Below are 57,671 nucleotides of genomic sequence, written 5' to 3' on the forward strand. Positions count from 1 at the left end.
CAAGTTCTCCTCTCCTTCATTGGATGGAAAACACTTCTTTTTTCAATAATTCTTCTGGCGTCTGCCCTATCACATCACTGTGAAAATAATCGCGTATAACTCCATCTTGAAGATAGTTGGCAATCGACACCATAATCATCCCTTGATCCAGTGCCAGATAAGCTTTTGCAAGTTCTCCCGTTTCAACATTGACTGAGTCATAGAACCCATGTTTGCCAAACATTTTGAAGCTCTTTAAAGCTTTAATGTTCTTTCGAACAGCTTCTGGGGCATAATCCAGAGCAAGGAATGTTGCGTGTGCTGTTACCGTTGCTCCATCTTTGTAACCTGAGGTACCTAACGGCGTTGCTGCAAACTCACTGTAACCTGTCGGAGTGGCAGAAGGTGAGAAGCCCCATGCGGCATACCCTTTTTCTTTGGCGTATTCGATCTGCAATTCGACATGACGCTGATTGTTCAATCCCAAAGCTTGAGTACCCAGGTCTTTTTCCTTTATGACCATACCGGGCATAAGAGCTTCAAACATGCTGCCTCCCCAGCTTGGTACGAACTTTTTATCCTTGTATACATAACTTCCTTCAAACACATCCACTCCATCGTACTTAACGGATTTGCCTTGAGGAATCTGAGCTTGCCAATCCCATTCTTGAGGTAATGTGCGATACATCTTCCACCAATGATCTTGAGGAACGTCACCTTTCCCAATAGCAATATAGCTGCCTACACGTGGTTCCGTATAAAACATCCCATAATGGTGGTCCGTCAGCGCTCCTTTAGCCACATCATAACCGCCGCGGAATTGGCCGACTTCAGGATCATATAGCGGAGTATAATTCATATTTGTAACCAACTTGCTTGTTTCCCCATGAAGTTCTTCATAGGCTTGCCCAACAACAATTAAACCAGCGGATAACCAGCCATTATCGACTTGGGAAATAAATTGGCCCCAATCTTTCTTCACCGAACCGTCATCTGTGTTATACCAGTTATAAAATAGACCGTTCCACTTTTCTAACTTCTCGAGGGAATTTATAGTCGTTTGCAGGCGATGTACAGCTTCTTTCTTCGAAATAATGCCCAATTGTTGCGCTGAAACGGTACTCATCATATACATTGCGATGTTTGTGGGCGAGGTACGTTTAGCTTCTTCTGTCTCGTTTTCAGTGTGCCGTACTTCATCGTAAGTCAAGCCAGTGTTCTGATCCGTATAGTCCTCAAAAAACGTATAGGTCTTATATGCAATCGCTTTCAATTCTGCTCGAAATCCAATTAAATGGTTTGAGTTACCTGCTGAAGCCATAGGAGTTAAAGCTAGATTAGCTAATAGACAAAAAGTTAAAATGAAGCTGAATTGTTTTACTTTTTTCATGATTTTCTCCCTTCAAATGGATTCGAAACGTTTCGTGTATATGTTATCATAATTTTCCCATTTCCGTAAACAAGAAAATAGAACGCTTACAAGCGCTGAATATAATATGGATTATTAATAAATGTGAATTCGAAACGTTTCATTAAAGGGACCACATTAAGGCAACTCACGTGGAATTATATGACGATTTGATCGTTTGAGAGTCTTTTAGAGATTCTAAATTGAAGAGATAAAAAGCCTGACTCCATAGGAATCAGGCTTAATCCTTCTCGTATCCATTCTGAACCGTTCTAAGTTGCTACAACTGTTGTTCCACAATACTCGCAATCCGTTGATTGCTTAGGAAGCACTTTTGCCTTCGCCCCACACCCCGGGCAACTCACTGAAACAGGCCTTTGTGGCTCTTCAACTTTTTCATCGGCTTTCTCTTCAGTGTTTTCCTTATCTGAAAAATTGATCTCTGTATAGTTAATTGTATTATGACTACTGTAACTCACGGTGTTGCTATTGTAACTTGAATAAGTATGCGGATTCACATTTTCGCGATCAAGATGACCTCCATAGTCTCCTCCATAAAACTTTCGTTCCGGGACACGTTTTTTCCTAAGCAATTTAATACCAAAATATAAAAACAAAAATTCAACGATCATAAATCCAGCCATAGCAATGAGATTTTTAGTACCTCTGAAATTATTTGCATTAAACATGGCAATCGGGATCGCAATGGCATAAAACATAAAAAAGAGTCCAAATAACTTCCTTAACAACACGATTCCTCCTTAAAACATCACACTACACCTAGCTGTGTATATTACAAGTATCCGTAAAAGAAGTCATTGAGTCAGCTATGCAGTTTAAGAGATCCTCATTGTCGTTCCACAATACTCACAATCCGCAGACAAAGTAGGATATACCTTTACCTTGGCCCCACACCCTGAACAATTCACGGCTACAGATTCTTGAAGTTCATCTTTCTCTTCATATTTCTCATTATGCTGATCTTCGTAATATTGATTATCATTAGAATTGTGATGGTATTGATCAGTGTTAGAACGAGATTTAGGTCGACCACACATTTTAATTCCCGTAACAAGTACGATAACCCCTGGTATAAAAAACACAATTGTACTAAAAATGGCCATCTCCGTTCCTTCAGACAGCATGATTAAAGAGAACAGGATCGTCAGACACGAAATGATAATTAATATAATTCCAAAAAATCTTTTCACGGCATTTCCTCCTGCAATTTATGATTTGCTTGTCATAATCTGTTGATTGCGCTCTTTCAAACGGAACCTTAACTGGGATAGTTGCGAAGCAAAACGTTCACTATTTACCAATTCCCCTGCTTCGTACTGATTTGCAAGCTCACTGTTCATCAACTCAATGTCCAGCAAGATCTGGCGGTCATTTTTCTCAAGGGAATCCGGAGTGATTGGGTCACTATACTTTACAAGTTCAATTAATGACTGAACGGTTTTGCGCTCCTCTTCCACAGTTAGGACGGAATGTTGCACCATGGTATGAAGCAATTGCTGTAAGGCTTTTTCGATTAATTGTAAGTTTGCGATTTTTGTATGTTCATCTGTTTCATGACGGCGCGCACTCTGAATATAGATCATAATGATTCCGCACAAAATAATTGCGATCGCAATCGTTACCGTGTGTAACAATACGAACCAACGAAGCGCATGATCTGCTGAACCTGTTAACAACGTGTAGATCATCACACAAATCAGATAAATAACCAATACTACACCTAACGCTGTGTAACCTGGAACAAACCGTTTAAACCGATCCATATTTTGCATGATGAACCGTGCGTAGATCCAAATTGCCGTAATCGCTACATAAGAAGCAACAAGATTCATCCAAAAAGAAAACGATAGAAGCGCATGATTAAACACCGTAAAAGAAACGATTGACGATACTAACATGCATATCAAATAGACGACATCCAAAATCAAGAGATTGCTCCGTTTTACCATCACTATGCCTGTCCTCCTTCTTGCAGATTGTTTCCGCAATCGAGACAGAACTTCTGGCCGGGTTTTACTTCATGTTGGCACCGACTACATTTCAAGCTTAAACTTGTGCCACAGTTGCCACAGAATTTTGTATGACCGGAATTCATATGGTTACAGTTAGGGCATGGGCTAGGCATCGGTTGATGACATTGGATACATTCCAATGCGTTCTCCGCATTATCCGCCCCACATGATGGACATGCATGGTATTTGTCACCACAGTTAGGACAGAATTTGGTTCCCTGTGGCAAGGCATGTCCACAATTGTTACAATCAGTTGTCGCTGCGGATTTTTCAGCTAATGAATTGCCACATTTGCTGCAAAAAGCGCTGTTCTCCTGGTTCGGATGATGACACTGCTTACATATACTTACTGCAGGCGTTTCCTTCGTAGACATCACTTTAGACATCTGGGACATCTCGCCACTGAAAGAACCCCCTAGACCAACTCCCATCCCCATACCAAGCCCTGCGCCCATGATGTCTGACTGCATGCTTCCTTCATTCTTCGCTGCACCTTCAAGCGTATCAAACGAACGTTCTTGCTGATATGTGTACCCAATAATATCCATCTCAGCTTTGCGTGCCAACGCTTCTCTTAATCGAATGACGGAAGGGTCTTCTTCAGGCAGATTAACATTGTGAATATACAGGTTGATTAACTCAATACCAAATTCTTCAAAAGTAGAAGCTACCGTATCTGCAAAATGTCGTGATATCTCGGCGATATATGCATTGATCTCCAAAACACTTACTTTTCTATGTATTAGATATGATGACAACATGGAGTTAATATTCATGATAATCAACCCACGGAAGTAATTAATCATATTAGCTTGGTTAAATTCAGGCAGTGTTCCCACAAGCTTGACCAAAAATTTTCGTGAATCCGAGATTTTAATTCCCATTTGTCCAAATGTTCTTACGGGAACAATAATATTATACTTGGGATCCTGGATCTGAATCGGATTCGCCGTTCCCCATTTAACGTCCAATGCGCTTACTTGATTGACATACCATACTTCTGCTGCAAAAGGTGACTTTCCTCCGAACGGAAGGTTAACGAGACGGTTCAAGATTGGGATATTCGCAGTACTCAGCGTATGCCTTCCGGGTCCAAACATATCAAGCGCTCTTCCATCCTTGAAAAGAATTGCTTGTTGAGATTGATTCACAATTAACTGAGTCCATGTTCCCAGTTCAGTCTCGGGATGTTTCCAAGCAAATACATCAGGTGAGCCATCATACTTAATTACGTCAATAATCGCCATGTTTAATTCCTCAATTCAGTATTAGATTACTATAATTTACTATAAAGTTCTTTTGCTAAAACACTGATTCTACATTATTTCCTATATTTAATTATTTTTCATCTACTTGTTCCATGTTTAGGCATTCATATTTTACCATTTCTAACCTTAATACGCACTAACATAGTTCATTTATCATATGATATTTTTCCTATATTGGCATGTTTATATTAGTAAAAACCTCTTCCATATCTTCATAGGAAAGAGGTAACTATATAACCACATGTTGTGAAAAATCAAGATATTAGCTTGAGGATCCACTCTCGATCATAATCAACGTCCCAATTTTGAAACCACTGGCAAAAGCCTCTTTTGAATGCATAGAGTGAACTTGATCTGTCATATCTAATAGTTCCTCCAACTGTTTAAAGTCATCCTCCGAAAGCTCTCTCTTGAATTTTTCGATATAAGCTGTAATCTCCTTATGAATAGATCGATACTCCGAATCTTTAGGAACAATATTCTCCTCTGGTCTCAGGTTACCGTAATATAATTCTTCTATTATATTTCCCACATCACAGCCCCCTTTCTCTTATAAATGTCTTGTGCTCTTCTCATGACAATTATATAAGTTTGTCAGACAATGCTGGGGATTTATGCAATATTCGCATGTGATTCTTATAGCTTTCATAGGATATCGCATTTTGCATGCTTGCGCTGACATAATAATGTAGCGCTTGTTGAGCCCTACCTCGGGAGTATGCTAAGATAATGGACACCCATTTCTACAAATCCTATAACAAATCAACCGCACAGAAAGGACACTATGAATCCTTCATCACTGTCATCCAAGTTACAACAGATCATTCCACCGCTGGATCTGCGTAGCTGCCTCGTCAGCGTGCGCGGTGAGATTATGTACGAACACTACCGCAACCAAGAGGCTGCGACTGATATTGCAAAAATCAATTCATGTACCAAGAGTGTGCTATCCGCCCTCATCTGTATAGCGATGGATAAAGGTTTGTTGCCAGAGGCATCGGCCCCAATCTCTACTTTTTTCCCACAGTTGACATCCGATCCTGACCCGCGCAAACCAGCGATCACGCTGGAACAACTGCTTACCATGACAGCCGGATTCAACTGGGATGAGTTCGGCGGGCAGAATTCATTCCCTCGCATGACCCGCACCGATCATTGGGTGGATTTTGCGTTGGAACAACGCCTAAGCCATGTACCCGGTACATATATGGAGTACAACTCAGGAGTATCACAGATCCTATCCGCCATCCTGATGCAAAATGCAGGTATGAACGTAGCCGAGTTCGCGGAACGTTATCTTTTTGGCCCGTTGGGAATTAAGGAATATGAATGGGAAAGCGACCCACAAGGTGTTCATACTGGCGGATTCGGTCTTAAAATGTTACCCATAGATCTGCTGAAATTCGGTCAGCTGTTTCTACAGCAAGGTATGTGGGAGGGTGAGTCTCTCATTTCAAGTGATCTCGTTTCCCGTTCGACACAACCTTTCATTACAGTCACTCCACCGAATCGCGGCAGTTATGCTTGGCATTGGTGGGTGGATGTCTATCCGAACGAAAGGTCTGACTCCGAAAATATTGCTGCTGAAGACGACAAACCCAATCTCCATTATTATTACGCGCGAGGATTTGGTGGTCAGTATGTATATATTGTCCCAGAGCTCGAACTTGTTACGGTGTTAACCAATGACAAACGAAAGAAAGAGAAACCTCCGCTGGATGTTTTTCCTCGATTAATCGCCCCTGAGCTATGGAAAATGTTATAAACGGAGAACAATCCTTCTATCCTGTTTGACAATGAACCCCCAACCTTGTGGCCATAACCAGCCCATAGGTTGAGGGTTTATTCGTCATGCCAAAGCTTCTTCTATAGCAATTGTTATTGGATAAGGACCAGACTCTTGATTAGAGAGCACAACCAGTTGTAGATCATAGTCCGGATACACGGAAGACATGAACGACACACCTGGATCGAACCCCATAACATGAAATTTGAAAATGTCTTCCCCCTTGCGGTCAATCCAGATACCCTGCCCATAGTACTCTTCATCCTCTTGATGAGCATGTGGAGTTAATAACTGCTGTGTCGTCTCTTCATTTAACAATTGGTGACCCAGTAAAGCATCCCAGAATCGAATCATATCCGGTGCCGTAACATAGGCTCCACCATCTGATCCACCTTTGACAGGAATGGAGAACATATTAGTGTTCCAAGAGCCATCTTCATGATCGATATACCCTAAAGCTGTGTTACGCGGAAGCTGATCTGTTAAGAAATAACCGGAGTCCTTCATGCCACACCTTTTGAAAATGTGCTCCTCCACATAATCTGTAAACGACAGTCCTGAATGTTGCTCCACGATAAGCCCCAACACAATGAAACCCGCATTATTGTAATGAAAACGTTCACCCGGCTCAGACTTCATTGGCAAATGTTGAAACATGGGCAGAAAGTCACTTAATCGCCGCATCGCGTAAACGGGTCTGTCTTTCCATAATTCTGAAAAGTCTTCCATCACTTCTTCATCGAAATAATCCGGAATGCCTGACGTGTGTGTTAACAACTGTTGAATGGTAATTCCTTCGTTCCATAGTGGAAACTCCACATCCAATACATCCGTAAGCTTGGAATCAGCAGACAATTTACCCGCTTCAATTAGTTGGCATATACTCACTGCCGTGAAAATCTTACATCCTGATGCAATTCCAAAGCGTGTGTCCACCTGATTGGCAAGCTCTTCACTGCGATTCGCATAACCACGTTTCATATTCAAAAGGGTTTTCCCGGCTTGCTGGAGTAATACAACACCCGAAAAATTCACGCGTTCCATGACTTCTTCCACTTTTGTTGTCAGCTCTACTGCATTCAACATTTTGTTGTTCACCTGCTTGTCTATGTATTTATTACTTTCTCATTCTTAATTCTTCGTCATATCCTGCATACCTGCCAAATTTTCATAAAAAGAAGGATTACTCCTTATAAAAGGAAATAACCCTTCTTCAGACAACGTAAGATTAAGTTTGACATAGCATGCTCAAATGCTGATCAATCACTTGTTCCACTCGTTTTACCGTAAGTCTATCTGGCTGCATTAACATATGAATGGCGAGTCCATCCACAAGAGCATATAACTTCTCTATCTCCATCTCAGCATCCAGTTCAGGATGTGTCATCCCCTGCTTCTGCAACTCCTCTATCACCCATTGAACCGATCGATACATCCCCTGATGCATCTGATCACTTAACTTTTTTAATTCGGGGTACACCAATAATTTGGCTGTAAACGAAAACCAGACCTCCATTTCCATCATTCTGTCTTCGTCCAACGGGAGAAATTGCAAGAGCAGATTCTTCATATCCAGCAGTACAGATCCACTCATCTGTAATGCCTCCACCCTTTTCTGTACCCGTTCTGCAAAAAGATTCATGCAAAAGGTGAACAATTCGGCCTGTGTGGCAAAATAATGACGCATGGAACCTACAGATAGTCCCGCTTCCTTTGCTATATTCCGAACGGTAGCATGCTCAAGTCCATGCTCTTGAATGACCCGGATTGCTGCATCAGCAACGATTTTCCTTTGAGCTTCATGATCTACGATTTTTGGCATGACAACATTATACAACAAACTTCTCTTTTTGTAATACACTGTGCTATAATCTTTTTAATACATTGTACTAAAATATAAAAACAGCTGTAGGAGAGGAATTCATAAGATCATGCATACAACTACCCCAGCCTCAAAAAGCAAGAAATTCAGGTTTTCCATCTTCATAATAAGGTTATTCTGCACAATGCTACTACTGATCGGTGCCGCATTCCTCTATGAGTGGTTTGCTTCGTCGCAGGCCAAAAAGGACTTTCCACCTCCAGGTACGTTAGTTCAAGTCGGCGGTTACCAACTACACATTCATAAACAAGGCAATGGTTCACCGACCATACTTATGGAGGCTGGAAGTGGTGAGACCAGTTTGTCGTGGAGGGACATTCCTGCGGAACTAGCCCAACATGCAACGGTGGTCACGTATGATCGCGCAGGATATGCCTGGAGTGAATCTGCACCTACAGAACGTACAGGTGCAAATATCGTCAAAGATTTACATGCAGCTCTGGAGAAGGAGAACATACGCGGCCCTTACGTTATGGTAGGTCATTCACTTGGGGGGATGTATGCCAGACTCTTTGCACAGACCTATTCAAATGAGGTTCAGAGCCTTGTCCTCATTGATGCGAGACCTGAGGATGATGAACAGAATACAAAGGCTCTGTTGGAACAGGCTCAGTTTCAGGGAAACCCGCCTGCCTCCTTGTTATCTTTACTGAAGGTATCTGGAGCTTTCAGATTATTTCCAGACTTTATGCTTGATGGTCTGGTTGCCAAGCAAGATCGGGATACCTTTGTTAATGTGATTGCTACCCCTTCCTATTTTCACGCCAAAGAAGAAGAAGCCCTCCTCGCCCATTCAACAGAAGATGCCATTCGTGGCCAAAGTCTTGGATCAATCCCTGTACGTATCATTGCACGAGGACGTCCTCAAGACTATGCTAGTGCAGGGATTTCGATTGACATTGGGCAGAAGCTCGAATCCATATGGCAATCGGGACAACGGAACATGTTGAATATATCGAAGGATAGTCAGCTCATTGTGGCCACCCGCAGTGGGCATATGATTATTCACGATGAACCTGAACTGGTTGTGAAAACAATCCTTGAGCTAATCTCTGATAAGTAGAGGTATTTTTCTTCAGAACATCCTCCGCTCGATCCAATGTTAAAGGGCTGTTCCAATAGCCATGTGTATGACTTGGAACAGCCCTTCAAGCAATGTACATTAAGATTAGATCTAATAAGTTCGGCTTTTTTAAAAAATATGTTAGCGTAACGCTTGCAGGTCCGACTCTGGACTCCCTGCACTATTCTTCATTTCACGGGGAGACCTCGTATTGATCAGATAATACAATGTGACATAGATTGTAGTGATAAACGTGCCAAAAAACAGGCAAAACGCCAGAGACGGGCGGCTTACACTCTCGTGCATCAGTTCAATCAGCGTCTCGCGATTCGTCAGTGCATCCCAGCTATTCAGTCGATATACACGTCCAAGCAATACCCCGTAACTTCCCAAAGCACAGCCTGCCAGTACAAAGATCCAGGATGCCCAGCGCCCAATTCGGTGAAAGATCACTTCCTGAAGCTGATACATCGACAGGAATCCAAGCAGAAGTCCAGTCCAGACAAACATTAATACAACACTCAAGTCGTACCAATACGTGTAGTCCACTCCGTTCCCACCATAATACCGGGAACTCCTCGCTGTCAGATGAACCAGATCCGTAACAATATAAGAGGAGTTCGGGAAAAACAACAACCACAGCAGACCACTTGCGACTGCAAGCCATGCGGCACCTTTCCATTTCACATTACTTAGAAGATAGGCTGCATAAGAGAACACAAAAGGAATCCAGCCCAAGAACAGATTCCAGATCAGGAAGCGGAAATAACGCTGATCCAGCCAATCTGCGGCTACATAGTACAACCCAAGCGTTACTATTGTGACCACACTAAGGAAAATAAATATGCGAATATAATTCAGTTTTCTCAATGATTCTGACCTCACTTGGTAAAATTCAATTAGTTTCGAAAATAGCGGATGATTTCTTCCTTATTCTTTTCAACACGCAAATTCAATCCACGCTTATCCTTTAATCCATACTGTTGTAATTCATGGCCTGGATCAATCACCAACGGTTTAGTTGCCACATCGACCAGCAAGTCCATCGTCAATTGATAGGTTTCCCGTAACTTGTCCATCGACAGAGAGGATTCATACCGTTTAATCAGCTCAATCAGACGTTCAGCATACACGAGACGAACCATACTGTCCGCACTCTTCAATTGTCTTGAAGCAAATGCAGTAATTGCCGTAACAATTGTCGGTTCTGTCCGATGTTTGGCAATCAAAGCAAGTTCATCCACCGCATCCCAATTCATGATAGACAGCTCGGAACTTAATTGTTGAATTCGCTCCCCTATCCATTGTTCCTCTAACTCTTGGGGTACGTCCCATCGCTTATAGTCTGCATACACGCCTTCTCGATGCATCTGTATAGCGCTCCCGTAATGTTTGACGAACAAATCCTTTGCTACACTCCAATGGGTCTCTTCCATCTTTCTTTAACCACCACCATACCTGTTCCTATTTGTGCTTACGCTTTTATCCATACACAATACATAAATTTACTACTCTCCAAGCATACTAGAATCATACCATTTACCAAAGGAGAATCAAATTTACAATGAATCCAAATTCCATGAACCCTCAGAATTTAGTACAACCCACATTAAATGCTAATCCAAATGTCACCCCTAACATGAATCATGGCGGCCATGAGATGTTCGATGTGCATGAGATTCTGTCCTCCACCATTAACGTGCTGGATCAATACATGATCTTTCGTACATTTGTGCAGAGCCAGGAACTGATTGGCATTCTGGACCGGCAGTACAATTTCATCTTATCCCAGTACAATCTGACAGCAGAGTGTTTTGCATCCGGACAGAAGCCTCATGAAGAGACGGCAACCTACATGATCCCCAACATCGTACCACCGGTATATGGCCTTAAGCCATCAGCACCGAAAAAGCCAAATCAGAGCTTGGCTGATGTAAAGGATGCCGGCATTAGCGGTCATATGCTGGGACTGATCAAATCACATGCCAGTCTGCTCGGCATGACCTGCAACGAGATCACAAATGGAACGGTTCGCCGAGTCGTCGCTTCGCAGATCCAGCATTTTATCGAGATGGCCTATGAAATTTTCATGTTCCAGAATAAAAACGCCTATTATCAAGTACCTCAACTCACTCCAAGTGATACACAACAGATGCTTCAGGCATACATTCCAGCAACCGGAGCACCTCAGATGCCTATTAACAATAAACCACTTCATTAATTAGAAAATAAAATCCGCTTCCCCAGAACAGTCTCTTCAACCCATGCGGGTTTTAGGGGCTGTTCTTTAATGATTTGTACTCATTTTCCTACTGAAGACACTTGATTCGCTTACCAGAAACTGGTTTAATCAAAGACAAACCCGTACATATTCAACATACGGATCATACATATAAAATACGGTGAAATGCGGTTATACGAGAATTCAAATGGCTTTTTCTTCATTATGGGGAGGTATACAAATGAGATGGAATCAACCTGCTAAACTGGGTTTACTGGCTATGGCTCTCGGCTGTACTGCCATTGGCGCAATAATCACACCTTCAACAACACTAGCTGCACCTGTTCCCGCTTCCAAAGCGGTGTATCATCAATTCCAAGCCTATCGAACAGAAGCAGTAAAGTCCACAGAAAGTCTGGTTAAAGCGCGTAAATACTTGATGAATCATATCGATAAAGTCGACCCTTGGCAGGCCACACTAATGACACTGCAATTGGAGAACATGCAGAACGTGAAATTGGCTGATATGGATCACCAAATGTATACGGAACAATTTCAGCAGGCCATATCTCAAGCCCATGAACAACTTGGTTACGAACAGAAGCTTACATATAGTCGTCTGCTCAAAGAAATTAAAGATCCGACCGTGAAGAAACTTTTGCAGGAAGCTTCAGATCTCGGGTTCAAACTGGAAACCAGTGAAGGCTTGTATTACCCCATCATCAATTATGAGATATATCAAAAGTTCAAACCTTTTGTTAAGGCTGATATTGCTGCATACATTGATATTATGGCTACCGAGTCCAACCAAATGACAACTTCAGATGGGGGCATTATCATCTCTTGGAACGAATTAATCCAGCGTGCATTGGAGAAAGAAGCCTTTTTGAACAACTATCCGAATTCCAATCGCACATCAGCAGTGAAGCAAGGGTTATTTGTGGATTATCTCTTTTACGGAAGTGACAACACGCCTGCTTATGATTGGTACACGGATGAAGAAATCCGCACCATGGACCCTGAGGTGAAACAGGCTTACGAGAAAACTTTGGCTTACCGGGAGCACAATACGCAGAGTCTTCTTCTGGACACTATGGAAAAGATTTTACTGGTCCTCAATCAGAACAATGATGAGCTTACACCTGAAGTCAGAGCAATCATTGAACCTGTTCAACAACAATTTGCCCGTGAATGATCGGATGCTGAATCGCAAAATGTGAATGCCAAAAAAGCGGCAGTCCTCGAGACAGAGGTTGCCGCTTTTAAGTTTACATATCAAGTCCCTACGTTTGGATCAAAGAGTTGAAGTGTCTATTGATGTAAGTTTGTTCGGATTTACAACGAGATACACGCCCTCAATCCGCTCTCCGGAAGCGTCCAACTCCAAACAGAGTACCTCGGACAACTGCCCTTCTTTCATCAATGCGAGTTGAAGCTCGCCATTGATCCACATGGGTACCCATTCTCTTTCACGCAATCGCGTAAGGACACGCCGTGAGGTCAGGAGTGCAAGCACACCTTTGTGCACGTTCATTGTTCTCATAACCGTATGCACAACGCCACCTCCATCTGCTGTAAATACAGGCTGATCCGCCAGTAACTCGAGCATGGCAGAGATGTCATAACGAAGGAATGCCGTTGTAAAACGGCTCAGCAATTCACCTTTGGCTATCATATCCGCATCACTCTGCTCGATCGGTGGTAGTCTTTCGGGCAGATTTCGTCTGGCACGGCTAAAGATTTGACGGCAGTTACTCTCCGTTTTGCCCAGCCAATCCGCTATTTCGGCATAATCATATCGGAACGCTTCACGAAGGACAAAAACAGCCCTCTCCATGGGCGATAGACGCTCCAACATGACCAGATAGGCGTAGGAAATCAGTTCTTTTTTCTCCATCGTTTCCTCTGGCATGTTCGCCTCTACACTGTCACCTATCGGCTCTGGCAGCCACTCACCAACATAACTTTCCCGCTGATTACGCGCGGAATTTAGCAGATTTAAGCTTCGGTTCACGACCAATCTGGCGATGTAGGACTTGGGATTTCGAATATCCTGAGCAGACGTGCTCTGAATCCCCGCAAAACAATCCTGCACAATATCTTCAGCTTCTACCACACTACCCAACATGCGGTAAGCTATTGAAAATGCATATTCTTTATAACGAATATACAACTCACCAACATCCAGAGAAGACACTTCTGGCTCATTGGCGTGGAGATTGGAATTCATAAGAAGCCTCCTCTGGCGTGGTACGTGTATTTTTAGTTAAAGCAACCCGGATACATCCCAGTTGTAATCGCAATTCGGTTCCAGTTATTAATCGTGTTAATGGCCAGGATCAGATCCACCAGTTCGGATTCACTGAAATGTTCACGAACCTTATCGTACAACGCAAGGGGTACGCCCTGTTCCGAGATTAGAGTCACAGCTTCAGCCAGCTCCAGCATAACACGTTCTTGATCCGTGAAGAAAGGCACTTCACGCCACACACTCAGCAAAAGAATATGATCCGCATAATCTCCCAGTTTCATCAGATCTTTGGCATGCATATCGAGACAAAAGGCGCAGCCATTAATCTGGGACACTCGGATTTTTAACAACTCATACAATACTTTATTTTCAAATTGCCCGGAAATATATTGCTCCATTGCCATCATCGCTTTAAATGCGCCTGGACTCACTGCTCTGTAATTCGTTCTTAAATTCATTTCTCATTCGCCTCCGTTATTTGGTTTACATACTGTAGACAAATGACAGCCGGGATCTGTGACATTTTTTGCGAAAATCTTTTTATGCCCACAAGGATTTCAGCTCAACTAACAAATATTCACACTGAGATTCTGATGCCAGGACAACCTCCATGGAGTCAATAATCAGTAATGGAAAAACATACTAAAAGGTTGTTCTCTTTTTTACAATTAACATCTGACGTAATGTAAATCCGAAAATTTCCGTATTCATGTACTGTTTTAGCTGTACCGTTTGTGATTTCAACCAAAAGTAGGTTGGATATATTGATACTTTGACCAAAAGAGTAGTAACATACGGCTAATCAAGTTAACTTTTCTGACATAAAAAAGCGAATCGTTTATCCATATCAGCAAGGAGTGTTTCCTATGATAACTTCCAACGCAAACCATACGATGACTTCCGAATTACCTAGAGGGTGTACGTTCACTGCTGAAGACTGGCATGTATTATCCCAATATTGGTACCCGGTAGCACAGGTAACCGAAGTAACAGACAAACCCCTGGCTGCTCAATTACTGGATGTGAAGCTGGTTCTCTATCGCAGTAATGATCAGATTGTGGTAGCCAAGGATCTTTGTTTTCACCGCGGGGCTCCACTTAGCAAAGGCTGGGTAGAAAATGGTGAGATTGTCTGCCCTTATCACGGTTTCCGTTATAATTGTGAAGGAAAATGTACTGCAGTACCTGCACACCCAAGCTCCAAGATCTCGCCCAAGCTCAAACTCATTGTGTACCCGGCAGTCGAACGTTATGGCTTAATATGGACCACACTGGCCGGAACAGAAGAACAGATCCCCTCCTTCCCTGGATGGGATGATCCAGATTATATCAATATTTTGCCACCCAACTTTGACATTGCTGGTTCCTCTGGACGTCAAATGGAGGGTTTCCTGGATGTATCCCATTTTGCCTATGTGCATACCGAAACGTTTGGTGACCGAAACAACACAGAAGTCCCCCAATATAAAGTGAAACGCGAAGGTAATGAGTTACTGGCCGAGTATTGGAGTACGGTAAGTAACTATGGCAAAGGGCAAGATCTTGTTGCACCTGAAGGTTTCCAATGGCTGCGCGAGTTTAGAGTGTTCCCACCTTTTGCGGCTTCTCTTACGGTACATTTCCCAGGAGACGACAAGCTGAATATTCTGAATTGTGCTTCGCCGATCTCTGCTCGTTATACACGTTTATTCTGTCCAATCACACGCAACTTTGACAAAGACGCTCCAATTGAAGACACAATCAAGTTCAACTTGCAGGTATTTGAAGAAGACCGCGAGATGGTCGAGTCACAGAAACCGGAGGATCTGCCCCTTGATCTGCATGCCGAGGCCCATATTCCCGCAGACCGTACTTCGATTGCTTATCGTCAATTATTAACGGAGCTTGGCTTGGGACGAAATTACACATCATAAATTATATAGGTGTTCTTCTTTAACCTCAGGCAAGTTATCGATGATGCATGTCAGCGCCTAAAAGTCTTGAAGTACCATCCTGCGGACTCTGGGGGAATGTGTTGAAAATTTTCTTAGGAACTCAGGACATCTAATTTGGCCTCTAGGTTCTCTTTTTAAATTGTAAGGAATCCCAGACTCGTTATTTCCCAAAATTCCCCGATAAAACACTTCATACGGCTGTTTATTCTGATATAACGTGTCTCAGATTCTTTAGATTTCTGGGCACGCTTCAAATCAATGATTAAGACGCCTACGATTCGTTAGCACTCCATGCTCCCGGACACGTTCAGGTATGCATCGGCTTTCAACAGATTTGAAGACACCTTTAATCAAAAAAAAAGAAGCGTTCCTTCGCGGACGCTTCTTTTGCTTTACCTAATTTAATTGAAGTACCTATGTGTATTAAATAAACCTTGCCTCATTAACGTCATCTTTCCTCTTGATTATTCGTATTCATAGGAAGCTCTCTATAATACGGACAGCCCGGCTCATGAATAATACGTGGATCAACCCAAGTGCCCCAATACGGAAGACGGTTCACGTAAGGTTGCATGTTTGGTTGGTTGTTTGGCTGTGTGTTGGGCTGCATGTTTGGTTGTACATTGGGTTGTGTGTTTGGTTGTGTGTTTGGTTGTGTGTTTGGTTGTGTGTTTGGTTGCATGTTTGGCTGTACATTCGGCATTACGTAAGGCTGATGATTCACATTTGGAGCACTGTTAGAGACAGGGGCAGTTGAAGCCTGGCAATCTGCCGGTGGGCCAATAATCACTGTTTTTTGGATGGGGGCGAGCGCTTCTTGAACTTTTGTCTCGTCCAGACAGTACGTATGAGCCAGAACATTCGCAGGGGTAAGACGCAAGATGTCTGAGCCAAATATCGCTTCAGGCACAGGTGCATCGAAGATCGCCAGTAAGTGTGTATGATCTACAGTAGCCATTTCATAGTGCCACCAACCTTGAGGTACATTAGCCACCTGCCCTGGAGTAATCGGGAAATGAAGCAATTCATTGGTAAACGGATTAATGAGGGACACGACGGCCGAACCGCTGATGCAGTATACCAGTTCAGTTGCATTCTGATGAATGTGTGGTTCAACCACATTGCCAGTGCTGAGGAAAATATCCAGTAAAGAAGCATTGCCCAATGTGTTCAACTGTTTGATGGAAAGTGCGTTAATATAGTTGTTCTCGTCCTTTTTGAATAACGGATTTTTGCTCAAATCGTAAGTAAATTCGGTGGTTGGTAAAGTAAAATCCATATATGAGGTTGCCAAAATAAAACGCCTGCCCTTCGCTCTCGGTTTAGGTCATAACCTATATCCCAGCTTATGCCCAGCGCCCAGATTCGTGAGCCCATTTCCGCCAAGTTATCGTCGCATAACAAATATCCCTGACTCGGACATCCCGAGCAGGGCTCTATTTGTTACTAAGATTCTGCTCAGTCGGGGAAGTCCTCGCAACTAATCCCTAATGGAGTACTATTCAAATTTACACTCTGAAGCCAACTCATTCGCTTGACCATGTCTGGCATTCCCTCGATCAAACCATTAGTTACACTCAAATAACGTAGTTTTTTTAGTTTCTCCAGTTCAGGCGGAAGCTCACGTATGCCCGAGTAGCCAATATCCAGATTTACGAGTTCGCTCAATTCACCAATCTCGGATGGAATATGTTTCAGACCAAGATCCGACTTTTCCTTTGGCTTCCACCCGGTAGGAACATGATAAGAACTACCGCAATAAATTCTAAGCTCTCGAAGTTGTTTCAATTTTCCAATGTCTTGGTGAATACCTTCCAAATCCGCAGTCATGATCTCCAATTCTTCCAATGAAGTCAGTTCAAAAAGGGCTGGAGGAAGCGTATAAACATCCTGCTCAAAAATCGTCAAACGTTTCAAGTGCTTTAATTCCCGAATACGTTCCGGAATCTCTTTCAAGTAATGTGAACTAATATTCAGCACATCCGTCTGATGTCTAATCGCATCGTCCAGTAAGCAATGAATGTCCTGATGCCGATCTAATCTAAAAAACAACCCAGTGATTCGCTCCATTAGCTCAATCGCTTCTTCTTGTGTAATATGCATGCCATACATATTCTCATGAGCAACAGTGTAGAAGTAGTCACTTCCATCCTCGTTCAGAAAACAAAGATCATCTGGCATTGAGGGATATAACCAGTCATGAAAGCGGTTGGCTTCCTCCTTAAGGATCTGCCCTGATTCCGGCGTGCAACGATATATGTAATAAATCCCCTCTGAATAAATGGCGCCACTTTTCATCATCATTTCTTCCATATTACTGCTTTCAATTAGATAGGGCTCCAGTCTCTGTAACACTTTGGCAACTCTTTTAGGTGTAGCTTCTTTAGCATATTTTCTGTCTACCAGCATGAAACGATCTGCCTTCTCGATCAATTCGTCAATCAACAGTTCATAGGCAGTCCCTCTTGGATCAGTGTGAAAAGCTACGGCTACCATATGTTCCCCCTCATTACTCTATAATTCATTAATATTCAATCTGCTGTATCATCTGAAACCACTGTGGCATAGGCTGATATCATCAATCCAGTCATTGGAGGCTTATTACATGGCATACGGCCCTGGTTCAGTTTCATCCCCGCAACCTGCGGGTTATCCTTACCCTTATTATCCACCACCTCCGCCACCCTCACCGTATCCTTACCCTTATCCGTATCCATACCCGCCCATCGTTCCTGTTCCACTACCATATCCGATCGGTGGTCCTTGGTGGCATGGTGGATATCCAGGTGGTGGTTACCCCGGTGGTGGCTATCCCGGTGGACACCCTGGTCATTTCCCAGGAAGTGGTTATCCAGGCGGACCTCACGGCGGTGGACCTGGTGGTCCCGGTGGACACGGAGGACCTATAGGCGGAGGATTTCACGGACATCGTTTCTTTCAGTGGTAATCGTAGTCATTAGACTTATACAAGGTCAGTTACAAATTAGATGAAGGAGCTGCTTCGGCAGCTTCTTTATTATTGAAGGAATTGTCTAATCGTGCAGGAATTTTAATACGTAATCTCATCCATCGTCTTCAAATTACGGTTCGACATAACGAGCAGATCAGTGAAAGTAGGCGTTAGGAAATAAACAAAGTCCGGATCGTGTACGTACATAATAATCTGTCCATACGTCCCTTCCTCCGTCGGATCAAAATCGAGCATCAGATACAGTGAACCTCCGGCGATCGTTGCAAAAGGAATCCATGGTTTATGGAACAGGTATGGCTCGATCTCCGGGTCCAACTGGCTGATCTCCTCCTCAGAATAGTACTCTTCAAGCTTCTCATCCACTTCACAGAAGTATTGTTTGGTCTCTCGAATCTCTTCCAATGACATCAGATAAAAGGGTGTACATCGACCCTCCTCGGCATCCCCTGGGTATAGCACATGCAACCCGTAACCACTGCCATCTTTCCTTTGATAAAAGGTACGAAAATCGCCAGGTAGCCTGACGCCATACTCCTTTTCGAATAGATCCAGACTTTCCTCGGATGCACCTTCCCGATGTTGATATTCTTCGAACAATTGCCGAATCTCTTGATCCTGTATTCTCTCATTTAACAAGTGATTCAGCTCATCCATTAACACATTTAATGATACATTCGGCTCCAATCTCACCACACCTCCCCTATCTCAGTTCTTCTCTTCTTGTAGATACTGATGATATCCCCAAAACGCTTCTTCCTCTCCGCCGCCTTCAATCAGAATCATGACTGCATAAGATAACAAATTAAGCCATTCTTCCATCAACGCCACCTGTTCGTCCAAAATGAGGTTGTTGCTACGAAGCATACCCTCAGGTTCAACGGCCCAGGCACGTGCCATATGAGTAATTCCCCATAGACATGCCATGACTTCCCGATCCAGTGAAAGCTGTGCAAGTTCTGGTGCCAGAACCCGCAGTATCTCCATCAACTCATGAAAATTCTCCTCAATTAATTGTCCACGGAAGGGCCGCAGACTGCCAATAAAACCGTTCTCCATCTTGGGATGACTCAGATCATCATAGGAAAAGGAATGACATTTTAATAACGTTACAGCCTCTTCACGTTCCATTCGTTCACCCCTTTGCAGGTTGTCATGCTGCCTCACCAGCGCAGAGGTTCTTCTCCACGCCACAACACATACCGCTCCAACTCACGAAGAGTGCCTGTACCGATCCCGTACTCGTCCATTTCTTTGGAACGAAGATCGAGCATGTGCAGCATGCCACCATATGTGCCAACTGCAAGTTTGGATCGCTCTGGTGATACGGCGAAAGAATAGATCGTACTACCTACAAAATGGCGCCATACTTCCTCTCCCTTGTTATTCACACAATACAGATAACCGTATGCATCTCCAAGCACCATGCCCGCCTCTATTTCAGCTGCTGCATACACACGTGCATTCTCATCCATCACTGGCCAATTTTCCTTTGTTTCGTTGCCTGCAATTGATTCCAGCGGAACCTGTATCGTGACCCCGTTATAGAAATGACATGCGTTAAACCAGACGGTCTGGTTATCACTGGTGAATGCTGCATAATGAGGGTAGCTCGATTCTGGATAGAGAGAGTATGTCTTGTTCAGCTGGCGATCCATCACCATATGATTGCTCCCTTGGCTACCATATGCAATCCATCGACCATCCCGAGATACCGCTGCATGCCCCATATCTATCTGTGTATCCTCTAGCTCATATTCTTCGATCTCTGCCAGATCGGGATGAAGTAAGGTCAATCGATCTTGCGTTACAAGATATATCCCGTATCTTGAATGTATGAGTAGTGCTTTGCCTTCATCCATAGGTATAAGTCCTTCAAGTGTCCGTTCGGGATGCTCACAGTCCGCAAGTGATTCAATCCGAGGTAATGCCGACTGTATCCGGGCTTGAATATCTTCCCATCGATATGTCGCTATCTCCTGTCCTTCCAACTTGCGATCTGGCTGACGAATGATACGAATCCCATCCGGTCCTGCAAGCGCATAGTCAAGTCCATCCGATGAGCAACCTGCAAAAGTATATGGAGTGATCAACTGCCATCCGTGCTGATCCATCGTATATATCTGACTATTCTCTGTGAAAATCCCCGTATGACATACAATCATTTCCTCGTTCAGATAACCTATAACTTTGACCGCTTGCATGGAACCCTGAAACGCCTCGTTCAATGGCCACGTCGCTGCGGGTAGCTCACGTCGAAGCACCTCCACATCACCGTGGAGATTGGCCTGTCTCACCATCTGGAATACTTCAGTACTCATTCCGCTTCTGGAGTCTTCCTCCAGCTCGGATTCATCCGGTTGCTCTCCCTGCATACTTCTCTGGACAAATGCATTGACATCCCTTGCATAACGCTTGCCTTCATTACGCCATTGTTCTGCAATGTCTTCCTTTAACCAACTCATCTATTCCCCTCCACTCTGCCCCTATTCATATGCCGTACAATGATGTGCCTGCAAGAACATACTGATTTCGTTATCCGTCGCCTCCTCTGCACCATTCTTTTCTTCATAGAACAGGGCAACCTCTCTCCCCGTTGCATAGTTAAATCGTAAATATCCTCCCATCGATACCATGAACATCTTGCACATGTACTCATTCTCCAACACGGCATCCCACTTAAATTCTGTTTTGCATGTATCGGCGAGTTCCTTCATGGAGCTTCCTTGTTCCGTCCCTGAAAAATGGTAAAACGTATGTTTCCGCAGCTCATTCCACGGTTCAAAGTATAGTAGCGTTATCGGTTTATCCTGATGGTAATACCCACAATAGATCCGGTCCAGCGTTTCACCAAATTCAGTCTCCGAGCATGTCCATAAGGTAATATTCTCATCATGACGCGGTAGCCACAACAGCCCCTCAACTTCCGGATGAACAGCAAGGAAATCTCCATCTACAGAACTGCCGATGGAGATGCACTGCTCAAGTTGATGCTGACTTATAGGCGAATCATCCGTATGTATCCAAAAATCATATTCCACAAAAGGCTTCAACACTTCCGGGTCCGGCCTCTGCACATTCATCCATCCCGTGTATGTACCCTCTCCGTATTGTTCAATCCAGGTCCGGTACGACAAAGGTAGCGAGATGGCGTGCTGTTGCTCGAAGTGATCCAGTTCCTCTGTTGGAACCGGCTTAAGTACACGGGATACAATATACATTAGTTGACATCTCCCATCTCAGTTTGGTTCATTCGTTTACAGAATCTAAGCCAGTTCTTCCTGTACAATTTCAGTCCATACCCCTTTACGATTCAGAATGCGAATGGCAAAGGCATCATATCCATCACGCTTGACCTGATCAAACCCCATGCGCTCTCCCGTAATTAGTTCATATACACCATTTTCATCTACATCTTCGCCAAACTCTTCATCCCAAGGCACATTGTAGTAGGCCGTCAACTCTACTTCAAAGATGTCCTCTCCTTCAACATCCAGGTAAGGACGAAGGGGTCTGTCATGTAGTGCTTTTTCCGAATAGGTCTCACATAACATGGCATCATATCCGTGCTTGGCGGTATCAATGAGCAGATAGCGTTCACCCGTGACCGTATGCTCCGCATATACAAGAAGAGGTGTCGAATCATGCCAGGTAATCAGATCATCTTCGGTTAAGTCACCATAATAAAAAATATGGAATTTATCATGACCATCACTCGTTTGAAGTTTGCCTGTCCACTCCACTTCAGCGGACTTTATGTTTTCTTTCTTCCTAATTAATCCTTCCAGATAAGCAGGTCCGTGTTGTACACCATACTCATTCATCATCTCGCCTCCGATTGGCTCATTAGAATGGTAACCACTTTGTGTTCCTCATCCACCGTCAGTTTCACATCGATGTTTAACTTGTCGCGAAATAACGCCGTAATATTGATATAAGGGTCGCGAACAGCTTCACCGCCGCCACCATTCGTAGAACGGCTCATTCCCTGATGAATAATGGATTCTACGAGCTGTTTATCTCCCTTGCCGGTGTTATTGTAGGTGTAGATCACCTGCCCATCCTGATCATACAGATTCAAAACCGTTGTGAAATCATTGGCGTTCTCATACTGTCTCTCGGCCTGTACATAGTTGTGATCTGTGCGTTGATAGTTTACCGTACCAGCCAGATACGGATTGTCCCCGCCGGGCTTCACATCATACTCTTGATAGGCCAGATTAAATAGGTATTGGATATGACTCATATCGATCCGGTAATAAAACTGACGGTTATCCTCTTGTTTATCCATCGCTGCAAAACTGTTAATCAGCGGCCAGGCTTCATAGGACTTCCCTTTAACATCAACCGCGAGAGCATAGTCAGATAAGACTGTCTGTTTTTGAAATATGCCATAAGTCTGTAAAATAAAATAAGCAGGAATCATCAACATACCCAGAATGATTGCAAAAATAGTTAATTTAAATCGTAGTTTCATGTCTTCTCTCCTTGCGGCTTTAACTCTTCAATTTCATTCTCATCCAGTCTTGTGCTGAAGCTTTGACAGTGTACGCACAACCACATCCCTGTTCTTCGCATCCTTGATATAAGCCGGAATACTATGTGAAGCCGTTCTTATAGGCAGATTTCCGTATTTTACACGCAGATCTGCGGAAACATAAGCGATGAGGTAACTCAAGTGCTCCCGGTTCACAGCCCATATTATTTTCCCTCTGAAATCATCCATGAAGTATAATTCCAGCCCGAATACAGGATCTTTCCCTGCACGAATCTCGGCAAAATACCTTTCATATGTCGGCTTGGCATGTAATTCAACCTGATTAACAGAACCACAATGCGGACATTCCACATGCGTCGATCGGTGAGACGTCTTCTTCTCGTCCGTGACTTCCACGTTAAACCAACGTTCACATACAGCACAATTACCCTTGGCGTTATACTGATACACTGGTTCTTCAAGAGCTTGAGCGTAACATTCGTAACACTTCCAACCCAGTTGATCATTCCGTTGTTCAATCGAAGCGTGCCCACCGCATTTGGGACATTTCACATCAATCCGCTCTCCCCGTCGAAGAACCGAATAGAAACTGTACTTATATGCACCTTCATCTTCGAAACGTTTCATTCCGTATCCACCCTTCTCCTGAAACTACGACACACACCGCGTCAGAATACTCAACATTTACCAATCCATCTCTCCAAAATTATATGAAACTCCGTTCCTCAGCACAAGGAACGAAGGTAAGACGATTGGGAATCACTCTAATACGACTTACCCAAGTGTGTGCCTCATCACACCCATTCCTGCTCTAATAACGTAATCTATTACTACATAACGAATGGAGTGAAAGAACGCCTGTTTTTTAGTTTGTGAAAAACACCACTTGAGTAAAGGTTGTGCAGCTATGTTTTCATTACTGAACCTGAATGTATATAAATGGTCACTCGTATTCACCATTTTCACAGCCACTCTGTCTCATTGTAGTTCAACCGATACAGTTCCACCTGTTCACCAGAATGAAATCTCACCTACGGCCATCAGCCAAGCCCCGGTGGACCCGATCATCCGCAAAGAAGGCACCACAGTATATATTGAAATGACTGCCCAGGTTACAGATATCGAAATCTCCAAAGGCGTGATCTACAACGCTTGGACATTTAATGGTACCGTCCCTGGACCCGTTCTACGAGTGACCGAGGGAGACACACTGGTGTTCACGTTGAAAAATAAAGATTCCAGCTTGCCTCACTCCATGGATTTTCACGCTGTACATGCTGCCCCCAGCAGCAAATTTATTGATGTTATGCCAGGCGAGGAAGGCACGTTCACCTACCCAACCTCCTCACCCGGTGTATTCATGTATCACTGTGGAACCAAACCTGTCCTTGCCCATATCGCGAACGGTATGTACGGCATGATTATTGTTGAACCCAAGGCTGGATACCCTTCTGATCACTTGGTTGATCGTGAATATACCCTTGTTCAGAGTGAATGGTATAAAGAACATGATTACGAAGCCTTTTTGAACGGGGAACCGGAATATGTCGTATTTAACGGCAATGATTATGGATTGACCAAGCACCCGCTGCTAGCCAAAGTAGGAGATACAGTGCGGATCTATGTCAGTAATGCCGGACCCAATGAAGTCTCATCCTTCCACATTGTCGGGACAATAATGGACCGTGTGTATACCGATGGTAACCCACGTAACATCCAGTATGGAATACAGACGGTTATGCTTCCCGCAAGTGGTGGAGCCGTCGTAGAGTTCACCGTAACTGAAGAAGGCGATTATGCGATTGTAACCCATCAGTTCAATCATGTAGCCAAAGGAGCTTCCGCTGTTCTCCGTGTAACCAAGGACGGTATTGATCATGGCGGACCCGCAATGTCTCACTGAAACATGACAATGGCTATGACTATCCTGAACCATTCGAGGTGATTAAACGATGATCTGTGCACACGAAGCGAAGGATGCCTGTTTCTCCAAAGTATCTCTGTTCCAACATCTTGATCCATCCGAAGCAGCATTGCTGACCTCCCTTCTGCATACCCGTACTTATAACAAAGGTGAAGTTATCGTCCAGGAGGGTGAACGTTCAGATACGCTTTATGTGGTTCATCAGGGATGTGTGAAGTTATCCAAATACAACGAAAATGGCAAGGAACATATTATCCGGTTTCTGTTTCCCGGAGATTTTTTCGGACAAGATTCCCTTTTACATCAAAAAGCACATGCGGCAAACGCCGAAGTTCTGGAGCCTTCGGCCATCTGCTCCATTAGCAAGCATGACTTTGGCCAGTTACTTGAACATGATCCGAAGCTTGCTTACCATTTCCTGCTTGCCATTTCCAATCTTCTCCGCGAAACAGATGAATGGAACAGTTCGCTCAGTGCGATGACAACGGAACAGAAGATTGCCAAGCTGCTTTTGTATTTCCATACCCGAAATCATGCAAGGCATGAGATCCGCTTGCCTGTTTTCAAAAAAGATATGGCTCTGTTACTCGGTATCACACCCGAAACACTAAGTCGCAAACTTACCATGATGCAAACTCAGGGGCTGCTTCAGGTTACAGGAAACTGCATCCTTATTCTTCAACTGGAGCAGCTTAGGGAAAAGGTTACTCACTGAACTAAAGATTTGACAATAACACTGAGATGACAGAATAACAGCGTATTTGGACAAGTATTATATTTCACATCAGATGTGAGTATCGTCACAGTGCGGGCTTACGTTAGCGTATACAGTTAAGAAAAGATCTACAGGAGGGTTTTGCGATGAATACGGTTGTTAAATTGGACAAACAGATCATTATGCACAAAATGCAGGAGTTATGTTCACTACTGTTACAAGATGAAGGATACAAAGAGATGCGGGACATGATTGATCAGTTTGCAGCAGATGAACAGGCCACAGCCCAGTATGAGCGTTTTATGGAGAAACATCAGGCACTGGAGGAGAAAGAACGGCAAAATATTGAGTTGCTTGCCTCTGAAATTCAGGTATATGAAGAGGAAGAACGCGCTCTTTATGATCATCCCCTCATTCGACGGTTCATCTATGCACAGCGCGAGTTCAGCCAGCTGCATCAGCAGATCAGTCACTATTTCACGAAATCCGTGGAAATGAACCGTCTACCCGAAGCGAATGAACTGGGTAAAGAGGCTTGCGGGTGTGGAGGAAGTTGTTCCAGCAACCACTAAGATTATCTTTTGTCTGAATAATAAAAAGAGTATCCGATCAGAAACCACTCTGTTCGGATACTCTTTTTATATAGATTTAACTAATATTTACACGACTATGTAGTGGACAGCGATCGGAAGCTTATTCTGTCATCTACAGATCCAACAATAGTGATACGAGCAATCCCATGGATGCAATCAAACCCACGACAGGTCCGCCTTCCTCAAAGGCTTCTGGCATCATCGTCGAGCAGATCATCGCAATGATTCCACCACCTGCAAATGCACCAATTGCTGCCCCCATCTCCTCAGGAAGCTGCTCGAGAAACAGATATCCACCCAGAGCTGCAAACGCGGAGATCAGCAATACACTTAACCACATCAACATAATTTTCGCACGACTGTACTTGCTGCCCTGCAATCCAACCGTACTCGACAGACCTTCAGGGATGTTGCTGACAAAAATGGATACCACCAGCACCACACTGACACCGTTGCCGGCCAGCAAGCTGGCTCCAAGCATGATGGATTCCGGGATAGCGTCCATTACTGTGCCTGCAAAGATCCCCAAGCCGCTTTGATTCGAGTCTCCTGACCTTCCCGAGCGTTTACGCCCTGCCCCACCCTTTGCCGAGATGAGCAGGTCAAACAAGGTATACACGACGGCACCTGCCGTAAAACCAATGGCTGTAGGGATAATCCCCCCATCATTCAGCGCATCTCCGAGTAGTTCAAAGGTAGCTGCCCCGATTAATGTACCTGTCCCAAAAGCCATGATCCATCCAATGACTCGTTTAGGAATCTTTAGAAACAGGGCTGCGAGTGCACCAATGACAACCGCTGAGGCAGAGATGCCGCCCCACATGAATGCAGTCCACATCCGGGTCGCCCCCTCTCTTGTTCAATAATCTTCTATCATTCCATTAACCCTTGCCGACGAATCAAAAACAATCCTGTGACGTTGTGACCTATATCACCTGCTGTGTTCAAAAATCACGCTATGATGAAATGATACGGTTTACAACAGAACAGACCAGATCAGGAACTGTACGGCTCCAATAATTTCAATGATACCGACCTTCATAGGACGCAGTGTTCTGCCTGCATATATGAAGGTGCGTACAGCGGAATAGATATACGCCAAAGACATCCATGGATATCCGATCACCATCGGTATGATAATTAGAAGGATATGTACCATGCGAGTTAGCATCAGCCATCGCTTATTCGTTCGCTCTCGAAAGACTGATTTCACAAAGAACGTACTTCCTGTAAAATGTAAGAAAGAGAACAAAACGACGATTGCCATTCCATAGTCCCAGTGCCCGCCTCCTATGAGATAAGCAGCTGCTCCCCCCAGAGAGAATACGAGCATGGCACACAGGTCATTGGTAAGCGAGCGTTCTACTTTGTGTCTCACATGCCAGATGTTCACCAGCAACAAGCCAGCCAGTACCGGGCCAAAGAATAATAGTGAGATCTGACCCAGAACGGGTGGGATCAGACAGATTAGAGCCACTGTACCGTAGATTACCGCCCACTTGTAGAGACGATGTCGATTGGCATTCTTTTTCAAAGACTGTAGTAAGGGATACGCGGTTAGATATAATCCAAGCCAAGCTACAAATAAGGGCGCATGCAGCCAGTGCGGACCACTTGCAATCACACCTACCAGAAAAGGCACACTAACCATGGCCCAGCCGCCATGTTCATGAGGGATAACGATTGAATGCGTATTGGTTTTCACTTCACAGTTAACCTCCTAGGATTGAATGATATCGAAGTTAGAAATATGAACACAGAGAGGAAAGATTCTCATGAGCAGGGTAAACAAAGATTCAGCAGCGGAGTTTCTACAACAGTTCCCCATCTTTCAGGACCTTAGTCCAGAAGAATTAATGCAGGTCGAAGATATCGCCATTTCCAGAAGCATTCATAAGAAAACGGTCATTTTTAGCGAAGGTAGCGAAAAAGAAGCTGTTTTTTTCATTCGTACCGGCATCGTAAAAGCATATAAAACGGATGAGAACGGACATGAACAGATTGTCTCTTTTCTCAAAACAGGAGATATGTTCCCGCACACCGGCTTTTTTAACGCACACCCCTATCCGGCTACCGCTGAAGCGATTACACCTACCGAATTACTGGCCATACCCGTCAGACTGTTCGAACGTTTAATGCTGAGCACTCCATCGATTGCGATCAAAATCATGCGTGTACTCGGAGACAAAATACGAGAATTACAGGATAAATTGCAGGTACTCTCTGGTCAGGACGTGCGCAACCGCGTGCTCTCCTTCCTTCTCATGCTCGCAGAACAACACGGACAGACGCATGGAGACCAAATTATCATCAATCTGCCCATGACACACCAGGAGTTTGCCAATTCCATTGGTACAACAAGGGAAACAGCGAATCGGCTTCTGAATCAGCTTACAAAAGAGCATTTGATCGAAGTGGATCGCAGCCGAATTATCATTCTTGATTTACAAGCATTGAAGCAACAAAGGGATGCCTGACCGCCCAGCTCTACTGGGGTTATTCCAAGTTCTTACACCAATCTCTGTGTGCAAAAAGAGACCTTAACGCCTGCAATCGATGTTAAGGTCTCTTGCTGTATGCACAATTACCGATACATGTATCAGGCGATTGTGAGCTCTGGCCTGCCCATGTCACTGAACATGCCCGCATAATATTTGACATCGCCTGCCTCATTACGGATTGCCGTAATACTTAGCCATTCCTGATAGATCTCTCCGTTTTTCTTCCGATTCCAGATCTCGCCTTGCCAATATCCTTTTTCACGTAATTCCATCCATAATTGGTCATAGAAACGTTTGTCCTGTTTACCGGATTTCAGCAGACTTGGCTTCTGTCCAACCGCCTCTTCAGCACTGTAACCAGTGACCGCAGTAAAGGCCGGGTTCACGGATGTAATAACACTGTTCGTATCTGTGATCAGAATGGCTTCAATGGTACTCTCCAGAATGCTCGCAGATAACTGAAGCTTCTCCTGGTAGAACATCCAGATCACAAGTACAAGACTGACCAACGCGATCTGAGACAAAGCCATGAAACCAATGGCATAATGACCGGTCATGCTGTACAACAAAGTCAACATCAACGGAGGGAAGAATCCACCCAGTCCCCCCATAGCGGAGATCATCCCATTCGCTACACCTGGTTGTTTAACGAAATACATTGGCACTAATTTGAAAATGGTTCCGTTACCTGTCCCTGCGCATAATGCCACAGTCAGACATCCAATCGTATAGATATAGAATGATGGCGCGAAGGATAATACAATCGCTGCGATCGTTAACCCGCCGAACACAAACATTAATATTTTGAATGGATTAAATCGATCTCCAAGCCAGCCTCCCACGGGCCGCATAATGGTTGCAACGAGAATGAATCCCGCTGTACGAATACCAGCATCGACTTTATCCATCTGAAAGTGACTAACCAGGAAATTCGGCAAGTACACCGTAAATGCCACGAACGAGCCAAATGTCAGAAAATAAAACAAGCAGAGCAACCATAGTTTATTGTTGCGTGATATGGCCTTCAGTTGCTGCATCAATGGAGCGTTAACTCGTACTTCCTGTTTGTCACCCAGAACGAAATTCAACGCCGCCATCCCTAATAGCAAAATACTGTAGAGCAGAACCGTCGTAGACCATCCCATTCGATCAGCGATCAGCGGGGCTCCGAATGCAGACAGTGCTGTACCCAGGTTACCAATTCCGTAGATCCCGTTAACAAATCCATGTCGCTCTTTCGGATAATATTTGGGCAGTGAAGTTACACCGACGGAGAAGACAGCTCCTCCGATACCGAGGAACAATCCACCAATCACCAGATCACTGAACGACGTCGCACGGCTAATCCACCATACCGGGGCCAGCAGCAGGACAAAGCTGATCATGAAAATATTGCGTGCTCCATATCGATTCGTCCAATAACCAATCGGAATACGGGCGATGGATCCGATCAATACGGGAATCGCTGTCGCCCACGCAAGCTGGGAAGACGTAAGCGTAATATCCTCTTTAATAAATGGCATCAGAGATGACAGGATAACCCATACCATGAAACCCAGAACCAGACTTGCGGTTTGCAAGGGCAGTTGAACCTTTCCTTTATGTTGCATTTACATCGCCCTTTCCTTTTTTTGTTCCTGATTCGGATACACTGCTCCATCTCTTCTGCGATACAGCACATAACTGCGTTTCAAATACCCCAGTGGCATACTCAGCATGTGAACCAGACGTGTAAATGGAAACACGCAGTACAGTACAAAGGTAAGCAGAATGTGTACTTTGAAGTTCATCGGTACTGTCTGCATCAGAACGGGATCAGGCTGGAATACGATCAGACCGCGCAACCACGGATTAATCGTTGTTCGATAGTCAAAACCTGTGTGATTCACCGCATTAGCCGAGGTCGCCAGTATTCCGGTGACAATGACAATGATCAACATGGCAAGTGCCATCCAATCCCCGATGCTGCTTGTCGCCCGCACTCTGCGAGCAACATAACGGCGAACCAGCAAAATGACAGCACCTGCAAATGCAATGATCCCCGCAGGAAGTCCTCCTGCAATAGCCATCAAGTGATATCCTTCATCACTCAGGCCAATCCAGCGATAGAACTCCACTGGAACAAGCAAACCGGCAATATGTCCACAGATTACAGCGAATATCCCGATATGAAAGAGTAAACTGCCCCATTTTAGCATGCGTTTCTCCAGCATCTCACTGGACTTGGACGTCCAACTGAAAGGATTCGTCACATAACGCCAGATCGTCGCCGTAATGCAGAAAACAATGACCATATAGGGAAGAGCGCCCCATAACAACAGTTCCAGTGTACTCAACGATTCCCCCTCCTCATCTGGGCAGCGATCTGCATAAGATCTGCTGGTTGTTGGTTAACTGTTTTTTCTTGTTCTGGCACATCAGGGGCAGGAGGCTCAGGAATGACCTGTAACATCAGACTGAGCAATGGTCCATATGGGCTGTTCTGTCCCGTAATGCTTTCGCTCATTGTGACCAACGCCTTATGGCAACTGGAGAGCACCCCTAAGGCATCTTCCTCGGGAGCCTCAGCTACAAATTCAAGCACCATAGGCAAATAGTCCGGCAACTCACTCACTTCCATATAAAATCCCGCAGCTTCATATCTGCGTTTCAATTCAATCAGAGCCGGGCCCCGATCCCGTTCATCTCCATGAAGAGCATACGTGAGATAGAGGTTACACTTTTTATCAAAATCGAATGTACGAACATAGGCATCCTGCCACTCAATCGAGCTTACCGACTGTGCTTCATCTACAAATGTCAGCAAGATCTGGTTCACCATCTCATCGGAAATGGACTGTATAGCTTCCTTCACTCCTTGCAGTCCTTCTCTCCACGCTGTATCCGGATATTGCAACAGGTAGGAGATCAGTTTACAGACCATTCTTCTCGTATTCGTATCGTAAACCAGAGCCTGACCTGTTCCCTCATTGGGTTCGATCGTCATCGTTGTCATTGTCTCCTTTCCCATCAAAATACCCCACAAGAACCAGGACCACCTGCAAAATCAAGTCCGCAGCTGCCCTGTTCGCTGAAGAGATCTTCCACTTCCTCACGGTGGGCTGGCGGGATGACAAAACGATCATTATACTTCGCAATCGCGAGCAGTCGGTACATGTCCTCCACTTCCTGCGCATCCATGCCTACTCTTTCCAACAATGCCGATTCACTGGTCTTACCCGTCTGCTGATTACGCATGTGAATGCGCATAACGGCCATCTTCCGCAGGACCTCACGAATTCGATCCGTATCTCCTGCTGTAAGCAGATTGGCAAGATACTCCACCGGAATACGCATGTTATCAATCGCAGGGAAAATATCATTAGCCTCCAGTGAACTTCCCTGTCCCTCTACCCGATTGGTAATCGGGCTAAGCGGTGGAATGTACCATACCATTGGCATGGTACGGTATTCAGGGTGAAGCGGGAGCGCAATTTTCCAGTCGATAACCATTTTATAAATAGGGGACTGCTGCGCTGCAATAATCCAATCCTCGGGAATTCCTGCCTCACGCGCTTCGCGAATCACCTCAGGGTCATTCGGATCAAGGAAAATATCCATCTGGGATTCATAGAGATCCTGGTCATTTTCAACGGAAGCAGCAGCTTCAACACGGTCTGCATCATACAGCATCAGGCCGATATAGCGGATACGTCCCACACAGGTTTCGGAACAGATCGTTGGCAGACCTGCTTCAATCCGCGGGAAACATAGCGTACATTTCTCGGCTTTGTTTGTCTGCCAATTGAAATAGACCTTTTTGTACGGACAGCTCGATACACAGAATCTCCATGCGCGGCATGCATTTTGGTCAACCAGTACAATCCCGTCTTCTTCCCGTTTGTACATCGCTCCGGAAGGACAGGAGGACACACAGGCTGGGTTAAGGCAATGTTCACAGATCCGTGGCAGATACATCATAAATACCTGTTCAAAATCCATCTTGATCGAATCCTCGACACCCTTCATGTTGGGGTCTTCCATCCCGGTTACATGGGCACCTGCCAGATCATCCTCCCAGTTAGGTCCCCACTCCAGATTCATATATTCACCGGTAATCTGGGATTTCGGTCTTGCTACAGGCTGATGTTTTTTCTCCGGGCTGTTCGTCAGTTTCTCATACTCGTAGGTCCATGGCTCGTAATAATCATCAATGGTAGGCTGATCCGGGTTATGGAAAATGTTAAGCAAGCGTCTTGCCCGTGTGCCGGACTTCAATTCCAGTTTGCCATTCTTCATCTCCCAGCCACCGCGATAACGCTTCTGGTCCTCCCATTGTTTCGGATAACCCACCCCTGGCTTGGTCTCTACATTGTTCCAGTACATATATTCTGCACCTGGACGATTGGTCCAGGTGTTTTTGCACGTAACACTACATGTATGGCACCCTATGCATTTGTCCAGATTCATGACCATACTGACTTGTGCTTTAATCTTCAAGCCAATCCACCTCCTGCAGTTTTCTTATGATGACATTGAGGTCACGCTGATTGCCTGTCGGGCCATAGTAGTTGAAGCCATAACTTAACTGGGCATAACCACCGATCATATGGGTGGGCTTCACATGAATACGTGTCGGACTGTTATGCGTCCCCCCACGTGTCTGTGATATTTTGGTGCCCGGAACGTTAATATGACGGTCCTGAGCGTGATACATGAATGCCATGCCGCGAGGAATACGGTGGGTCACTACGGCTCGGGCAACGACTACTCCGTTACGGTTGAAACATTCGATCCAGTCGTTGTCAACCAGTCCGGCTTCTTCTGCATCTTCGTAGTTCATCCAGATTGTCGGGCCACCTCGGAACAACGTCAGCATCGGCAGCGCATCATAGTACATACTGTGGATCGACCACTTATTATGCGGTGTCAGGTAGTTCAGGACAATCTCCTTTCCCCCTTCGATCGGACGTTTGCTGTTTGGATGGAACGGCGTATGCTTCAGCACAGGTTTAAATGTCGCTAATGTCTCTCCGAACTCGCGGAGCATCGCATGATCAATATAGAACTGCTGTCTGCCCGTCAATGTACGCCATGGAATCAGGCGCTCCACATTGGTGGTGAATGGCGAATATCTTCGTCCGCCTTTTTCCGATCCGCTGAATGCAGGCGAGGTAATGACCGTTTTCGGTTTGGAAGTGATCTCGTCAAACGTAAAACATTCCTCAGACCGTTCCTCAGCCAAATCTTTCAGATGCAATGCTGTTTTCTGTTCAAGCGCTTCCCACGCACGCACAGCCATTTTGCCGTTCGTTGTACTGGACAAGGTCAGAATGGCCTCAGCAACATTACGGTCTGTGCTCAGATCCGGACATCCTTGTCCAACGCCATCTTTACGATGCACGCCCAGGATGCCCTTGAGTTTTTCATACTCTTCACTGGCAGACCAGGATATGCCTTTGGTACCGATTGGTTTATCCTTCACCACAGGTCCAAGGCTGATCATTTTGTTATATACGGCAGCATAGTCACGTTCCACGACCTGAATATGCGGCATCGTTTTACCCGGGATTGCTTCACATTCTCCCGCACTCCAGTCTTTGATCTCTCCGTACGGTTGAGCAAGCTCATCTGGTGAATCATGCAACAGCGGTGTAGCTATGATCTCTTTCTGTGGACCATCAAATTGCTGCGCAGCCATCTCGGAGAATACACGTGCAATTTCCTTGAAGGTATCCCAGTCCGAACGGGATTCCCACTGCGTGGCTACAGCCGGATTAAATGGATGAACGAACGGATGCATATCCGTACTGCTCAGATCGCTTTTTTCATACCAGGTCGCTGCTGGCAGAACAATATCGGAATACATCGCCGTACCTGCCATCCGGAAATCCATATTGATCATCAGGTCGAGTTTGCCTTCCGGTGCTTCATCCACCCATTCCACATGCTCTGGGCGCAGTCCATGATCATCATCATTCAGCAATCCGTTCGTTGCACCGAGCAGATGCTTGAGGAAATACTCATGTCCTTTGCCGGAACTTGAGATCAGATTCGCTCTCCAGACAAATAGTACACGCGGAAAGTTCGCTGGATCATCCGGTTGCTCGATTGAGAACTTCAGATTTTTGTTCTGCAATTCTGAGGCTACATAAGCACCGATCTCTTCCTTCGTCGTTGCTCCAGCCTGCAGCGCATCCTGATGCAGATCAATCGAGTTACGATTGAATTGTGGATAAGATGGAAGCCAGCCCATACGCGCAGCCATCACATTATAATCAGCCACATGCTGGAACCGCGGTTCACCCTCAAGCGCCGAAGTCAACTCTCCTACTTGGGTCTCCTCGTATCTCCATTGATCTGTTGCAAAGTAGAAGAAAGATGTTCCGTTCTGCAGACGTGCAGGTCCGGTCCAGTCACGAGCAAAGGCAATCGTCTGCCAGCCTTCAGCCGGACGCAGTTTTTCTTGACCAACATAGTGCGCCCAACCTCCACCGTTCACACCCTGACAGCCTGTCATCAGTATTAAGTTAATGATGGCGCGATAGATGACGTCGGAGTTGTACCAGTGATTAATACCGGCTCCCATGATGATCATGGAACGCCCTTTGGTATCGATCGCATTTTGTGCAAACTCACGTGCAATCTGTACGACAGTCTCTTCGTCCACACCAGTGATTTTCTCTTGCCACGCTGGGGTGAATGGTTTTACCTGTGGTGCATTCAAGATGTCGTCTCCACGGTGAACACGTACACTCAACTGCTCCGCACCAGTGACTACTTCTGCTGAATCCGAAGAACGTGTCATTTCACGTTCAATTCCGTATTTGGCAAGTACCAGATCGTATACGGCTGTTACCGTAATCCATCTGTCCCCCAGCCAGATCTGGCGTACAGGAATCTGCCGCTTCATGACATGTTTTCCCTCATCATCAAAGTACGGCAGATGAATGGTTACGAGATCATGATGGACTCCGAGCATGGATAGTCTAGGATCAATCGGCTCACCGTTCTCCACCTGTTCCATTTTGAGATTCCATGTGCCTTCTTCACCCCAACGGAAGCCCAAACTTCCTTTTGGCATCGCATAGGTTCCACTGTTCTCATCGTATACAAGCGTTTTCCATGCCATATTGTTGCCCGTAATACCCAGGTCTTCCCCAACGAGAAATCTGCCTGCTGTGTGTATCCCGTCCTTTTCTTCCACAATCAGCAGATTTGGAAAGTCCGTATACTGTTTGGCATATTGCATGAAATAGTCCGTGGGCTTTTCAATATAAAACTCTTTCAGGATGACATGGCCCATTGCCATCGCCAGAGCGCCGTCCGTTCCTTGTTTTACCGACATCCATGTATCTGCAAATTTCACATATTCCGCATAGTCCGGGCTGATCGACACCACTTTCGTTCCCCGATAACGTGCTTCAGCCAGGAAGTGGGCATCCGGTGTCCGCGTCATTGGCAGATTCGAGCCCCATACCAGAATGTATCCCGAGTTGTACCAGTCACTGCTCTCCGGCACATCCGTTTGATCGCCCCAGATCTGAGGTGAAGCCGGCGGCAGATCCGCATACCAGTCATAGAAGCTGAGCAATGGTGATCCCATCAGGGACAAGAAGCGCGACCCTGCTGCATAACTGACCATCGACATAGCAGGAATTGGAGAGAAACCAATAATCCGATCCGGTCCGTATTCTTTGATCGTATGAATCAGCGAAGCGGCAATAATCTGTGTCACTTCACCCCATGAAGCGCGAATTAATCCACCTTTACCACGTACCGATTTGTATCTTTTCACTTGGGCCGGATCATCCGCAATGCTGGACCACGCTTGAACCGGGTCACCATGTGTCTGAAGCGCATCACGCCACATGTCCAGCAGCGCACCACGTACATAAGGATGTTTGACACGCAGCGGGCTGTACAGATACCAGGAGAAGCTCGCTCCACGCGGACAACCTCGTGGTTCAAATTCCGGCATATCCGGTCCGGTTGAAGGATAGTCGGTAGCCTGCGTTTCCCAAGTGACAATGCCGTCTTTCACATAGATCTGCCAGCTGCATGATCCGGTACAATTGACGCCGTGTGTGGAACGCACCACTTTGTCATGCTGCCAGCGGCGGCGGTAGACATCTTCCCAATCCCGGTTAACTGGGGACATCTCACTCCAGCCCTCCGCACTTTTTTCACGTTTGGCAAAATATTTGAGTTTGCCCATCCAGGGCATGCTTTTGTTACTCATTGTTGTCCTCCCACATATATGACCTGTTGATGCAAGTTGAATCCTGAACTGCTGTTGCTAACCTCCGATTTGCGACATATGTCGCAGCGTTGGCGTGCCGTCAATCTGTTGCCCGTTTAAGGCTTTTAACATGTCATGTGTTTCGGGTTTGGCTCCGAGTGCCTTGTAAAATAAATCCTGCACCGCCTTGTCATCACCTACGAGTGGACGAACATTGAACTCATCTGACCAGTAGAGACAAGGTTTGATATTTCCGTCTGCTGTCAGCCTGAGCCGATTGCAATTTCCGCAGAAATGGCTGCTCACCGGATGAATCAGACCAAAGGTTCCGGCAGCTCCCACAATGCGATAACTATCTGCAGGTCCATTCCCATAAATCTCTCCACAGCTTTCGTACTCCCATTGTGCTCCGCATGTTTCCAGCACATGTTCGAGGGGCATATACCCAGATCTCCAACCTTCTCCACTTTCACCAATAGGCATGTACTCGATAAAACGAATATGAATGGGTTCATCCCGGGTCATCCTCAGAAAGTCTTCCACTTCATCGTCGTTCACGCCTTTCATCAGCACCACATTCAGCTTGATCGGATGAAATCCGGCTTTTTGGCTGGCCTTAATGCCGTCCAGCACACGCTGCACCTTGCCGCCTCGGGTAATGCTTGCGAATCGTTCTGGCTTCAAAGAATCCAGGCTTATGTTCACCCGTGTTAGCCCCGCAGCCTTCAGCAGATCCGCATAAGCTGCCAAATAGATGCCATTGGTGGTCAATGCGATATCTTCAATTCCTGGAATAGCGGACAACATCGCAATCAGTTGATCCAGCCCCTTACGAACAAGAGGCTCCCCTCCAGTTAAACGCAATTTCCGAATGCCCAATGGAGCAAGCGCCTTAACGATGGACGTGATTTCTTCATAGGACAGGATTCGTTCTGTCGGTTCAAACTGCATTCCTTCCTCTGGCATGCAATACACACAGCGGAGATTACAACGATCCGTAACCGAAATTCTTAAGTAATCATGTTTTCTTCCAAACGGGTCCATTAATTTTGATTCCATACACATACCTCCCTTCTCTAGGGTGCTGTATTCACATCAGCCGAAGGAGAAACCTGTTTTCTCTCATCCAGTGTCATCTTGACGCTAAATATAAGGATGTCTCACTCGCTGAACTGTGCAAAATATCACAAGAAGTGAAACATAGCGCACAGTTGCACATCTATATATGCTCACCAGCCCTTTTCCAAACAGGATTCTGGTCTAAATAAGTCTAAATTATGGCAAAAAGAAATGTGTGAGCCTGCTCACACAGACCCCTCTTCACGTTTTCTATAATCAAATTGCAGCACCACACTATCCCTATTTGGAGGAATGACACATGAACACATACGCAGCAACCATTAATGCCACGGAGTATCCACCGCATTTGAAACATAAAGTTATTTTCGAAACGTTTGATCAGTTGCAACCACAGGAATCCATGCTGCTCATCAATGATCACGATCCAAAGCCACTTCGATTCCAGTTCCAGTCCACACATCCTGATGGCTTCAACTGGGAGTATATTGAGCAGGGCCCTACAACCTTCCAGGTCAAGATCAGCAAACTATAGAATTGGAGCTGAACCGCTATGGCCCACGTTGAAATCATTGACAATACTACACTTCGCATCACGCTGAGGTTGGAAGATGCCACAACCATGGTGCAGATAGCACAGCGTGAACAGGCCGAATATGCGCAAGAGATTGTTACCATTTACGAAAAAATGCCTGTGTTCGAATATACTCACTTCTGTTTTTACGCCTATGACAGTGCAAGACTTTTTGAGCGTGTGCTCGGCATGGACCCCAAAGCCTATCTGTCCTTCTCCCTCGATGCGCCGGAGTCATTCTTCTACGCGCTGTACGGTGGAATGGCCGCCCTGTATGAATCATCTCTGCAGTTGGTACAACAGGCGGATGTAGCTAGTGCAGGATTGGATGTGAACGCACATGTCTCCATCTGATATCCGTATGGTTGAATTGGATGTGCGCCCTCATCTGAGTAAAAAGCTGGAGCCGTTTCAGCTGATTATGGACACGGTCAAGGGCCTTCAGCATGACGATGTGTTTGTCCTACATGCTCCATTCAAACCAACGCCTCTGCTCGGTATTCTCAAGCTGAAAGGATATTCCAGCACATCGGAACGAAAAGGTTCAGATCACTGGGTTACCACATTTGTGCACAAAAAAAATAAAACCGGTGCAAAAGCATTATCTGCAATGGTTTTACCTGGATCAGAAGTTAATTCGGAGCCCGGTTCAGACGAAGAATCAGCTTCATGCAAAGGACATCCGGAGGAGCAAGCTGTTGCGATTGCAAACATTGAAACTCCACAGGCACCCAAAGTTATACTGGACAATCGCGGATTGGAACCGCCACAGCCCATGATGCGAACACTTGCCGCTCTGGAGCGTTGCAAACCTGGGGAAATCGTACTGATTCACAATGACCGTGTACCTGTATTCCTGATTGAAGAGTTAAACAATCTAGGTTGCACCTACACGGTTGAAGATCAAGCCGATGGCACAGCCAAAGTGAGAATTGAAAAAGGGTAAGGAGGAGAAAGCCATGTCCAGGTTGCCGTTTCTTTTCATCATCACGGGCATCTTTGGATTTGTAATGTATCACGCCTTCTCCCTGCTCTCGCTGACAGGCTGGCTTGGTGATGAACTCAGAGGACCCGAAGGCTGGTTTCATGCTCATCTGTTTGTGCTCGGGTGGGCAACCATGCTCGCAATGGGTGCCGTTTATCAGTTGATACATGTTATTTTGCAATCCAATATCTACAGTCTGGTTCTCGGTTATTGTCATTATGTCTTGTTCAGTATCGGAATCGTAGGCATGTTATACGGCTTCATTTGTGCAGATGTCATCTGGATTTCCGGTTCTGCGACACTCGCGCTCTCTGGCATCCTGTTGTTCGGATGGAATATGGCTGTTACCCTCTTACGTGCCTCACAATGGAATCCGGTAACGATTAGTGCAGCATGTTCGTGTCTTTATCTGGTTCTTACCGGGCTATCCGGTATGCTGATGGGTCTGAATTTTGCCTTTGGTGATTGGAATGGTATGCATGAACGCTTGTTCGGCGCACATATCTGGATGGGAACACTCGGCTGGTTTGGCATGTTAATTACCGGATTCAGTTACAAAATGCTGCCCATGTTCTACCTGTCCCACGATTACTCCCTTCGATTACAGAAAGTGGTCCTGGTTCTGTGGAATGCAGCTGTAATTACAGGCGTTGTCGCATTTCTGACTGGGCTTAAGGGAGGTTTGCTCTGGTTCGCGCTCTTGCTCCTAACCGCAGCCCTACTCTTCTATGTGTATCACTTGGAGCAAATTCAGGAGAAACGTCACAAAAGCAACCCCGGGCCGGGTATTCGCTGGTCTGTGTATGTAAGCCGTGCCTTTGCCGCATATGCTGTCGCCCTACTGATCTATTCGGCGCAAGGAACCGAACTGCTGCTCCATCCAAGGGTTGTTCTTCTGTCTGGATGGGTATATCTCGGGGGCTGGGTGTCCCTCACCATACTCGGATATGCCTCCAAAATCGTGCCTTTTCTCTGGTGGACCCACAAATACGGCAAGCAGGCAGGCAGACCCGGAACACCGCTAATGGCTGGTATGCTGAGTGAACGGAACGTCAATTGGGGGATGATCGCCATGGTGGCTGGAAGCCTTCTGCTAGTCAGTGGAATTCTGATTAATCTGGCAGAGGTTATGATGGTTGGAGGAACAGCCTTATCTCTGGTTTCCATCGTTTATATAGCGAATATTGCTTTGGTATTCAGACGTTAATGTTAAAAAGGTAGATTGGAGGGTGAACATGATGGAACAAACAACGCATTTACTGGAATGTCTCAAGGAAGTATATGACCCTGAATTAGGTGTCAATATCGTTGACCTTGGTCTGGTGTATGAAGTAAAGGAAGAAGCTGAACGAGTACATGTACGGATGACGCTAACTACACCAGGTTGTCCGCTGCACGATACCATCGTTGGTGCGGTGAAATGGGTTTTACAGGAAAATACGAATAAGACTGATATTGACGTTCAAGTGGTGTGGGAGCCACAATGGTCTCCACAGATGATGTCGAATGAAGCCAAGGAATTGCTGGGATACTTCTAGGCAGAATGACTATAGACCGGATAATGAACAAGTTGCTGGCGGAATACGAAGAAGCGTACTTAAATCTGATGTTCTCAGACTCAAGTATGCTTTTTGTTTTGCGATGGGAAACACTTGATTAAGATATTCTTGAATAAAAATAAATAAGGAAACTCCAGAATAGAGTTCCCCTTATATTAGTTCCGATCAGTGAATCGTTGTATCGCTTCCTTGATATTCGATGTTAGATGTCCTTTGCATAGGATGCTGCTGGCACTTTGTTTAACACCACGAACAAACGAACCTCCTGAGCTCCTGTATTATGGAATGCAAACTCCACTTCACCGCCGCAATGAATTACATCCTCTTGTTTCACTTCTTGTTCTTTTCCATCCAGCATAAGTGTGCCTGTGCCTTCGACCACCAGCAAAATAACGTCTGTGCCTGGATGTTTATGAACGGGAAGCTGCTGACCTGGCAGAAAATGAAGTACAAAGGTCACTCCACCACCCTGTTGGAATAAAACTCGTTTAGTAAAACGCTCCTCACTGAATGCTTTGACTTCTTGCAATGACGTGATACTCATCCTAATCGTCCTCCTCGATAATGTAATCTGTGAATACATTCATCTTATCGCAAGAAAGCCCGCATTTCCTTGATCTGAATCAAGAAATACGGGCAAATGAACAAATCATAGTCGGTCCCTTATGATCGTTTGTTTTTAAGATAGTTACACCATCATTTTGCGCAGAGAAGCGATATATCTGGAACGTATGACGATGAAATAAAACGTCTGTGCAAGTACAAAGGCACCAAAAACAGTCAACACCGGCATCGTATAATTGGTAATACCAAACTCAGTCAGGAATGGTTTAACCACTACCAACGTTTCAATGATAGCTACCCCAATCGGTAAAAAGAACAGAATGGCAATCTGAACGGTGGATGATCGTTTCATCTCCTGGAAACTGAGGCCCATTTTCGAAAGAGAATGCACCATCCTTCCATCTGCTTCAAGATCGGTATGCAGTCTGAAATACAGAAAGCTTGCGGAAGATATCGAGAAGATTAATCCGATAAATATACCCAGAAAGGTAAAGAGTGCTGTACCCTGTCTGTATCTCTCAAAATCTCCATATCGTGTAGTCAGATATCCAGAGTTGTTATCCGTTGAAGCGTTGCTGCTTCCAATGGAATTTACGGAGAATAGAAGCTGATCGCTAACCATGGCTTCCGAGGAGTGGCGGTCAGGTACAGCATGGCCCCATGCAGGGATCTGATACAGATATTTTCCTGATATCATATTCTCTTTGATCTGTTGGGCAATCTCTTCATACTTCTCATCCGGGAGAACAACTACACCTGTAGCATAGAGTAGGGTTCCAAACCGTGGATCGATATCTGTATCCGTAACCCGGGCTTCCAGAGGGCTATCGTTCAGATTCAACGTCAACTTGTCTCCCTTCGCATAATTACGAAATCTGTTGCGCTCGATCTGACCCTGATCCTTCTCATTGCGGGTATCCACAAATAAAACGGATCCGGTATCCAATTGGAACATCTTTCTCCCTTGTGTCCGATTGTATTGGTTGTAGTGACTAAGCGGCATAACCGAGACAGCACTCTGATCTGCAGAGGACCACAGATATTCCAGATATATCTGTTGATAATCCAAGCCTGCGGCTTCAAGTTTCGAATCAATAGCGCTCATATCCAATTGCTCCGCTGGTCTGAAGACGTTGTATTGAATTGGAAAATCGTTGTTCGTAAACTGTTCCCGGTTCTCCTGATCCAGTGACAAAATTACAACTGCACTCATTGAAGCAATCGCAATCACCACGGTCACCATAAAGAGCATGCGTGCATTATCCTTCATTTTATAACTCATCTCTGAGATCCATAACAGACGTGTACCCTGCCATACGGTTTTACGATTACGTTTCAATAAGCGAATGATCATGACAGACAGTTGAGAGTAGAAAAAATACGTTCCCGCTATCCCTGTTACAGCTGCAATCATGATTGTTCCGCCATTTAACTCGCTGCGGAGTACCACAAAACCTACTGTTAGTAATGCAAAACCCAGAAGTGAGAAGAACCATGAAGCTTTGGGCTCTTTTTTAGGCTTGCTGGTTCCCGTCAAAAGTTCTAACGTTCGTTTGTTCCCGATAAAAACCAATGTGAAGAGTGATATGCAGAAAAATAATAACAGAAAGGCCCCGATCGTAATCAGAATCGCTTTCACCGGAAAATAAAAGGGCAGATCATCCATCCCGATAAAACGAGTAGTTAACATCAGGAACAGCTTGGACAACAACATACCTCCGCCGATCCCGGCAATAATGGACAGGCAGCCGATCAACATGTTCTCCAGAATGACCAATCTCCGAATCTGCCTAGGCTCCGCACCAAGTATGGTCAGAATGCCAAACTCTTTGTTCCGTGATTTGAGAAAAGCACTGATGGAATACATAACAAAGAAAAATGCAAACACATACACAATAACCGAAGCGATCTGCATCCCCGTAGCGGTTGTGTCACCCATTGGCAACTCTGCCACATATGGATGATAGATAAATACCGCATACGCGAAGAAAATCATGACCATAAACACACTACTAAGAAAAAAAGCAATATACGCTCGCCCATTCCGGCGAATGTTATTAAACGCGAACTGAGGAAAGCTCATGTGAATTCCCTCCCCAGAAGGATAAAGTATCAATGATCCGCTGGAAGAACGTCTGTCGATTATCTCCGCGGTGTACCTCGGCTGCCAGTTTTCCATCCTTGATAAACACGATGCGGTTGCAATAACTTGCAGCAAGCGGGTCATGTGTAACCAACATAATGGTTGTTTTCTCCTGCTGGTTAATCTGTTCAAGTGACTCCATGACCGCTTGGGATGACGTAGAATCCAGGGCACCGGTGGGTTCATCCGCCAAAACAATCGAAGGCATATTGATCATGGATCTCGCAATGGCTGTCCGTTGTCGCTGTCCGCCCGAAATTTCGTAGACTCGTTTATCCAGAATATGATCAATCCCGAGCTTCGCTGTAATGCGATGAAGTCTGCTCTCCATCTCCTTCAGTTTGACCTTGTCCAGTGTCAATGGAAGCACAATATTCTCAGCAACAGTCAGCGTGTCCAGCAGATTGAAATCCTGAAAGACAAATCCGAGTTCCCGACGTCGGAACATGGCAAGTTCTTTCTTTTTCATATCAAACGGGTTCATGCCATTAATCAGCACCTTGCCTGAGCTGGGTTCATCAATGGTGGAGACCATGTTTAACAATGTGGTTTTGCCACTACCCGACGGGCCCATAATACCCACAAACTCACCTTGCTTGATTGTCAGATGAATATCACTAAGGGCCCGAGTCTGCACTTTGCCCTGATATACTTTGTTCAGTCCCGATACCTGTAACATTTCCATTCGTAATTCCCTCCTGATCCATCATTCTTTATACGTTAATTCTATTCTTATCCTAACCGACCTCCCCTAACGGTGCTATCGAATTACCTTAAACTTCTCTTACAGCCCGTTTAAGGTTTTGTTCCCCTACCTCCTCTATCACAATTCTGTGCATTAAAAAAAGCACCTCGCCCATGGGCAAAGCACTTTTCACTTCGGATATTTCGAATGAATCCAGCTGAATCTAACCAACGTTCCCTCATTTGGCTCCGAAAACAACTCGACACGGTTATCCAGGCGGGCACTGATCTCACGAACCAGATATAATCCCATTCCCGTAGATTCATGGTATTGTCTGCCCCGTTCGCCTGTAAAATAGGGATTGAACACGCGATGAATATCTTCGGACGAGATGCCAATTCCCTCATCCTGAATGTCCAGGATTGTACGTTCTTCCTGCTTATAGCCTGTAATGATCACTTTTTTGCCAGATTTGCTATCGGAATAGTTCACGGCATTGGTCAGAATCTGGGTGAACATGAACCGCAGCCACTTGGAGTCACTATATATCTGAAGGTCGTCCTCCATACGAATATCCGGCGTAATGCCTCTGCGAATAAACAAACGTCGGTTCTCAGCAATGCTACTCCGAAGCACTTCTTGCAAAGACAACAGCTCCACACGAAAATCCCCTTCAAACTGTTCAAGCCTTGATGAATGCAAGACCATTTCAAGTCCTTTGCGCAGCTTATCCAGCTCATCCTGAATACTGCCAGCCGTCTCATCGTCCACATCTTCCAAGGTCAGTTGGATGATGGACAACGGGGTCTTCATCTGATGAACCCAGCGATTCATGAATACCACCTGCTGTTCCTTGCTAGTACGTAACTGACCCATCTCGTTCTGCCGATTACGCTCCAGTTCATGTAACAATTCCTGGATGGCCTCCGCCACGACCGAATTTCCAAGCGTTTGAAAAGGCTCGTTTACCAGTTTGCGTGGTTGTTGAAGTAGACGGTAATATGCTCGCAACTGGAAGTAACGAGTGACCAGATAAACCATCAATACCACGATACTGATCAGCATGCCATAAAGGACAATCTTCATCGGACGGCCCTCACCAGAGAGCCAGTAGACACACGGAACCAGCAGCATCTGTAACACATAAAATCCGACTAACATCAGGTGGTCTTTCAGGAAAAGTCTCATTTTCCTTTCCCCTGTGCGGATGAATCCAGTTCCAACACACGATAACCCGCTCCGCGAACCGTCTCCAAAATCTCTTCTGCACCCAGCTCCTTCAACTTCCGGCGAACACGTGTAATATAGACATTCAACGTATTATCATCAATAAAATGCTGATCTTCCCACATTTGTTCTAACAATTTTTCTCGGCTGACAACTCGCCCTGCCTTCGCCATCAGCGCTTCCACCAGTATCGCTTCCTTCTGTGTTAGCTCGGTAGAACGCTCATCATATTCCAATACAAATCGCTCAGGATAAAAGATCATGGGACCGTTCTTCACCTTCACTTCCTGTTGAACAGCAGCGTAAGAACCATAGGCTCGGCGCAACTGACTTCGTACTTTGGCAAGAACGACTTCATATTGAAAAGGTTTTGTAATATAATCATCCGCTCCATGTTCCAACGCCATAATCTGATCCATACCGCTATCACGAGCCGATATGAATAAAATGGGACATATGGAATGTGTGCGTATCTGCCTGCACCAGTAGTATCCATCATATTGAGGCAAATTCACATCCATCAGCACCAGATCCGGTTCCATCTTCACGAATTCATCCAGTACATGACGAAAATCATCTGTGACCTGTACCTGGAATCCATTTCGGGTCAGATAAGCCGCCAGCAATCCAGCTAGCTTGGCATCATCTTCAACCAACAATATCGACTGCATCGTTAACCTTCTTTCCGTTTCCTGACGTCAGTGTATCACATCTAGTTACCCATTCTAGTCGGAAACGGCTTGAAAATAAAGGGTCAGACCACGAGACGTCCCCTCTTCTCTGCCAACCCAATGATGGCTTCCACTCCTGAATTAAACTCAAGAAAATCCTGCTCGACCCCATCGCTGAAAATAACACCGTCCTCCGGCATCTGGGATACAATGTGCAATGGTTGCTTTGAATGGATCTGTCCAAACACGAGATTGGCCGCAGTCGTCCGGCTCGGGAACGGTTCACGTACTGAAAAATATAAATAAGGCGCATCCCAGTTAAAATGATTCTGCTCCTGTCTGCTTCCATGAATGGATGCCGATGCTGTAGCGACCTCCGCTTCGGAATTTAGGTTCTGCCATGCCGCCGATCCAACAATGCCCGTGGCTCCCGCCAGCACACTTTTGAACCAGCCTGTCGATCCCATGCCTGTGGATACAATGATGCCACTGGAGGATTGTTGTTCTGTCGATGTACCCAAACGCACTTCATAACGCGCCGATACATGTGTCTTCCGACCAATGAACAGATCATTGACACCATATAGATACTGTCCATCATTGAGTTCCACTTTGGCGAGAGTGACTTCTTTTAATGTTCGTTGCTTTCGAATGACATCAGGAACAATGAAGCTCAGATCCTCCACGGTAAAAGGTAATAACACGCCATCCCACCGCATCGGGTCCGGGTTCACACCGATGAGCGGCTGCTCGGTTACGTATTTGAGGGTGTTGGCTACAAGCCCATCCTGTCCAACCACGACCACGACATCCTGATCTCCAAAGATAAAATTGGGCACATGTTCCCGATCAATCGTCTGAACCCGTCCCAATTGACCCAGTTGCTGCTGTGCCTGCTGCACAGATAGCTGATAACGACGGTCTTCCTCCATATAATCACTGAAGTCTGCGCCCAGACGTTCAATATAGAACTGAGCTTGCTGCACCGTGTTATATCGAACCACCAGCTCTTCCAGTCGGGTCCGGCGTTTCACCAGAATCAGCTTGTGTTCACTCATTCGATCATCTGCCGTGGCCTGCTGACGTACTGATTTCCCTGCCTGCTCTGCTTGCTCTCTTCTTCCTAATCTCATCTTGCTCGACCTCCCTGATCTCTGCCCTGCGCAGGAGACATCAATCCCTGCAACAGATCTGGCGAGATATTAAGTTGCCCAATCTTGCCAGCATTTTCAGCCAGTTCCTGGAATGCAAGTGCGATCAGCTTATCAGAATTCATGCCCATATTCGCCATTGCTTGCAGTACATTTGGCTGTACATTTTGCAATGAATTCATCACGGCAGCAATCTCATAGGCTTTTGCATCTGCCTCGGCATTGTGATTGGCAATGGTTAACTCAATCAGTTGCTGCTTGCGTTCCTCCATCGCTGTATTGAACTGAAGCTGCTCCTGCTCCATCTCATTTTGTTTCTGTTTCACCGAGCGTTCTGCCTGTAATTGGGTCTCACGAATCTGCTGTTTCTTTGTCTCTACGGCAATTTCGGTGTTCAGTTCGTTCTCTTTCACTCGTCTTTCCTGTTCAATGGATGCATTGCGACGCACATAGAGTGCTTCGTCTGCCTGACGCAAAATCTCTTCCCGCGCTTGTGCTTCCAATGCACGCATCGTCTCTTTATTAGGCAGAATGGCAAGTATCGATAGACTCATCAACTCAACGCCCAGTTTCTCCAACTCTTCACTTTGCACAACCTCGCGTTTCATGCTGCTCGCCAGCCGTTCACTGGATTGAATGGCCTCCTTCAGCGGCATTTGCTCCAGATGTTTCTTGGTCAGTACTTTGGCTGTGGTGATCACCCGTTGATCCAGCTTGCCGGGGTCGTCGGAGATATACCGATTTTTGCGCAAATTGTACGTGTAATTCAGGCTCTGGGTTATTTTCAGATAATCCACAATGCGATAACTTAGCTGCCCTTGCACAGTAACCGTCTGATAATCCGCCGTAATCTCTTCGAACATGAACGGTACATCCACCGAGGATACGGGTAGAACCACTACCGATGTGGTCGGCTCATAATAATAGAAGGACAATCCCACACCTTGACGCTGTACCTCACCATTTTTCACCTTCATGACATACTCACTGGGTTGAAATTTCACAAATCGGAATCCAAACATGGCTCATTCCCCATTTCTTAATATTGTCGTTTTGATATTATCGAAATGATAACAAACGAATTCGATATTGTCAATACGACATTAACAAAATGTTCATATGCCTATTTAGAGAAAGGGATGAAGTCTGAACCCCCATTTTTTTTTCCGCAAAAAATAAAGAGACCGGATCATATGATCCGATCTCTTTACCTGCTTTGTTTTTTCTATTCATGCGTGTTGATGATGCAACCAGGCACCTTTCGTAATCAAAAGCGGACTTTTTGAACTATCTCTAATAGAGTTGTTCCATCAGTCTGGCGACTGCAACAGCCCCTTGTGCACGGTTCGCCGTTTCTTTCGGAGCAAACGTGCCATCAGGCATGCCGTTTAACAGTCCAAGTTGTTGCATCGAGGCTACAGCTTCTTTCGCATAACCAGCGATCTCAGCGTTGTCTACAAACACCGTATTTCCTTGTGCAGCATTGGTCGCATCCTGATCATGTTGCACAACCTGCAGCACTCGATTCAGCATAACGGCCATATCTTCTCGTGAAATACGTTCATTGGCTCCAAAGCTTCCATCTGCTCGGCCTTGAATAATGTTCATTTCAATTCCAAGTCGTACTGAATCGGCATACCACTGCCCATCCTTCACATCTGTTGGGATCGAAATAGATGGATCCGGCTTACGTGTATCACCAATACCTTTAATAATCATTTGCAAAAATTGTGCTCTGGTCAGTTCACCTTGCGGGGCAAAACGAGTTGCACTCATCCCCGTAATAATCCCCTTACCGTATAGGTTCTGCACTTCTTGGAGGGCCCAATTGTGATTTTGCAGATCAAGTAATGGCACTTCAACTTCTGCAATGACATAACTGCCGGATTCCAGCGGTTTGAACGCCATCGTCTTCGTCTTGTCATCGTACTTGGAATACGTAACAGGGTTCATTTCCCCACTTGGAGATATGGAATGTACAACCATCACTACATCATTCTTTTTAGGTTGCTCCACATTGGATAGAGCAACTTCAACCGCTCTGTTTGTCCATTGCAATGGCTTATTGTTCATTAACAAATTCACATCAACAATTGCATGATTACCTATCGTTGCTTTTTGAGATGTGGACAGTGTATCTGTCGATCCTGTTGCCACTACGATGTCGAACGTTCCTGCAGTCTCCGCAATAGTTAGCGGGAGTGATTTTAGAGGAACACGAACAGTAGTCTGTCCTACAACTACATCCAGGGATTTCACTTCCTCGGAACGAATCCATGCTGCCAGTTGACTTGCAGCCAACTGAAATGTGACTTTCTTGGCTGTGTCAGGCACATCTGCAATCAGTTTCAACGTACGATTTCCTATATCCATGGATTGCAGTGCCTGAGTTAATAGGAATACATCTGGACGAATCGAATACTTGTCTTCCCCGGTTGCTGTTCCTTTTACCGTTATTGAACCCTTCTCTGGTACAGTACCTGATCCAACCGGTGGTGTTACAGACGGATTCCCCGTCGATGGTGCTGTTCCCGGGTTGGATGGTTGGGATGGTACACTTGGTTGTGAGGGCTGGCCAGGGCCAGGTGTACCATCTTGACGTACAAGCTTACTCACAGCATCTTGTAACGCACGATCCGCATTGCTCACATCTTGCGTTGAAGATTCAACATCCAGAATGAATGCCTTCGCTTCAGAAAGCGTCTTACTAAATACATTCCAGCTTGATGTCGTGTATTCGGTTTGTTTTAATTTCTCAGAGGCATCTACAGTAGCTTGCAGTGCAGTTTTGTCTGCCGGGAACGTACCGTATGCTTCAAATTCCATGAATCCTACCCATGTGGGACCTGTTTTAATCATTACCCGAATATAACGTCCCTCCGTGCCCTCTGGAAGTACATGGCTAGGTGCGGTCGATACAACAACATCACTTGTGGTGTCCACTACTTTCACAAAATTTTTGTTATCATTGGACACTTCGATCGTATATTTGATGCCGCCACTCCACATCGACATCTCGATCTTGCGCAGGTTTGCGACTTGCCCCAAATCCACTTGCCACAAGCTGTCAATACTCTTATCGGTCCCCCATGAAGTGTTCGGATTGTTGTCAATTGCACCTTCAGGAGAGTTGGCTTGATTGCCTCCTGTCCCTGCACTGCTTGAAGCCGTTGCCGTTTTTCCCGTTGTTAAAGCCTCCAGAGAGACCAGATTAGTAAAGGCTTGTTTCAACGTACTCAGTGCTGAATTGACCTCAGACTGGACAACAGCATTGTTATCTCGGACCTGGATCGCTGCCTGCAAAGACTGTTCCAACACAGACCAGCTCCGGCGTGTATAGGAAGATTTAGTCTGCTGCTGCATTTGTTGAATGTACTGGTGCAGTTGTGTTTTGTCCACATTGGATAGACCTTGAATGGCATCATGCAAACGTTTAACCGCTGTATTCGCATCCGTCTGTGTTGTTCTTGGATCATTCAAGACCTGCTCAGCGCCTTCCAGCGCTTTGGTCAATACCCCCCAAGTGGCCGCAGACCAGTCAGTCTGCTGATACGTACGCGCTTCCGCTATTTTAGCTCTGAGCTCGTCAAGCTGCGGGGTGATAACCTGCATCTGCTGCATCACATGTTCCAATGCTGTTGTCGCTGCATCTGTATCTGCTTGATTCACCCCGCCCGGCGTGTATGCCTGTTGGTATACATCATTCGCTGCCGAGATTGCCGGAGCCAGAGTCACCCAGCTTTCTGGAGTAAAATCAGTCTGTACCAATGATTTGGCTCGTGTAAGTGCCGCATCCAGTTGCTGGCGGTCTGCGGGCAGAAGCTCCAGTCCGCGTTTGTACACATCCAGTGATGGCAAGGCACGTCCTTCGTAGGAGTATCCACCATTCCCCGGAAATTCATCATAGTCGAACATGGCATGATTTTCCCATGCATCTCCCTCGGAATCAATCCAGCCTACATTGGCGGCAATCCACGCGGGCTCCCAATAGAAGAAGCCTGCTCCGCGGTTTTCCGGCACGTCAGCAATCATATCCATAATGCCAGCAATAGCATCATATTGCCCCTGTACCGTTGCAGGGAATGTTGCTCCCCCAACATGAAGCGCTTCGTCCGATCCGATGATGTTTCCATGAGCGTCCCCGTTTTTGTAGGAAAACGGATAGGACGTTTCAGCGATAATGACATCTTTGCCAAACTCGGCTGACACTTCATTCATCGTTTTCTGTACATCTGCAAACGTCCCATGCCAGAACGGGTAATACGAAAGTCCGATGATATCGTACTTCAGTTCGCGTTTCTCCAGCTCACTGAAATACCAGTCGAACGTATCCGCCTTGCCGCCTTCTGCGAGATGAATCATGATCTTCACCTTATCCGCGTTATCGGTGATCTCTCCTTCTACTGCACGTACAGCATCAACTCCGCTTTTTAGCAATGCAACATTTTGCTCGAAATCCACGTCACTGCTCAAGCCGTTCAGAACACCACTGTTGATCTCATTACCGATCTGCACCATATCAGGCATGGCGCCCTTAGCTTTCATTTCTCCCACAACTTCAACCGTATAGTTGTATACGGCCTGCTTCAGCTCTTCGGGCGAAAGACCTTCCCAAGCTTTGGGACGAAGCTGCTGGCCCGGGTGCGCCCACTCATCCGAGTAGTGGAAATCCAGCAGGATCTTCATACCTTTTTTCTTCACCCGCTCGGCCAAACGAATGACATCGTCCTTGTCGTTGTATCCCCCTGATTTCTGTGGATCATTCCACAGACGAAGACGCACATAATTGACACCGCGGTCCTTGAGTATATCGAGCAAGTCCCTTTCTGTGCCATTACTATCTAAGTATTTGCCGCCGTTATCCTCAATCGCTGTTAAAGTAGAGATATCTACTCCTCTAACATAATCCGTTCGATATCCCCCTACCGTTACATTAGCTTCTGCTGGTAAGGAAGCACCGTATACTGCACCCGTCACGGTAAAGCTGCCCGCATTTGCGTACTCTGAAGGGTCGATACTGTCCCATTCTACTGGAACCGAACCAGATTTGTCGTTCAGATACTTCGCTGTCACTTTTGTAGGCAGAACAGGTGCAACCCCAGCTACTGTATTGACCTTAACGGGATCGTAACTTGTAATGGTTGCTGGATCAATTTCTTCCTCTTCTCCCCAGACTTTAAGCTCGGATATCCCAGGCCACCAAGTTGCTCCCGCATAGTACGGAATCGTAACCTTCACATACTGGACAGATGTACTGGTCTGGAATTCTTCACTAGCAACAGTCTGTTTTATTTCGTTAGTCGTTTGGTCCACAACAGTCGACCAGTTGTTACCATCATCAGACACTTCAATCAAATATTTTACAACTTGGTCTTTGTCCTTCCAAGTCAACTCCGCTCCGGAAAGCTCATATGGCGCACCTAGGTCTATGGTCAACCAATGAGGATTGCTTTCAGAAGAAGGTGAGCTCGCACTCCAGTGAGTATTCACATCACCATCCACCGCCTTTTCTTTTTGTCCCTCATACAATAGATCTTGCTCACTTACCGTAACCGCCTTGTTAAGTGCCACGTTCACTTTTGCATCTTCTGCAGCCGCTGGACGAACCATTAACCCCAGATCACAGAATAGCATCAGTAATACCAGACACCCGCTTATGTACCTCTTATTCACTCTTGATCTCCCCCTTTTTGTGTTTGATTGTGCATGGATCAATGAATGTTATGAATCCTCCTCATTGTAAGCGCTTAATAGCGATAGGCGACACGGCATAATCCAAAGGAAACAGCAGTTATTTTAACAATATGATCCTGTGACAGTTACATTTGAGCTATATCGATCACATTATTTTGCAAAAGAAACAAAAAAATCTGCCCGTCCACCGTAAGGCAGAACAGAGCAGATTTTTAGATATATAATCGTTGTTACACTTATTTAGAAAGTTTCAATTCAAGCTGTACCTGGATATCATTTTCAGTCGAGAGCACAACGGAGTGTGGATTTTCCATTCCGAAATCTTCGAATGTTACCATCGATGTCGCCGACAACAATACTGCATTATTCTCATAAGCAGCTTTTGCATCAAAAGTTACTTCTTTTTCAATACCTTTAACCGTAATGGTACCATTCATTTTGATATCAACCGTTTGACCGACAGGCCATTCCGCAGGTACCCCTTCGAATGAAGTCGCTGTAAATGTAGCTTGTGGATGTGTAGCAATGTCGAAGAAATCGGCTTGCTTCACGTGACCATCACGCTGTCCATTCCCGGAATCAATTCCGTCCATCTCGATCTGTCCTTCTGCCTTCATCTGAGCAGCATCGTCAACATTAATGGTCCAATTGCCCGTTACCTTATCGTCCACAAAGTTAACTGTCTCCTGTGATGTGGTTACGGAGAAGTATACTTTGGAACCTTCGCTGATGCTCCAGTCTCCATTCAGTTGCTCAGCTCCTGCAGTTTCATTGGCTACAACCGTTCCTGTGCTATCTACAGCTGTTGTCGATGTCGCTGTGCTCGCAGGAAGCACCTGTTCAATCTCCACGTTGTTCCCCAAGTAACTGTTTGTGATATAGTAACCACCGCCACCGATTACGGCAACCGCCGCTACACCTGTAATAAGCCATGCTTTTGATTTCTTGTTCATCTCTATGTTTCCTCCAGTACATGATTGTTTAGGTTGCTTCTTGGAGTGAATCATATCAATTGAATGTGTCAGGAAGAAGTCAAGATAAGACAAGTCACATATTTTTTTGAAATCCGTAATACAGGATTGGCTTTACGCTCTGGCTCATGTAAAATCAGTACAAGTTTACAAAGCGAAAGGAGAACGCTTTTCTTGAAATCCATACTTATCGTCGAGGATGAGCAAGCTATTGCACGAGTATTGGCTGCTTATCTGAGAAAAGCAGAATTTGAAGTTCATCATGCAGCAGATGGACCAACTGCACTTACCCTTTTTGATACCGTAACGCCTTCCCTTGTATTACTTGATGTGATGCTGCCAGGAATGGACGGATGGGATCTGCTGCGGATTATTCGTGAAAAAAGTGCTTGTCCCGTGATCATGCTAACTGCACTGGATGACATTTCAGACCGTCTCAACGGACTAAATGCCGGTGCTGACGATTATATGAGCAAACCTTTTGTACCGGAAGAAGTGGTCGCCAGAGTTAATGCGGTGTTGCGCCGTAATCCACATTGGACCTCAGGTGGCGAAGAGAAACGTTCCTTTGGAAATCTCGTCATTGATCTTGCTGCCAAGCAGGTGCTGCTGAACGGTGCAGAGGTTGCACTCACACCTCGTGACCTGTCGTTACTGCTATTCCTGTCCGATTATCCGAATCGGACGTTTACCAGGGATCATCTTATTGAGCAGGTATGGGGGATGGATTATGACGGGAGTGATCGTGCTGTGGATTTATCAATTAAACGACTGCGCCAGGCCCTCTCCCACTGGTTGCCCGAAACAGGAGAAATTCGGACGTTACGAGGAATGGGGTATCAATTTTGGATCGCCAACTGAAACCAAAGAAACCCAAACGAACCATATCCATTTTGTCACACTGGACACTGCGATATTTTCTCATTTTGTGTATTGGTTTCACGATTATTGTGGCAGGCGCACTTTACTGGATTAGAACAACCTCTATTGAAAAAAGCCTCAAAACCGCAGAACTGCTTGGTCTGGAGATCGCTGATCAAGTCACTAGTGAAAACAATATGCTTCGGGTTCCACCCGATCTGGACAGACTGGTAACCAAACGAGAGAAACTATTCAACACAGATCATTATTTTTGTGTCATGATCTTGGACAACAACAATCAATTGATTTTTTCCCAGCCTAAAATGGAGCAAAAAGATGTGCATTATCGACTGTCAGATGACTATCGTGAACCGCGAAACAACAAATATGCAGGCGTAACGGTCAACATATCCGAAGGCGATCAAACCTTGGGCAAAGTGTGGGTCATGCAGTCCAAACAATCCATTACATTTGGTCCAGAGACCCTATGGCTTGTTGCTCTAATTCTGGGAGGATTAATCCTCTGTGGATGGTTTACAATCTATCTCCTGTCCAGTAAGTTATCCAGACCGATTCGTCAGGTCGCCTATGCGGCTGAGCAGATTCAAGGTGGTAATTATGATGTGAGTCTTGATTTGAATACACGAGAACGTGAGATCAACGAACTTGTAAATTCATTCCGCGATATGGCTACACGTCTACAACAACTCGAAGAGTGGCGTACACTATCGCTGGCAGGAGTAAGTCATGAACTCAAGACACCGGTAACTTCCATCAAAGGGCTCGTTATGGCAGTACGTGACGATGTGGTGAGTCCACAAGAAGGTAAAGAATTTTTGGATATCGCTTTGAAAGAATCCGAACGTATGGAGCGTATGGTCGCAGATCTGCTTGACTATAATGCCATGGTTGCAGGAAGTGTTGCCGTTCGCAAGGAACGGACGGATCTGAAGCTGTTGGTCGGTGAGATCATCTATCAGTGGAAGATTGCGTACGAGGACAAAATGCCAGAGGTTCAGCTTCATGCCCCTCCAATTAACTTCTTTACCATGGGGGATGCTCTCCGCATTCAGCAGATCATTGTCAATTTGCTCAATAACGCACTTCATGCCACAGCTCCTGAACAGAAGGCTGTCTTCGATATTTATCTAAGTACAGAAGAACAGATGCTGTACGTTGATGTTAAGGATCACGGCACAGGCATCGCAGCCGAAGAACAACCCAAAATCTTCGAACGGTTCTATCGTGGAGAACTCAAAAAACGTCGTAACCGCGGTCTGGGTCTAGGATTAACATATAGCCGCCTACTCGCTCAGGAACAGGGCGGTGAACTGACACTTGTCTCCAGCAGCCCGGAAGGCAGCATGTTCAGATTAAGCCTGCCACGCTGGACTGCTACACAAGAAGCCATGAATACAGAAAAAGCATACGGAGCAGCCGTTAAAGTATAACGCACCTCGCTAACATGACAACTAGCCCAGAACTCCATTCAGGAGACTGGGCTAGTTCAACGTGTTCCTTGTTGCTTTATCCAGAATGGAAGCAATCAACACTCTAATACACGTGGTCTGTATTCATCGTAAGCATCCGAGATCAGTTGCTTATGAAGTACACAACTGGCAATGATTGCTTTCCGCTTTGCTTTCAAAACGATCTGCTCTATATCCGCATAACTGCACCCTGCCAAGTGTTCACATATGTAATCTTCCAGCCGAGTCTCCTGTTCAAATGATCCCACCAACTTATTGATATATAATTTGCGACTCGAATCATCAGGCATACCGTAGGTCATCTTGGTATCAAACCGCCGCCAAATGGCGTGATCCAGTTGGGTTTCCAGATTCGTTGCAGCCACCAGAATGCTGTCCCCATCGAATTCGTCCAGACACTGCAACAACGTATTGACAACACGCGCCATCTCTTTCACCTCATCATTGCTCTCACGTGTTCGACCTATGGCATCAAATTCATCCAAGAATAGTACACAGGGATTAATACGTGCATATTCGAATAACTTGCGTACATTACTTCCGGTCTCCCCAAGATGACTATGAATGATTGCATCTAATCTCACAAGAACCAATGGCAGATCAAGGCGCTCCGCCAGATGTGATGCCGTTAATGTTTTACCCGTACCGGGAGGCCCGAACATGACCATTTTGTTGGGGATTGATACATCATGCTCTCTGAACTTCTCTTTCATGCCCAGAATGGTGATAAATTCATTAATGATGCGTTCATTTTCAGCGGAAAATACAATATGC

General features: G+C 45.5%; 56 protein-coding genes (1 of these 56 cut by a window edge). 17 read left to right on the forward strand and 39 right to left on the reverse strand.

The annotated features are described in order from the left end of the window. Window positions 1–16: 16 nt before the first annotated feature. The 6 genes from NST33_RS19145 to NST33_RS19170 all read right to left on the reverse strand — a co-directional run bounded on the left by NST33_RS19145 (window position 17) and on the right by NST33_RS19170 (window position 5,220). Window positions 17–1,369, reverse strand: coding sequence for a glucoamylase family protein (locus NST33_RS19145; RefSeq protein WP_221820497.1), 1,353 nt, complete (start codon window positions 1,367–1,369; stop codon window positions 17–19). A gap of 290 nt (window positions 1,370–1,659) precedes the next feature. Next, on the reverse strand, window positions 1,660–2,136 hold the full coding sequence (locus NST33_RS19150) for a hypothetical protein (RefSeq protein ID WP_221820495.1): 477 nt from the start codon (window positions 2,134–2,136) through the stop codon (window positions 1,660–1,662). Window positions 2,137–2,223: 87 nt separating this feature from the next. Further along, on the reverse strand, window positions 2,224–2,598 hold the full coding sequence (locus NST33_RS19155; protein ID WP_221820493.1) for a hypothetical protein: 375 nt from the start codon (window positions 2,596–2,598) through the stop codon (window positions 2,224–2,226). 18 nt (window positions 2,599–2,616) lie between these two features. Beyond that, a complete protein-coding gene (locus NST33_RS19160; protein ID WP_339304731.1) occupies window positions 2,617–3,306 on the reverse strand; it encodes a hypothetical protein in 690 nt (229 codons plus the stop codon). A gap of 53 nt (window positions 3,307–3,359) precedes the next feature. Continuing rightward, window positions 3,360–4,667, reverse strand: a complete 1,308-nt coding sequence (locus NST33_RS19165) for an SPFH domain-containing protein (RefSeq protein ID WP_221820489.1) — start codon at window positions 4,665–4,667, stop codon at window positions 3,360–3,362. Window positions 4,668–4,950: 283 nt separating this feature from the next. After that, on the reverse strand, window positions 4,951–5,220 hold the full coding sequence (locus NST33_RS19170; RefSeq protein ID WP_339304734.1) for a DUF6809 family protein: 270 nt from the start codon (window positions 5,218–5,220) through the stop codon (window positions 4,951–4,953). A 252-nt stretch (window positions 5,221–5,472) separates the two neighbouring features. Here NST33_RS19170 and NST33_RS19175 point away from each other — a divergent pair, with 252 nt between their 5' ends. Next, complete coding sequence (locus NST33_RS19175) at window positions 5,473–6,453, forward strand: serine hydrolase (protein WP_221820486.1); 981 nt, start codon at window positions 5,473–5,475, stop codon at window positions 6,451–6,453. A gap of 84 nt (window positions 6,454–6,537) precedes the next feature. Here the strand turns inward: NST33_RS19175 and NST33_RS19180 are convergent, their stop codons facing one another. Both NST33_RS19180 and NST33_RS19185 read right to left on the reverse strand, forming a co-directional pair. Further along, entirely contained in the window at window positions 6,538–7,560 is a 1,023-nt protein-coding gene (locus NST33_RS19180; protein WP_221820484.1) for a serine hydrolase, read from the reverse strand. Window positions 7,561–7,702: 142 nt separating this feature from the next. Next, complete coding sequence (locus NST33_RS19185; RefSeq protein ID WP_221820482.1) at window positions 7,703–8,296, reverse strand: TetR/AcrR family transcriptional regulator; 594 nt, start codon at window positions 8,294–8,296, stop codon at window positions 7,703–7,705. Window positions 8,297–8,480: 184 nt separating this feature from the next. Between NST33_RS19185 and NST33_RS19190 the strand changes: the two genes are divergently transcribed. After that, window positions 8,481–9,419, forward strand: a complete 939-nt coding sequence (locus NST33_RS19190) for an alpha/beta hydrolase (RefSeq protein WP_221820480.1) — start codon at window positions 8,481–8,483, stop codon at window positions 9,417–9,419. 141 nt (window positions 9,420–9,560) lie between these two features. On the opposite strand, the gene NST33_RS19195 is transcribed toward NST33_RS19190, so the two are convergent. Further along, a complete protein-coding gene (locus tag NST33_RS19195; protein WP_221820478.1) occupies window positions 9,561–10,289 on the reverse strand; it encodes a DUF1361 domain-containing protein in 729 nt (242 codons plus the stop codon). 29 nt (window positions 10,290–10,318) lie between these two features. Then, complete coding sequence (locus tag NST33_RS19200) at window positions 10,319–10,855, reverse strand: hypothetical protein (RefSeq protein WP_339304738.1); 537 nt, start codon at window positions 10,853–10,855, stop codon at window positions 10,319–10,321. Between the two features lie 203 nt (window positions 10,856–11,058). On the opposite strand from NST33_RS19200, the gene NST33_RS19205 reads away from it, so the two are divergent. Further along, the gene (locus tag NST33_RS19205; RefSeq protein WP_237175732.1) at window positions 11,059–11,640 is read left to right on the forward strand and encodes a spore coat protein; all 582 of its coding nucleotides are present in this window, start codon (window positions 11,059–11,061) and stop codon (window positions 11,638–11,640) included. 241 nt (window positions 11,641–11,881) lie between these two features. Next, window positions 11,882–12,835 carry a hypothetical protein gene (locus NST33_RS19210; protein ID WP_221820472.1) on the forward strand — a complete coding sequence of 318 codons (954 nt, stop codon included), beginning with the start codon at window positions 11,882–11,884 and terminating at the stop codon, window positions 12,833–12,835. A 99-nt stretch (window positions 12,836–12,934) separates the two neighbouring features. Here the strand turns inward: NST33_RS19210 and NST33_RS19215 are convergent, their stop codons facing one another. Both NST33_RS19215 and NST33_RS19220 read right to left on the reverse strand, forming a co-directional pair. Next, window positions 12,935–13,870: a sigma-70 family RNA polymerase sigma factor gene (locus NST33_RS19215; protein ID WP_221820471.1), complete on the reverse strand. Its 936-nt coding sequence runs from the start codon at window positions 13,868–13,870 to the stop codon at window positions 12,935–12,937. 32 nt (window positions 13,871–13,902) lie between these two features. Next, entirely contained in the window at window positions 13,903–14,349 is a 447-nt protein-coding gene (locus NST33_RS19220; protein ID WP_221820469.1) for a carboxymuconolactone decarboxylase family protein, read from the reverse strand. Between the two features lie 408 nt (window positions 14,350–14,757). Between NST33_RS19220 and NST33_RS19225 the strand changes: the two genes are divergently transcribed. Next, a complete protein-coding gene (locus tag NST33_RS19225) occupies window positions 14,758–15,804 on the forward strand; it encodes an aromatic ring-hydroxylating dioxygenase subunit alpha (RefSeq protein WP_221820467.1) in 1,047 nt (348 codons plus the stop codon). A gap of 469 nt (window positions 15,805–16,273) precedes the next feature. On the opposite strand, the gene NST33_RS19230 is transcribed toward NST33_RS19225, so the two are convergent. After that, window positions 16,274–17,119, reverse strand: a complete 846-nt coding sequence (locus tag NST33_RS19230; RefSeq protein ID WP_221820465.1) for a cupin domain-containing protein — start codon at window positions 17,117–17,119, stop codon at window positions 16,274–16,276. Window positions 17,120–17,283: 164 nt separating this feature from the next. After that, window positions 17,284–18,321 carry a leucine-rich repeat domain-containing protein gene (locus NST33_RS19235; RefSeq protein ID WP_221820463.1) on the reverse strand — a complete coding sequence of 346 codons (1,038 nt, stop codon included), beginning with the start codon at window positions 18,319–18,321 and terminating at the stop codon, window positions 17,284–17,286. A 109-nt stretch (window positions 18,322–18,430) separates the two neighbouring features. On the opposite strand from NST33_RS19235, the gene NST33_RS19240 reads away from it, so the two are divergent. Beyond that, a complete protein-coding gene (locus NST33_RS19240; RefSeq protein ID WP_339304742.1) occupies window positions 18,431–18,772 on the forward strand; it encodes a hypothetical protein in 342 nt (113 codons plus the stop codon). A gap of 102 nt (window positions 18,773–18,874) precedes the next feature. Here NST33_RS19240 and NST33_RS19245 read toward each other — a convergent pair whose 3' ends face one another. The 7 genes from NST33_RS19245 to NST33_RS19275 are packed head-to-tail and all read right to left on the reverse strand — an operon-like array spanning window position 18,875 to window position 23,918. Next, window positions 18,875–19,480 carry an SMI1/KNR4 family protein gene (locus tag NST33_RS19245; protein WP_260632695.1) on the reverse strand — a complete coding sequence of 202 codons (606 nt, stop codon included), beginning with the start codon at window positions 19,478–19,480 and terminating at the stop codon, window positions 18,875–18,877. Window positions 19,481–19,501: 21 nt separating this feature from the next. Continuing rightward, the gene (locus NST33_RS19250; RefSeq protein WP_221820568.1) at window positions 19,502–19,924 is read right to left on the reverse strand and encodes a hypothetical protein; all 423 of its coding nucleotides are present in this window, start codon (window positions 19,922–19,924) and stop codon (window positions 19,502–19,504) included. Window positions 19,925–19,956: 32 nt separating this feature from the next. Then, window positions 19,957–21,258, reverse strand: coding sequence for a hypothetical protein (locus tag NST33_RS19255; RefSeq protein ID WP_221820459.1), 1,302 nt, complete (start codon window positions 21,256–21,258; stop codon window positions 19,957–19,959). Between the two features lie 21 nt (window positions 21,259–21,279). Further along, window positions 21,280–22,014 (reverse strand): SMI1/KNR4 family protein, encoded by a 735-nt coding sequence (locus NST33_RS19260; protein WP_221820457.1) that lies wholly within the window; start codon window positions 22,012–22,014, stop codon window positions 21,280–21,282. Window positions 22,015–22,059: 45 nt separating this feature from the next. Continuing rightward, a complete protein-coding gene (locus tag NST33_RS19265; protein WP_221820454.1) occupies window positions 22,060–22,620 on the reverse strand; it encodes a hypothetical protein in 561 nt (186 codons plus the stop codon). Next, window positions 22,617–23,270 carry a hypothetical protein gene (locus NST33_RS19270; RefSeq protein ID WP_221820452.1) on the reverse strand — a complete coding sequence of 218 codons (654 nt, stop codon included), beginning with the start codon at window positions 23,268–23,270 and terminating at the stop codon, window positions 22,617–22,619. The genes NST33_RS19265 and NST33_RS19270 overlap by 4 nt, the downstream gene beginning before the upstream one ends. Before the next feature lie 39 nt (window positions 23,271–23,309). Further along, a complete protein-coding gene (locus tag NST33_RS19275) occupies window positions 23,310–23,918 on the reverse strand; it encodes a hypothetical protein (protein ID WP_221820450.1) in 609 nt (202 codons plus the stop codon). A 280-nt stretch (window positions 23,919–24,198) separates the two neighbouring features. Here NST33_RS19275 and NST33_RS19280 point away from each other — a divergent pair, with 280 nt between their 5' ends. The 3 genes from NST33_RS19280 to NST33_RS19290 all read left to right on the forward strand — a co-directional run bounded on the left by NST33_RS19280 (window position 24,199) and on the right by NST33_RS19290 (window position 26,502). Next, window positions 24,199–25,194: a multicopper oxidase domain-containing protein gene (locus tag NST33_RS19280; protein ID WP_221820448.1), complete on the forward strand. Its 996-nt coding sequence runs from the start codon at window positions 24,199–24,201 to the stop codon at window positions 25,192–25,194. Window positions 25,195–25,243: 49 nt separating this feature from the next. Continuing rightward, window positions 25,244–25,930: a Crp/Fnr family transcriptional regulator gene (locus NST33_RS19285; protein ID WP_221820446.1), complete on the forward strand. Its 687-nt coding sequence runs from the start codon at window positions 25,244–25,246 to the stop codon at window positions 25,928–25,930. Between the two features lie 146 nt (window positions 25,931–26,076). Continuing rightward, complete coding sequence (locus NST33_RS19290; RefSeq protein WP_076210007.1) at window positions 26,077–26,502, forward strand: YlbF family regulator; 426 nt, start codon at window positions 26,077–26,079, stop codon at window positions 26,500–26,502. Window positions 26,503–26,635: 133 nt separating this feature from the next. Here the strand turns inward: NST33_RS19290 and NST33_RS19295 are convergent, their stop codons facing one another. After that, the gene (locus NST33_RS19295) at window positions 26,636–27,361 is read right to left on the reverse strand and encodes a hypothetical protein (protein ID WP_076210006.1); all 726 of its coding nucleotides are present in this window, start codon (window positions 27,359–27,361) and stop codon (window positions 26,636–26,638) included. A 138-nt stretch (window positions 27,362–27,499) separates the two neighbouring features. Next, on the reverse strand, window positions 27,500–28,228 hold the full coding sequence (locus tag NST33_RS19300) for a YwiC-like family protein (RefSeq protein ID WP_313771435.1): 729 nt from the start codon (window positions 28,226–28,228) through the stop codon (window positions 27,500–27,502). A 70-nt stretch (window positions 28,229–28,298) separates the two neighbouring features. On the opposite strand from NST33_RS19300, the gene NST33_RS19305 reads away from it, so the two are divergent. Next, the gene (locus NST33_RS19305; protein WP_076210005.1) at window positions 28,299–29,000 is read left to right on the forward strand and encodes a Crp/Fnr family transcriptional regulator; all 702 of its coding nucleotides are present in this window, start codon (window positions 28,299–28,301) and stop codon (window positions 28,998–29,000) included. A gap of 122 nt (window positions 29,001–29,122) precedes the next feature. On the opposite strand, the gene NST33_RS19310 is transcribed toward NST33_RS19305, so the two are convergent. Genes NST33_RS19310 through moaA form a run of 6 tightly spaced genes read right to left on the reverse strand, consistent with a single transcriptional unit; the run spans window position 29,123 to window position 38,304 of the window. Continuing rightward, the gene (locus NST33_RS19310) at window positions 29,123–30,634 is read right to left on the reverse strand and encodes a nitrate/nitrite transporter (protein ID WP_221820443.1); all 1,512 of its coding nucleotides are present in this window, start codon (window positions 30,632–30,634) and stop codon (window positions 29,123–29,125) included. Continuing rightward, window positions 30,635–31,360, reverse strand: coding sequence for a respiratory nitrate reductase subunit gamma (narI, locus tag NST33_RS19315; protein ID WP_221820441.1), 726 nt, complete (start codon window positions 31,358–31,360; stop codon window positions 30,635–30,637). Further along, on the reverse strand, window positions 31,357–32,034 hold the full coding sequence (gene narJ / locus NST33_RS19320) for a nitrate reductase molybdenum cofactor assembly chaperone (RefSeq protein WP_221820439.1): 678 nt from the start codon (window positions 32,032–32,034) through the stop codon (window positions 31,357–31,359). The genes narI and narJ overlap by 4 nt, the downstream gene beginning before the upstream one ends. Continuing rightward, complete coding sequence (gene narH / locus NST33_RS19325) at window positions 32,034–33,503, reverse strand: nitrate reductase subunit beta (protein ID WP_221820437.1); 1,470 nt, start codon at window positions 33,501–33,503, stop codon at window positions 32,034–32,036. Before narH ends, narJ begins: the two co-directional genes overlap by 1 nt. After that, window positions 33,493–37,245 (reverse strand): nitrate reductase subunit alpha, encoded by a 3,753-nt coding sequence (locus NST33_RS19330; protein WP_313771434.1) that lies wholly within the window; start codon window positions 37,243–37,245, stop codon window positions 33,493–33,495. Before NST33_RS19330 ends, narH begins: the two co-directional genes overlap by 11 nt. Window positions 37,246–37,302: 57 nt before the next feature. Then, on the reverse strand, window positions 37,303–38,304 hold the full coding sequence (gene moaA / locus NST33_RS19335) for a GTP 3',8-cyclase MoaA (RefSeq protein ID WP_221820435.1): 1,002 nt from the start codon (window positions 38,302–38,304) through the stop codon (window positions 37,303–37,305). A 319-nt stretch (window positions 38,305–38,623) separates the two neighbouring features. Between moaA and NST33_RS19340 the strand changes: the two genes are divergently transcribed. From NST33_RS19340 to NST33_RS19360, 5 genes are read left to right on the forward strand one after another with little or no spacing between them, the layout of a single operon-like run. Next, on the forward strand, window positions 38,624–38,857 hold the full coding sequence (locus NST33_RS19340; protein ID WP_036613358.1) for a DUF2249 domain-containing protein: 234 nt from the start codon (window positions 38,624–38,626) through the stop codon (window positions 38,855–38,857). Window positions 38,858–38,875: 18 nt separating this feature from the next. Next, window positions 38,876–39,250 (forward strand): hypothetical protein, encoded by a 375-nt coding sequence (locus tag NST33_RS19345; protein WP_221820433.1) that lies wholly within the window; start codon window positions 38,876–38,878, stop codon window positions 39,248–39,250. Next, a complete protein-coding gene (locus tag NST33_RS19350; protein ID WP_221820432.1) occupies window positions 39,237–39,842 on the forward strand; it encodes a DUF2249 domain-containing protein in 606 nt (201 codons plus the stop codon). The genes NST33_RS19345 and NST33_RS19350 overlap by 14 nt, the downstream gene beginning before the upstream one ends. Window positions 39,843–39,855: 13 nt before the next feature. Continuing rightward, on the forward strand, window positions 39,856–41,088 hold the full coding sequence (locus tag NST33_RS19355) for a hypothetical protein (RefSeq protein ID WP_221820431.1): 1,233 nt from the start codon (window positions 39,856–39,858) through the stop codon (window positions 41,086–41,088). Window positions 41,089–41,119: 31 nt separating this feature from the next. Next, window positions 41,120–41,419: a metal-sulfur cluster assembly factor gene (locus NST33_RS19360; protein WP_221820562.1), complete on the forward strand. Its 300-nt coding sequence runs from the start codon at window positions 41,120–41,122 to the stop codon at window positions 41,417–41,419. Window positions 41,420–41,642: 223 nt separating this feature from the next. Here the strand turns inward: NST33_RS19360 and NST33_RS19365 are convergent, their stop codons facing one another. The 9 genes from NST33_RS19365 to NST33_RS19405 all read right to left on the reverse strand — a co-directional run bounded on the left by NST33_RS19365 (window position 41,643) and on the right by NST33_RS19405 (window position 54,528). Next, on the reverse strand, window positions 41,643–41,984 hold the full coding sequence (locus NST33_RS19365) for a cupin domain-containing protein (RefSeq protein WP_221820430.1): 342 nt from the start codon (window positions 41,982–41,984) through the stop codon (window positions 41,643–41,645). Window positions 41,985–42,128: 144 nt separating this feature from the next. Beyond that, a complete protein-coding gene (locus tag NST33_RS19370; protein ID WP_221820429.1) occupies window positions 42,129–44,087 on the reverse strand; it encodes an ABC transporter permease in 1,959 nt (652 codons plus the stop codon). Beyond that, window positions 44,062–44,832: an ABC transporter ATP-binding protein gene (locus NST33_RS19375; RefSeq protein WP_221820427.1), complete on the reverse strand. Its 771-nt coding sequence runs from the start codon at window positions 44,830–44,832 to the stop codon at window positions 44,062–44,064. The genes NST33_RS19370 and NST33_RS19375 overlap by 26 nt, the downstream gene beginning before the upstream one ends. Before the next feature lie 189 nt (window positions 44,833–45,021). Continuing rightward, entirely contained in the window at window positions 45,022–46,020 is a 999-nt protein-coding gene (locus NST33_RS19380) for a sensor histidine kinase (RefSeq protein ID WP_221820425.1), read from the reverse strand. Beyond that, the gene (locus tag NST33_RS19385; RefSeq protein ID WP_221820423.1) at window positions 46,017–46,730 is read right to left on the reverse strand and encodes a response regulator transcription factor; all 714 of its coding nucleotides are present in this window, start codon (window positions 46,728–46,730) and stop codon (window positions 46,017–46,019) included. Before NST33_RS19385 ends, NST33_RS19380 begins: the two co-directional genes overlap by 4 nt. An 83-nt stretch (window positions 46,731–46,813) precedes the next feature. Next, a complete protein-coding gene (locus NST33_RS19390) occupies window positions 46,814–47,788 on the reverse strand; it encodes a sugar kinase (protein WP_221820560.1) in 975 nt (324 codons plus the stop codon). Window positions 47,789–47,859: 71 nt separating this feature from the next. Next, window positions 47,860–48,903, reverse strand: a complete 1,044-nt coding sequence (locus tag NST33_RS19395; protein WP_221820422.1) for an SPFH domain-containing protein — start codon at window positions 48,901–48,903, stop codon at window positions 47,860–47,862. Between the two features lie 271 nt (window positions 48,904–49,174). Further along, window positions 49,175–53,554 carry a glycosyl hydrolase 53 family protein gene (locus NST33_RS19400; RefSeq protein ID WP_339304751.1) on the reverse strand — a complete coding sequence of 1,460 codons (4,380 nt, stop codon included), beginning with the start codon at window positions 53,552–53,554 and terminating at the stop codon, window positions 49,175–49,177. Between the two features lie 257 nt (window positions 53,555–53,811). Continuing rightward, window positions 53,812–54,528, reverse strand: coding sequence for a YceI family protein (locus tag NST33_RS19405; RefSeq protein WP_221820420.1), 717 nt, complete (start codon window positions 54,526–54,528; stop codon window positions 53,812–53,814). 192 nt (window positions 54,529–54,720) lie between these two features. Here NST33_RS19405 and NST33_RS19410 point away from each other — a divergent pair, with 192 nt between their 5' ends. Beyond that, window positions 54,721–55,407, forward strand: coding sequence for a response regulator transcription factor (locus NST33_RS19410; protein WP_221820419.1), 687 nt, complete (start codon window positions 54,721–54,723; stop codon window positions 55,405–55,407). Then, entirely contained in the window at window positions 55,392–56,858 is a 1,467-nt protein-coding gene (locus NST33_RS19415; RefSeq protein ID WP_221820418.1) for a HAMP domain-containing sensor histidine kinase, read from the forward strand. The genes NST33_RS19410 and NST33_RS19415 overlap by 16 nt, the downstream gene beginning before the upstream one ends. A 95-nt stretch (window positions 56,859–56,953) precedes the next feature. Here the strand turns inward: NST33_RS19415 and NST33_RS19420 are convergent, their stop codons facing one another. After that, window positions 56,954–57,671 carry the 3' portion of an ATP-binding protein gene (locus NST33_RS19420; protein WP_339304754.1) on the reverse strand. 95 nt of this gene lie beyond the right edge of the window, so the window shows 718 of its 813 coding nt (coding positions 96–813); its start codon lies beyond the right edge, outside the window; its stop codon occupies window positions 56,954–56,956.

The sequence above is a fragment of the Paenibacillus sp. FSL L8-0435 genome (assembly GCF_037965655.1).
Classification (GTDB): Bacteria; Bacillota; Bacilli; order Paenibacillales; family Paenibacillaceae; genus Paenibacillus.

Coding starts and splice junctions, on each gene's coding strand:
- NST33_RS19145 (WP_221820497.1), bottom strand. CDS start 1,369: ATGAAAAAAGTAAAACAATTCAGCTTCATTTTAACTTTTTGTCTATTA.
- NST33_RS19160 (WP_339304731.1), bottom strand. CDS start 3,306: ATGTTAGTATCGTCAATCGTTTCTTTTACGGTGTTTAATCATGCGCTT.
- NST33_RS19165 (WP_221820489.1), bottom strand. CDS start 4,667: ATGGCGATTATTGACGTAATTAAGTATGATGGCTCACCTGATGTATTT.
- NST33_RS19175 (WP_221820486.1), top strand. CDS start 5,473: ATGAATCCTTCATCACTGTCATCCAAGTTACAACAGATCATTCCACCG.
- NST33_RS19180 (WP_221820484.1), bottom strand. CDS start 7,560: ATGTTGAATGCAGTAGAGCTGACAACAAAAGTGGAAGAAGTCATGGAA.
- NST33_RS19185 (WP_221820482.1), bottom strand. CDS start 8,296: ATGCCAAAAATCGTAGATCATGAAGCTCAAAGGAAAATCGTTGCTGAT.
- NST33_RS19190 (WP_221820480.1), top strand. CDS start 8,481: ATGCTACTACTGATCGGTGCCGCATTCCTCTATGAGTGGTTTGCTTCG.
- NST33_RS19200 (WP_339304738.1), bottom strand. CDS start 10,855: ATGGAAGAGACCCATTGGAGTGTAGCAAAGGATTTGTTCGTCAAACAT.
- NST33_RS19205 (WP_237175732.1), top strand. CDS start 11,059: ATGAATCATGGCGGCCATGAGATGTTCGATGTGCATGAGATTCTGTCC.
- NST33_RS19210 (WP_221820472.1), top strand. CDS start 11,882: ATGAGATGGAATCAACCTGCTAAACTGGGTTTACTGGCTATGGCTCTC.
- NST33_RS19215 (WP_221820471.1), bottom strand. CDS start 13,870: ATGAATTCCAATCTCCACGCCAATGAGCCAGAAGTGTCTTCTCTGGAT.
- NST33_RS19220 (WP_221820469.1), bottom strand. CDS start 14,349: ATGAATTTAAGAACGAATTACAGAGCAGTGAGTCCAGGCGCATTTAAA.
- NST33_RS19225 (WP_221820467.1), top strand. CDS start 14,758: ATGATAACTTCCAACGCAAACCATACGATGACTTCCGAATTACCTAGA.
- NST33_RS19235 (WP_221820463.1), bottom strand. CDS start 18,321: ATGGTAGCCGTAGCTTTTCACACTGATCCAAGAGGGACTGCCTATGAA.
- NST33_RS19240 (WP_339304742.1), top strand. CDS start 18,431: ATGGCATACGGCCCTGGTTCAGTTTCATCCCCGCAACCTGCGGGTTAT.
- NST33_RS19250 (WP_221820568.1), bottom strand. CDS start 19,924: ATGGAACGTGAAGAGGCTGTAACGTTATTAAAATGTCATTCCTTTTCC.
- NST33_RS19255 (WP_221820459.1), bottom strand. CDS start 21,258: ATGAGTTGGTTAAAGGAAGACATTGCAGAACAATGGCGTAATGAAGGC.
- NST33_RS19260 (WP_221820457.1), bottom strand. CDS start 22,014: ATGTATATTGTATCCCGTGTACTTAAGCCGGTTCCAACAGAGGAACTG.
- NST33_RS19265 (WP_221820454.1), bottom strand. CDS start 22,620: ATGATGAATGAGTATGGTGTACAACACGGACCTGCTTATCTGGAAGGA.
- NST33_RS19270 (WP_221820452.1), bottom strand. CDS start 23,270: ATGAAACTACGATTTAAATTAACTATTTTTGCAATCATTCTGGGTATG.
- NST33_RS19275 (WP_221820450.1), bottom strand. CDS start 23,918: ATGAAACGTTTCGAAGATGAAGGTGCATATAAGTACAGTTTCTATTCG.
- NST33_RS19280 (WP_221820448.1), top strand. CDS start 24,199: ATGTTTTCATTACTGAACCTGAATGTATATAAATGGTCACTCGTATTC.
- NST33_RS19285 (WP_221820446.1), top strand. CDS start 25,244: ATGATCTGTGCACACGAAGCGAAGGATGCCTGTTTCTCCAAAGTATCT.
- NST33_RS19290 (WP_076210007.1), top strand. CDS start 26,077: ATGAATACGGTTGTTAAATTGGACAAACAGATCATTATGCACAAAATG.
- NST33_RS19295 (WP_076210006.1), bottom strand. CDS start 27,361: ATGTGGACTGCATTCATGTGGGGCGGCATCTCTGCCTCAGCGGTTGTC.
- NST33_RS19305 (WP_076210005.1), top strand. CDS start 28,299: ATGAGCAGGGTAAACAAAGATTCAGCAGCGGAGTTTCTACAACAGTTC.
- NST33_RS19310 (WP_221820443.1), bottom strand. CDS start 30,634: ATGCAACATAAAGGAAAGGTTCAACTGCCCTTGCAAACCGCAAGTCTG.
- narJ (WP_221820439.1), bottom strand. CDS start 32,034: ATGGGAAAGGAGACAATGACAACGATGACGATCGAACCCAATGAGGGA.
- NST33_RS19330 (WP_313771434.1), bottom strand. CDS start 37,245: ATGAGTAACAAAAGCATGCCCTGGATGGGCAAACTCAAATATTTTGCC.
- moaA (WP_221820435.1), bottom strand. CDS start 38,304: ATGGAATCAAAATTAATGGACCCGTTTGGAAGAAAACATGATTACTTA.
- NST33_RS19340 (WP_036613358.1), top strand. CDS start 38,624: ATGAACACATACGCAGCAACCATTAATGCCACGGAGTATCCACCGCAT.
- NST33_RS19345 (WP_221820433.1), top strand. CDS start 38,876: ATGGCCCACGTTGAAATCATTGACAATACTACACTTCGCATCACGCTG.
- NST33_RS19350 (WP_221820432.1), top strand. CDS start 39,237: ATGTCTCCATCTGATATCCGTATGGTTGAATTGGATGTGCGCCCTCAT.
- NST33_RS19355 (WP_221820431.1), top strand. CDS start 39,856: ATGTCCAGGTTGCCGTTTCTTTTCATCATCACGGGCATCTTTGGATTT.
- NST33_RS19360 (WP_221820562.1), top strand. CDS start 41,120: ATGGAACAAACAACGCATTTACTGGAATGTCTCAAGGAAGTATATGAC.
- NST33_RS19365 (WP_221820430.1), bottom strand. CDS start 41,984: ATGAGTATCACGTCATTGCAAGAAGTCAAAGCATTCAGTGAGGAGCGT.
- NST33_RS19370 (WP_221820429.1), bottom strand. CDS start 44,087: ATGAGCTTTCCTCAGTTCGCGTTTAATAACATTCGCCGGAATGGGCGA.
- NST33_RS19375 (WP_221820427.1), bottom strand. CDS start 44,832: ATGGAAATGTTACAGGTATCGGGACTGAACAAAGTATATCAGGGCAAA.
- NST33_RS19380 (WP_221820425.1), bottom strand. CDS start 46,020: ATGAGACTTTTCCTGAAAGACCACCTGATGTTAGTCGGATTTTATGTG.
- NST33_RS19385 (WP_221820423.1), bottom strand. CDS start 46,730: ATGCAGTCGATATTGTTGGTTGAAGATGATGCCAAGCTAGCTGGATTG.
- NST33_RS19390 (WP_221820560.1), bottom strand. CDS start 47,788: ATGAGTGAACACAAGCTGATTCTGGTGAAACGCCGGACCCGACTGGAA.
- NST33_RS19395 (WP_221820422.1), bottom strand. CDS start 48,903: ATGTTTGGATTCCGATTTGTGAAATTTCAACCCAGTGAGTATGTCATG.
- NST33_RS19405 (WP_221820420.1), bottom strand. CDS start 54,528: ATGAACAAGAAATCAAAAGCATGGCTTATTACAGGTGTAGCGGCGGTT.